Source organism: Arthrobacter zhaoguopingii (assembly GCF_009828605.1).
Classification (GTDB): Bacteria; Actinomycetota; Actinomycetes; order Actinomycetales; family Micrococcaceae; genus Arthrobacter_D; species Arthrobacter_D zhaoguopingii.
In genome coordinates this window covers 1-41,846 of the sequence record NZ_WIAE01000019.1, presented here as the reverse complement: position 1 = coordinate 41,846, position 41,846 = coordinate 1, and the positions used below count along the sequence as shown (strand labels likewise).

Below are 41,846 nucleotides of genomic sequence, written 5' to 3'. Positions count from 1 at the left end.
CGAGCAGGGCGAACCCGGTCCAGGCCGCCCCCATGGCCAGGGTGAGCAGGGCGAACACCGAGACATAAAAGCGCCGGCGCCGGGTCAGCAGCCCCTCCTTCCGGACCTGCTTCAGCAGAACCGAATAGGACGCAACCACGTCATTGGGCTTGGCGATCCGGACTTTGCGGCCGGCGGCGGTGACGCTCATAAATATCCCTGGGGGTTGGGTCGGCTTCCCAGCCATCGACTGGGGCGAGCCCCACAGATTCTTTCACTGTACGCGTACTGGCTGTGCGAAGGGTGTGCTGTTTCACTCTGGTTGCTTTTGCCCCACTCGGCTGGTAGGCGGGTGCCGGTGTGGTGTCGGGCGGGACGGCGGGCACTAGACTGGGGAGCTATGCGCGCCATTGCCAAGTACCGAACCCCCATCGTCTGGCTCCTCGTCGTGGCCCTGATCCTCAGCGTGGGTGCAGGGTTCTTTTCCGCCGTCTTCTAGGCCGCTTGTCTCCCTCCCGCCGGGCGGCCTAAGGTAGTAAGCAGGCTTAGCTTCTGGCGGAGCCCTCGTCCGGGTCGCCTCGGAGGCCCGGGAACCAACCGGCGACGGAGGAAAAATGAATCCACATTCTGCAAGCAGCGACCAGTACACCTTCCAGAACCCCGTGACGCGGTTCGAAAGCATTGCTCCGCCGAAGCAGGACCAGCCGGAGCCAGGACTGGACCGTGATCTCGCGCCCCACGCGGACCGCGGGGAGACCTCCTACCGCGGCACCGGCCGGCTCGAGGGCCGCAAGGCCCTGATCACCGGTGCGGATTCCGGAATCGGCGCCGCCGTCGCCATCGCCTTCGCGCGGGAAGGCGCCGACGTCGCCATCGGCTACCTGCCGGAGGAGGAGCCCGACGCCGACACCGTGATCCGGCTGATCGAGGAGAGCGGACGAAAGGGCGTGAAGCTCCCCGGCGACGTCAAGGACCCTGACTTCTGCCGATCCATGGTGCAGCAGGCCGCCGAACAGCTGGGCGGCCTCGACATCCTCGTGAACAATGCGGCCAAACAGGTGGCGGTCGAGTCCCTCGAGGACCTGACGGACGAGCAGCTCGAGCACACGTACAAGACAAACATCCAGTCCTTCTTCTGGATTACGCGGGAGGCCCTGAAGTTCCTTCCGCCGGGTTCCTCGATCGTCAACAGCACTTCGATCCAGGCCTACGAGCCCTCCCCGACGCTGATCGACTACGCCAGCACGAAGGCGGCGATCAACAACTTCACCAAGGGAATGGCCCAGCAGCTCGCACCCAAGGGCATCCGGGTCAACGCAGTGGCCCCGGGCCCCATCTGGACGCCGCTTCAGGTCTCGGACGGCCAGCCCAAGGAGGCCCTGCCGGAGTTCGGAAAGAGCACGCCCCTGGGGCGGGCCGGCCAGCCAGTCGAGCTGGCACCGGCGTATGTTTTCCTCGCCTCCGCGGAGTCAAGCTTCGTGCTGGGGGAGACCCTCAACGTCAACGGAGGGATGCCCTCGCCGTGATGCTGAGCGCCCAGCGGTGTGAGGCACACAAAAGCCCCGGGTTCCTTGGGAACCCGGGGCTTTGTGCTGCTCCGGCGGCAGGCCGAAGCAGGTCTCGGCGGCCTAGCCGCGGCCGAGCTCGTCGTAGTCAGCGCGGTCGATCCGGCGGTGGTAGCGCATCCCGGCGAGGCCGCCGAGAATCGCGCCGATCAGCGCCGCGAGGGCGGCAACCACGACGGAGATGACCCCGGCGGTGGTCAGGTCGCCCTCGTTGATGGGCAGCCGCGGGAAGCTGTTGAGGTTGGCGAGGATGTCGAACTGGCTGCCGGCAATAACGCCGAGGATGGCCACGACGACGGCGATGATGAGGGCCCACAACCACACCGCGATTCCCTGCTTGGCGCCGTCGAATCGAGCCATCCGCCCTGCGACGTACCCGCCGGCGAAGTAGGAGACCAGCAGCAGCACCAGCAGCACGATCGCGGAGGTGACCCCGACCGTCTGGGCATCACGGGATGCCTGGTTGGCGGCTTCATTGAGGTTGGTGTTCGTCGAAAGGCTGAAAACGGCGCCGGCCGCCGCGAGCAGGGCGGTCAGCAGCACCGCCATGCCGGTGGCCGTCAGCCAGCCGAAGAAGGCGGAGCCGAACTTCATGCCGCCGAACTCTTCCTTTTCGCGCTGGTGAAGTGCGCGGCGGTCGGCGGCAGCCGGGATGGCGTCGTCGGCCACGGAATGGCGGTCGGCGCGGTTGCGGTGGGCATCCTCGTCGGGATCCAGCGAGTGGGATCCGGAGTCCTTGGTCGCACTGACGGGGACAGCGCGGGTGTGCGCGCGGGTGGCGGTGTCGTCGGCCCCGGCGTCGCCGACCCGGTCTGCGGGGGTGTGTTCGCGGGTCGCGGTGTCGTCGGATGGCGCCTCGCCGACGCTGCTCGCACCGGTGGAGTGCTGCGCGTCATTCCCGCGGGCGTGCGCTCCCTGCTCCTGGTCGGTGCCGCGGGGGCGCCGCAGAGCTCCGTCGGTGTCCCCTGTTCCTGGCGTACTCATGCGTCCTCCTGTTTGCAAGACCAAATATTACTCAGTTCCCTTAGTATTGCAGGCCGCGCAGTGGAACTCCACGTGTCGGGGCGCGCCGGTCCCGGGTGGGAGACTGGGCACATGGACTTCCAGGTGTTGATGACGGTGGTGAGCGGACTGCTCATTGCGGTGGGGACTGCCGGTGTTGTGGTTCCGGTGCTGCCCGGCAGCGTGCTGATCGTTGGATCGCTGCTGCTGTGGGCCCTCGCCGTCGAAAGCGCCGTGGGATGGGTGGTCTTCGTCGTGGGATCCCTGTTCGCTGTGGCCGGCCTGCTCTCCGGGCTGGTCCTGACCGGAAGGACCCTGAAACGCCAGCAGATTCCGGGCCGCTCGGTGACGATCGGGCTGATCATCGGCGTGGTGGGGATGTTCGCGGTCCCCGTGGTGGGGTTGTTTCTGGGGTTCGCGCTGGGGCTGTTCGCCAGCGAATACCAGCGGCAGCGCAACGCCCGGTCCGCCCTGTCCTCGAGCCTTCAGGCCCTGAAGGCCACCGGGCTGGGCATCCTGGCCGAGCTCGGCTTCGCATTCGCCGCCGGCACCACCTGGATCCTTGGCGTCTGGGTGCACTTCGCCTGAGGCCGGCGCCCAACGGACCCGATAACGACAAACGCACCCGATAATTCGGGTGCGTTTGTCGTTATCGGGTGCATTTGCTGCCAGGGGCGGCCGGGAGCCGCGGGCTACCTGCCGAAGTTCTTCCCGTAGCGGGTCTTGTCGGCCCGGTTGATCGAGCCGGGGCGGCGGGTCTGGGCGCCGCTGCGCTTCTGCATCACCTTGGAGACCACAATGGGGGCCAGCGCCCAGAGGATTCGCTTGAGCATGACGGTTTATCCTTTCGTCCGGTGCCGGAATCGGCATCGATGCTAATCCTACTGACTAATCGTCCGTCGAGGGACCGTTCGCCACGAAACCCCGGAGTGCCGTCAACTGCGTTCGGCGCACTTCCGGGTTCAGGTACATCATGTGGCCGGCTTCATGGAAGTGGTGCGAGAAGCGGGCCTTCGCCTGGTCGCTGAGGGTCATGTGCGCCCAGACGTATTCGGCGGCGAAGTGCGGAGTGGCGCCGTCGTAGTAGCCGTAGTCGACGTGCACCCGGAGGGCGGGATTGTGGACGAGGAGGCGCTCGAGCACGTTCGAGACATCGACGGGCGCGCCCTCAAAGGTTCGGTAGCTCCAGGGCTGCACCCTGGCGGTGAGGATCTCGTAGGGGAGGTCGTTTTCGTAGCCCAGTTCGGCGCGCACGTAGTGGTTCATCGCGGCGGCAAAGGGCCCGGTGATCGCCCGCATGCTTGGATCGTCCCAGGAACCGGAGCTCTGGAGGTTCTCGGGAGGGGCGGTGAACCTGCCATCGATCCGGCCGACGGCCAGGCCCTCGCCGCGCAGCAGTTCGGCGGCGAACTCGGAGTAGTCCCAGCGCAGGTTCGTGCGGCGGATGAATCCCTCGTCGAGGGTGGTGAGGGCACCCAGGCGGGCGACGGCGTCGTCGTACTCGGCCTGGGTGAGCCGGTTGCCCTGGGTGAGGGCATAGCCGAAGTCCGCGGCGGCGAACTGCTCGGCGTCCCGCACCACCTCGGCCAGGCCCCGCCCGTTGTGGCGGCCGTGGAAGTGGGCGATGGCGGCGTACGTGGGAAGGTGGAGGGCGTAGGGCAGGTCGCTACCCGGGAAGAAGCGCAGGGTAGACATGTTGAGCACCGTGGAGATGAGGCCGAGGCCGTTCACCGCCATCCCATAGGCGTCGAACAGGCGGCCGGCGACGGCGACCGCACGCAGCGTGCCATAGGACTCTCCGACAAGGTACTTGGGGGACAACCAGCGGTTGTTGCGGGTGGTCCAGAGGCGGATCACCTCGGCGACGAGGTCCCGGTCCTCGATGAAGGCGTGGAATTCGTCGGTCTTCTCCCCTTCCACGACGCGCGAGAAGCCCGTGTTGACCGGGTCGATCATCACGAGGTCGCTGGTTTCGAGCAGGGACTCGGGGTTGTCGACAAGCCCGAAGGGGGCGGGGGTCATCGCTCCGACGTCGCCGGCGTCCACCAGCCGGGGCCCGAGCAGGCCCAGGTGGAGCCACACCGAGGAGGATCCGGGTCCGCCGTTGAAGGCGAAGGTCACGGGGCGGTCGGGCTCCCCGTCATCCTTGGTGTATGCGGCAAGGAAGATTTCGGCCTTGGGCCGGAAGCCGTCGGCCCGGCCGTCCTTGATTTCCTCCCGGCGCAGCACGAGCCGCCCGGTGGTCGTCGTGTACTTCAGGCCCGACGGCGAGGTATGGCCGCGCGAGACGAAGTCGTCGCTGACGTCCTTCGATTCGGTGGGCGGGTCGGCGGGAGTCGGGGTTTCTGTCGGATCATCAGCCATGGCACGAGCCTAACCGTGGTTGATTCAGGCAACCACTAGGAGTCCACGGGCTGGGCGGGACGCCGGGCGGCGTTGAGGGCCTCGCCCGACCAGACGGTGCCCTGCTGCGGCCGCGCGTAGAACAGCGCGGCCACCAGCCCAATGAGGATGACGGCGGCAGGCAGGTAGAGGGCCTGCCCCATGGAGAGCGCGTAGCCGGCCTGGGCCGCCTCGGGCAGGGCCGACCCGGCGTCCGCGGATCCGCCGTCGAGGTTGGCGCTGAGCCGGGCCTGCATCATCGCCGCGATGGCGGAGCTGCCCAGCACCGCGCCGACCTGCCGCGTGGTGTTGTAGACGCCCGAGCCGGCCCCGGCCAGCGAAGGGTCGAGGTTTCGGGTGGCGGTGAGGGAGACCGGGGCCCAGATGCCAGCGCTTGAGAATCCGAGAAGCGAGACCGGAAGCAGGATCAGCCACAGTGGGACATCCGGGGTGAGAATCGCGCCAAGCCAGAACAGGCCGGCCGACATCCCGGCGAAGCCGAGCACCGCCATGAGCTTCGGGTCGTTGCGCTGGACGAACCTGCCCACAAATGGAGCAAGGACGCCGGAGACCACGGCCATCGGCGTAAGCAGAAGAGCCGCCTGCGTGGGACTGAGCCCTCGCACGTTCTGGGCGTAGAGCATCAGGGGCAGGGCCATCGTGGTGATCGAGAAACCCATGGCGGTGATCGAGGTGTTCGCGAGGGAGAAGTTGCGGTCCCGGAACAGCCGCAGCGGAAGCAGCGGTTCCGCCCGGTTGAGGCGCTGCCACAGCACGAAGGCCGTCAGGAGGACCAGCCCGGCAATGATCAGGGACCATACGGTCACCGGCCCGGCGATGGTGCCCCAGTCGTACAGTTCTCCCTCCTGGATGCCGAAGACGAGGCAGAACATCCCCGCCGCACTGAGCAGCACGCCCAGGAGGTCGAAGCGGTGGCTGTTCGTCTTCAGCCGCGGCACGAGCCGGTAGGCAAGGATGAACCCGACCACTCCCACCGGGAGGTTGATGAAGAAAATCCACTCCCATCCCAGGCTGTCCACCAGGATGCCGCCGAGGACCGGACCGACGAGGGTGGCCACGCCTGCCACCGAGCCCCACAGTCCCATGGCGGCGCCGCGCCGTTCCGGCGGGAAGATGCGGGTGATCACCGACATGGTCTGGGGGGTCATGAAGGCGGCCCCGAGACCCTGGAGGACGCGGGCGAGAATGAGGGTTCCGACCGAATCTGCGAGCCCGCACCAGGCGCTGGAAAGGGTGAAGACCACAAGCCCCACGAGATAGATCCGGCGCGGACCGAAGCGGTCACCCAGCCTGCCGGTAATGAGCAGCGGCACGGCGAACGCCAGCAGGTAGGCGCTGGTGACCCAGATGACCTCGTCCAGGGTCGCGCCGAGGCCCTCCATGATGGCAGGGGTCGCCACCGAGACGATTGTCGAGTCGACGAGGATCATGAAAAACCCGATCACCAGGGACCATAGAGCGGGCCAGGGCCGGATGTCCCCGCCCTCGGAAGTCGGCTGGGCGGTTACCGATTCGTCGCGGGGCATGGTTCACAGGTTACTCCTGTGGGCCGACGAAACCCGCGGCGGTTCCCGGCCCCACCGACAGCGGTGGGCCTGGTTCGGGCCAGGTGGGACAGCATCCCGGCGTGCGGGGTGACGCCGACGCCGGCGCTGGCAAGGACGAGCGGCCGGTCGGAGGGCTGCAGCACCACCTCCCCGAACGGAGCGGAGACCTGCACCCAGTCATCGATGGTGAAGCGGTCATGGAGGGCGGCCGACACCTCACCCCTGGGGGCCCACTGCGGGGCGTTCGCGCTTGGCAGTGACCTGCCTAAGGGTTCCGTCGTCGGCGGCGGGGACTGATTCAACTCTCGCCAATTTCTACAACGTGTAGAAATTCGACGGCACCCATCACGTCCGCCTCACGGAGCACCTTCCCGCCGGCACCGGATGTCGGAGCCCGGAGGGAGCACGCGGGCGGCGCTTGCCGACCGGCTTTGAGCAAAGCGGGAACTATTCGCTAGAGTGAGGGGGTCGGGGCTTTAGCTCAGTTGGTAGAGCGTTTCGTTCGCAATGAAAAGGTCAGGGGTTCGATTCCCCTAAGCTCCACTATGAAGGCCGTTTGGCCTGCGGAAACGTCGGGATGAAGGGCTTTTCTCCTCTCTCGCGAAGGCTCAACCACACGGAAACCACACGCTTTCGTCGACGTTGGGTTGGGCCGGTGGCGTTGAGCTTCGTCCGTCCCGAACTTTCGTTGTGGTAGCTGACATTCACATGGACAGATGATCCGGGCCGAGTGGCGACTCATCGCCGAACTGTTGGAGGGTCGCCGTGAGGTCCGGTGACTCGGTCGCCTTGGCGATGTAGTGCTTCTCTGTGATTGCCGTCCCGGAATGGCCCAGTTGGGCTGCAGCCTGCCTGGAGCTGTATTCCTGGTTGATGAGAGTGGCAACCGATTTACGGAAGACATGCGGGGTTACCCACTCGTAGGGCGATCCCGCGCGGGCGTCCCGCCATTGCCTGCGGAAGTTGTGGGGGCTGCGCACTGTCCCCGTGGAGGACGGAAACAGCATGTCTTCAGGCTTGGGCCGCTCGGCCGAATACCTGCGTTGGAGTGTTTGCACGGCAAAGGGCGGCACTTTCATCGTGCGGAAGCCCGCTTTCGTCTTCGGATGGTCTTGCCGGTAGGCGCCGCGGCCTTTCTCCATGACGACGGTTCCCGAGATGGTGATGGTGGGCGGTTCCGCTTGGAGATCGACGTCCTGCCAGCGGATAGCTAGGACCTCACCAATTCGGGCGCCAGTGGCAAGGAAGATATCGAGAACGTCCAGTAGGTCTGCTGCGCGAGGCCGCCCCTGGTGGGTGGGGTCCTTTTGCCACTCGTCAATGACAGTCCGGAGCTTCTGAACGTCTTCGACTGACAGTGCCTTGACGTCTTTCCTGGCGATTTTGATGGGTCCGACATCCCGGACTGGATTGCTGCGCACGGCATCGTGCCGGAGCGCGAGACCGATCATGCCGGTCAGAACGATCTTTGAATGACGTGCGGTGGCAGGGTGGTCTGCGGCGACGTTTTTGAGGAACCGGTCAATACGGCCGGTGCTCAGCTCGTGCAGCCGGAGTCCGGCCAGTGCAGGCTCGATGACACGCCTGTAGGTGTCACGGTAGCCATCGATGGTCCTTCGGCCCGCGCGACCATTGTTCTCAATTTCTTCGAACCACAGATCGCTGAGCTCGGATAGCCGAGTAGTCCTGGAAATTTCACTTGAGATAGGGGCCCGCCGATCTTGAAACGAAGTGACAAGGGTTCGCTCGGCGGCGGCTCCGCTGGTTCCCCAGGCTTCCGCGGTGCGGGTGATGCCGTCAGTGTCCCGGTATCTTGTCGTCGCACGCCAGCGGCCATTCGGGTGTTTTTTTCGGCTGATCTTCCCCCATGTTCCGAGCGGTAGAGGAGGCCTGGGAGACATTTAGGTTTCCAATCGAGAAGACAGCCAGGAGTCGTAGTCGGTGCGGCTGATTCGAAGATGCCTTCCGATTCGATACGCGCGGGGGCCGAGGTGTTTGACCCGCCACTGGTAGAACGTCTGCTCTGGAATCTGTAGTTGGGTGCAGATGTCCTTCGGGGTCAGCCACTGATCGTCGGCAGCTTCTGCAGTGTTGCTGCTTTCTGGGGTGGTGGTCATGAAATTCTTTCCGTCGTAGTTGCCGGCCCAAGGGCAAGATCTGTTCCCAGTTCATGGGAGCAGGGAGTCGGGACGGCATGACGGACACTTGAAAAGTTGCCGTCAGCGGCGCCACCGGGGCCCTGCACGTGCTCGGGAAGAGTGCATATCCAACGTGCGATATGACTGGACGTGAGTCGGCACTCACGGCGATTGCCTTTGATGCCAGAGGTGTGAGGTGGTTGGTGTGCTAGGGCTGGATGCATCGCCTGGCCGGGCGAGGGCTGCAGGTATAGCGGCGGTCGCTCTTCATGCTGCGGGACAGCCAGACGAAGCCATCGCCTCGCTTCTCGATCTAGTGGTGGACTTTGTTCTCACCTCTGACCCTGAGCGCTACACGCCAGCAATCAGTGGAAGCGCGGCAGATATTCGCTCCTTGGAAAGTCCGGAGCATTTGAAAGTCCGGAGCATTTGTACGCAGTGATTCCCACTCAGGGATCCCTTAGCGTGCCGTCTTCTTGCTGAGCTTCGTATTGACGTCGAGCAGATATACAAGGTCGTGTCGTCGCACTGTGGCACGGGCTCGGAAGGCCTCCTGCGCACCTGCGGCCGCGACGCGGACGGCGGCTGCTGCAGCAGCAGCAGGAGTGGGAAGAGCTGCTGCGAGGTCGGTGAAGTTCGCTACAGCCACCAGCAATGTCGGCAGACCGTAACCTTCCGTGAACAGTCGCTTAGCTGTCTCCGATCCCACACGCGTCGCCGTCGCACTTTTGCGCAGATCTTCCAGTTTTGGGCGAACCGCATCGTGCCATAATTCGTCAATTTCGCTCGGAAGGGTTTCATCCAGAGCCGAGGACTGAAGCTTGCTGGCTAACTCCTTAACTGCCTCTCTGTATGCCGCTCTGCCCTCGCCGAGTTCTTCGCGGGCTTCCAAAATATGGCTCATCGGGGCATCCGGAAAGGTGGGTAGCCGCTCCACCAAGCCCGCACCAACGGCTGTCCGACGGGAACGATTATCAGCCACCGCCGGCAACCCATCTGCATAGCCGCCTGCTTCACGCAGGAACTCAGTGGTGACCTGATCAAGAAGAACCGATGAACTGGGATCAGCCAGTGCTTGCGTGAGGCGGTCGCGGAACCAGTTGACTTGCTCAGCAGTGCTGTCCTCCAGGCGGCTTCCGTCGCTGATAAGAGTGACAAAACCTGCGTCCAACGCCATGTCAAGCTCCAACGCCTCAGCACTGTCGAACACCTCTACCGCCTGTTGCCTAATTTTGATGATCGCAGGCCGCCACAGAGCCTCAGCCTGTTGGCGCAACGGGTCATCAACAGGTCTAGCGCCTAGCACGCGCATCGCGGCGCTGAATTGTCGGGGCGTCACCTCCTCGACTCCCAAGCGCTTCAATGTCTCAGCCGGTAGATCCGCGATCGTTCGCCATGGATCCTCCGGATCTGTGTCGAGCAACGGGGAGAAGGTGCGCATCCACGCCGCGCTGGGTGCAACTAGATTTACGTGATCCGCATATAAGAGTGAACTGCGCAATAGCCGCAACTCGTTATCCAGTGCCGGCTGACCACTACTCTTCATGCGCGGGCTGGCCCCAACGGTGACAGTCAGACCAAAACCGTTCGATTTAAGCGTGTGACGATTCCGGCGAGATGGCCTGCGTGATTTTTTCCCCATGGAATCATCATCTCGCATCGCGTAGATTTCCGACGGTCATGCCCGTAGGACGGCCCCTCACGGTTCGTGCTCGAGCTGAGTTGTGCCGGGCTCGCATGGTGGCGACTAATGGTTCATGCAGACGCCCGAACGCGGATCAACTGAACGTGCTGCTTTGGTTCCCCGTCCTCGTTCCACGTCATCGTTACGCGTGCGTTTCCGCTTCGGATTCCGATGAGTGAGAACTGAACTTCGGAGTTCGGCGGTAGGTCGAATGGCTCTGGTTTCTCAAACATGAAATGACCGTCGATTTCGTCAACCGTTATGTCAATGTTCGAAGCTGTTGTATTTCCTCTGTTTTCGATAACGAGGTCATTCATCAGGATTCGGTACCGCGGACGTCCTCGAGTGTCCTGGCCGTTCGCCTCACGCTGGTACTCATGTCGGGCTGATAGTTCAGCGCCTGACGGCGCTGACGCGGGAGCTGTCGGAGAAGGTGCCCATTGGTTTGAGCTGACGTCATAATCAAGTGCAGCGTGAACCTGGCTCGCGAGGTTTTCCGGGCTGCTGTAAGAGCCGAGAAGACCCTCAGCTTTGAGAGTCTCCTTGAACTTGGCCAGTTTTTTTAGTTGGTCCGCATCCACAGAGCGAGGAAGGTCTTCTGTTGAGAAGTAGACATGAACTGATTTGCCGGCTTTATGTGCACGCTTGATCTCTTCTGCGGTTCCAGAAACTGCTTCAGGTGTCTCAGTGCCCAGACGAGAATCGAAGAAAGCGATCACGATTTCCGACCTGTCAACTGCCTGCGCATTGATAACGGACTGAGGGTGTCCGCCCAAGACAGGAACGGCGTGCTGCTCGTATAACCAGGGCATAGCGACAACACCCTCACGCTCAGCACGACTGACATTCCACTTGCTGACCTGCTGCTGGATGGCAGCCCTTTCATCAGCGGTATCACCGGGGGATGCAATGAGGACGACGATCGCGGTTGCAGAGAAGGCCATGTTCCTCATCCTGCCTTACCTGCGAGCAAGGTGCACTGGACATGAAGCAGTCAACCGATTCGTGCAGCAGTGTGCGTTCACTCCGCCCGATGAGCGTGCGCGCACAGGTGTCCCCGGCATGCGTCAATACGGCGCCCAAGGTGTTGCGCCAAGTACACCCAAACGCAACTGTTCAAAACGCCCCGAAACGTGATGTTCTAGGGTCTTTTTTCGGCTTTTGCAACGGATGTGCGCAGAGGTCTAGGCACCGTGCATCACGGCCCCGGTCCCACCGACTGTTCGCTAACACCGTTCTACAAGTGGTGCGTATGAGGATCCCTCAATGGACACCGTTTTGATCACTTTGAGTCGAGCTATTTCAACTGACGATTACGCCCTCTACGCCATAACGCGGGTGGCAGTATGGCGATCACGATGCCAGCGCTTATCACTAGCCAGCTTGCTAGGTGTCCGATGGTGTCCCGCGTGAAAACCCCAACCGCTATCAGAACTAGTCCTGCCAGAAGCAGACCGATAAACAATGACAGCGGTTTAGGGTGTTCCTTCTCATCAGTCATGCCCGAAGCCTAGCGTGGTGTGCGCGCCCTTAAGCCGATCCCTCACCGGGACGGCGGACGGTGGCAGCCCGGCGATGATCATGCGACTTCGATGGGCGTCTGGTTCAGGTACATGTTCCCGACCGGAGCGTTGGCGGAGAAACGACCGCATTGTCGTGCACGTACTCGACCACCTCGGGCCAACCCAGGAAGGTCAGTCCCCACCGTTGGTTCTCGGTAGCCGTCGGATCGGCCTGCGCCTCGAGCACCTGCAGGTTTTCCTTCTTGAGCCGGCCGAGTCCCAGGAACCCGAAGTAGGGGCGGTTCATCGAAGCCTTGTCAGGTGGGAAGTTCTGTTTGCGGTCCAGCGGCGGCAAATCCTGCGGCTTCTCCATGCCTTCGGGGCCGCCGTCCCAGTTGAGCACCGTGTACACGGGGTACCGGCCATTTTGCTCATAGATGCCCACCACCCGCAGCAACAGCCGCGATCCTGTGACCGGGTCGGTGAAGAGCAGGTGCTGTCCCGGCTCCAAAGACGTGTCGGGGATTTTCCGTGTCCGGATTGTCCGCGGTGCAGGAGGCGGCTGTTGCAGGGTATCCCGCAGTTTCGCCAGGGCCTTTGCCCGCTGCTTCCGGTCCTCTGAATCCCAGCGTTCGATCTCCTCCGCGGACTCGATAATGCCAAGGGCCGTCTCGATGATGCCCTTCGCTATGTGCCCTGTTCGGTGCTGGACAGCGGCCAGGGCCAGCCAGACATCATTGTTGTCGGCATCGCGCGGATCACCGACGCAATACTCCTCGATGATTTTCGCCGACGCGTCCTCCGCGGCCAGACCATTGCCGATCAGGTCTCGGTACTCGCCTCGAATGTCCGCGGCGTCGTCATTGCTAAAGATCCCTGTTCCCCATGAGCCCATGCACCCGACTATTCCACCCCTCAGCAACCACCGGCGCCCGCCTCCCACTACCGCGTGTCGATGCAGCGCGGAAGGGAACCTCGCCTCACGAAAAGGCTCTGGAACGGCGTCTCTTTTATCGTTCCCTCACCGCGACACTATTTCCGGACTGGAGCAACACTACAAACCCCATATGGAACCTGGTGCCGTGCAGTCGCGTATACCCCGCCCGAAAAAATGCCCGGTGAAGGTAGCCCAACCGCTACACTCGGGATCATGGCCGGACACTTCATCGGATACGCGCGGGTGTCCACCAATGATCAGGACCTCACGGCCCAGCGCAACGGGTTGACCGCCCTCGGTGTCCCCGAGGAGCGGGTCTATGTCGACCACGGGCTGACCGGCACCAACCGGGAAAGGCCCGGTCTCCGCGAAGCCCTGGCCGCGTGCCGGGCGGGGGACACCCTGGTGATCACGAAGCTCGACCGGCTTGCCCGGTCTCTGCCCGATGCCCGGGACATCATCGAAGACCTTACCAAACGCAAGGTGAAGCTGAGCATCGGCGGGAACGTCCACGACCCGACCGACCCCGTGGGCCGGCTCTTGTTCAACGTGCTGGCCATGGTCGCAGAATTTGAATCCGACCTCATCCGCGCCCGCACCCGCGAAGGCATGCAGGTCGCCAAGGCCAAGGGCCGGCTCCGCGGCAAACAACCCAAACTCTCCAAGTCCCAGGAAGCCCACCTTGTCTCCCTATATAAGGGAGGACAACACACCACTACAGAAATCGCCGAACTCTTCCAAGTCGCCAGGAGCACCGTGTACCGGATCGTTCAACGCACGCAAGATCCCAGCTAAGTGCCAACACGGCGTAAATACACGCCCCGCAAAAAAAGAGAAATTATCACCATCCACCGCAACGGCGGCTGCATTCAATTCGAACGGCACGACTGACAGGGATGCCGGGCAGCAACGGTAACAGGCAGCAAGCGCAACTCATGAACACGCACGGGTAATTCAGGCTAGGCAGAACATCAAGTACGCAGGTGGGCCGCACGAGCGTGTCAGCGAGCCGTGCCAGACTCATTGTGGAAACATTCGCGATTCGCTAGGTCACTTTTTTGGGGGATCACTTGATTGCCAGAGTTCGCATCCGCGGCTACCGGAAATTTAAAACTCTCGACTTCCGGCCTCACCCTATGGGCAACGTCATTGTCGGGAACAATCAGGCCGGGAAGTCGACTCTTCTGGAGGCAATAGGGATGGCGGTGACTGGCAGGGTCAACGGTCGCACGGTTTCCGAAGAACTGAACCCGTATTGGTTTCACGCCCAGACCGTGGCGGAGTACCTCGCGGCCCGTGCTCGAGGGGAGGGCCCGCCGCCACCCGAAATCTTCATCGAGGTAACTCTCCGGGATCGATCCGAGTTCGCCCCTCTCATCGGTGCCGATGACCTCGAGAAGCCAAGCGACCACGCTCCCGGCGTGCGTCTTCGCATCCGACTTAACCCGGAGTACCGGGACGAATTCGATGCGTACGTTGCCCAAGAGGGAACGAAACTGCTACCGACGGAGTACTTCAGCACCGACTGGCGATCGTTCCAAGGGAACCACCTGACTCAGCGGCCGCGTGCTCTCGCCGTCGCTGTTATCGACTCCCGAACTGTCCGGTCAACGGCGGGTATTGACTATCACCTGCGACAGGTTATTGGGGATAACCTCACCGATGAGGAACATGCGACGGTTTCAGCGGCGTTCCGTAGGGTCAAGGAAAACATGACCGCCGAACACCTCGGTGACGTGAACGCAAAACTCGCCGTCGGCGACGAGCTCCTTGATGGAGGCCATGTTGCCCTGGCAATGGACCACTCGTCACGCACCTCGTGGGACAGCAGTGTAATCCCGCACGTCGACGGCATCCCTTTCCTCTTGGCTGGGCACGGACAGCAAGCCGTGACGAAGATCGTCCTCGCAATGCGCCGCCACACGAATGCAGCCGGCGCCGTCATGATCGAGGAACCCGAGAATCACCTCTCACACTCGAACTTGAACGTGTTGCTGGACCGCATCGACACGCTCAGTCACGACGACCAGCAGGTCTTCGTCGCCACCCACAGCTCTTTCGTCCTCAACCGACTAGGTCTCGACAGGCTCCAGCTCGTGTCTAACGGCGACGTCCGACCATTCGTTGACCTCCCTCGAGACACTGTCGACTACTTTCGAAAACTGCCCGGCTTCGACACCCTCCGCCTCGTTCTCGCTCAAAGGGTGGTGTTGGTCGAGGGGCCATCGGACGAACTCCTGTTCGAACGGTTCTATCGCGATCGGTGGCGCCGTCGCCCTATGGACGACGGTATTGAGGTGTTCTCAATGCGGGGGCTGTCACATCGCCGGTTCCTCGAGCTAGCGAAACTCGTTGGCAAGCGTTGCGTTATCCTCAGCGACAACGATGGCCGGTCCCAAACCGAAATCAACGACATCCGCACCGACCTCGGCGACCTTCTCAACGAAGACCGGGTCTTGCTCTTTGGGGACGGCGCAGGTGGGCGAACCCTCGAGCCGCAGGTCCTAAACGTCAATGAAGCCGACACTTTAAGGACTATTTTAGGAACGCCCCGTGCCAACCTTGAGACGTGGATGGGTAATAACAAGACCGACGCGGCGTTGAAAATCTTTTCGGCGCAAACGACCATTACACCTCCTCCATATTTCGTCGATGCTTTGAAATTTATCCATGTCAGTGCCCAGTGAACTCGTTCTGGCCGTGGCCGGATCGCGGAAAACACAGGGTATCGTCGATGCATGCGTGGCCGCCTCGCCAAGGCAGCGAATCCTCGTTCTTACGTTCACTCTCAATAATCAGGCGGAACTGCGTCGACGAGTGAACGAAGCGAAACCGACAGCCGACATTGAAGTGTCAGGATGGTTTACTTTCCTCATCAGCCAGTTTATCCGCCCCTATCTCCCGTTCATGTTCCCGGGTCAAGACGTCAACGGGCTCGATGACAAGAGCCTGTATCAGGAGCGAGTTCCGCTGAAAGCACAGCGTCGATACTTCACCCAATCAGGGCTGCTGCGTGGAGTTCACGCCGCGCACCTGGCAACTCTCCTAATCGAGGCGTCGCGCTCACTCCCGCTGCGCCGCCTGGAGGCTATCTACGATCATATCTATATCGACGAAGTGCAGGACCTAGGCGGGTACGACTTGGAGATCGTGAATACTCTTCTGCGCTCCGCGGTTCCGTTGACAATGGTCGGGGACGTCCGACAGGCGGTCATTACGACCAGCCCGTCGGAACGGAAGCACAAGCAGTACAAGAACATGCAGGTGTGGAACTGGTTCCGCAGCCAGGAGGCAGCCGGCAGATTGGTCATCACTTACCGGTCGGAAACGTGGCGGTGCCGGCCTGAAATCGCTGCGTTCGCCGATTCGCTTTTCGACAGCGTCTGGGCGTTCCCAAAAACGGTGTCATTGAATGCGACCGCGACGGATCATGACGGCGTATTTCTCGTCCGAACCGAAGACGTCGAAGCTTACATCGAAGGGTTTGCACCCGAGAATCTCCGCTGGGGTGCTAATTCTTGGAAAAGCCACGATCACCTGACCTTTATGAACTTTGGTTCCTCGAAGGGCCTCACCCGTAAACGGGTCCTGATCTTTCCTACAGACAAGATGAAGGAGCTAATCCAGAGGGGAAAGCCCCTCGGAGACCTAGCCGCGGCGAAGCTATACGTCGGGGTGACTCGTGCTGAGCAGAGCGTCGCGTTTGTGCTCGACAAGGCCGGGGACAGTCATCATCCGTGTTGGCGGCGAGCCAATTAAAGGACGCTTCAGCATGCCGCTCACGGAAGGTGCGGCGCTAAGCGGGCGGTATGACAACAAAACGTCACCCTTGAATATGCTGAGCGAGTATCGTGCATTAGGTCCCGTCGTATCGGGGATCGGGTGTCCCAGCCCGAACGTCGATTGGGTGTCTTAGGGAGTTCTAGGTCTTTGAGGGGCACTAGGACGGACGATGGGTCGGCTTCGGTGTTTCTTATGTGGTGGATCGGAGGGGTCTTACTGGAATGGCGCCAAGCTGCCTCGGGTAGGTCGAGATGATCAGCCTGGTGATTGAGCACTTAAAGCAAAAGGACCCCCATTCCCATGGGGGTCCTCCTGATGCCCCGAGCTGCGGTCGCAAGCCCCTTTCCGCTCCAGACGAGCGGCTGGTACTTCCGCAGAAAAACTCAACTACCGGGTAGAGGTCGAGCTCTATTGGCACTACGAGCTGACTTCGGCGCTGCTGGTCCGTCGGCTATCTGGGAGTGGGCCCCGATGCTCAACCGATCCAGGCCACCTGGTATGCGTGACGATACGGGGGTCGCGCACCCAGTCCCTGTTGCAAAATACCTAAGTGGAACTCGATAGGATGACTCTATCAGGGCCCGCACGCCAGGACCCCTGCCAATGCTGGGCACTCCTGTGCAAAAAACCCTTAGTTGCCATGCTGCCCCTACACTTGACGTGAGGCAAGGCAGTCTTAGTTGATGATTAACCCAGTCGTTAACTGGAGAAGTATGGAGGACTTCATTGAGTACCGGGGAAGGCAACGAAGGAAGCGCCTCATTAGCAGGCGCACAAGAGGTGTCTGAGGAGCTATTGAAGGCCTCGAAAACGCTAGCTGAGGCGCTTGATAAGGACTCTGGGCGACGTAAGGCCATCCCGATTCGCAAGAGCTTCGTCAGGGCAGAACAGGGGGCTGACAGCCCGCCCCCTCTTGCTGAGCTTGTCAGACGAGGCGGGCGGGGAGGCGGTGTAATTGTGAAGTTGTACCTCGCTCTCGTCTGGCGCTGCTCTGGCGGCGACTTTGACACCGACATCTCTGCCAGAGTGTGGGCGAGTCTCCTTGGACTCGAGGACCCAAACTTCAAAGGTGCCCGCCGCATCGCGAAGGCGATCAAAACTTTGGAGGACTGCAAGCTGATATCGGTGGTGCCGCGCCGAGGCGAACCATCAGTCATCACCCTTCTGGACGAATCAGGAGATAACTCCCCCTACGCCCTCCCCTCGACCGCATATGCATCGACGAAGCTGCGGAGAGACATCTATTTCAAGGTTCCAACGACCCTATGGACCGAAGGCTTCATCCAGCGGATGTCGGCGTCTGCGTTGACGATGTTGCTGATTCTCTTGGCAGAACGGTCGGGTGACGCCAGACCTGGGGAAACGAACGGAAAGGAGGTTTGGTGGAGCACTGAGCGGTTCCCCCAGCAGTATTTTGTCAGCCCCTCCATGAGATCTAGAGGAACCAAGGACCTGCGGGAGCTGAACCTCCTCTATGTTGAACGCGCGAGCGTAGCTCCGCCCGGAAACAAACGAACCTTCGCGCGGGAGCGGGTCAGGAACGTGTACAGGCTCCAAAACCAAGCGCTGGTATTCGTGGACGAGAAATCCCAGAACAGCGCGGAGGTCAGAAAGGGTGCTACCAAGAAACGGACGCCGACCCTCGTGCAAACCCTCAATGCATGGATGGAAGAGGAAAAAGAGGTGCAGTCATCCAGCTGAATTAGGGTCCTACCGTTTCGTTATGGGCACAATCGGATTTCCGGACGGTCTCTCCAGAACCGAGAAGCTTCGATCCCCCCTGCTCTCAAAGTCCTGAGTTTTCGACGGCCAAGCTATGGCGCAGAGGATCCGCTGTACTGACCTATGGCCATGCTCCGCGGAGGCAATGACGACATCGTCCTCCGCTACGCTGGCGGACACCTTGGAGAAGGTGTCTATGCCGTCGCAGTCCGAGGGTTCGGATCGTTGAAGTCACCGGGCGGGAGCCTGCCCAAGCCGCGCCATTCCGGGGCCTGCCCGCGGCGTCGGTTCCGGAGGCGAGCGGGCGCTGGAGGATGGAGCCTCCGAGGCGGCGGGGCATTCGCACCGCGGAATCCGGGACCTGCTTGATCACATCGGCGACAATGGTCCGTCCTGGTGATTGTGGAACTGGCATCGAGCACCCGGCGTTCGGACTATAACCAGGCGAAGGCCGAGGAGCCTGCCGACAGCGAAGAACTCGCCGCAGCTACTGCTAGTATCCGAGCTACTAGGCTCGAGCCGGCACACAATCACATGGTCACGCAGGCCGTACTTTGACAATGTGACATTTGGAGTAATATTCTCAGTACATGATTACTGAGGCAGTCGGCGAGATGCTTGAGCAGATCGCGTTCGAGATCCGCGAAGTGTACGAGGAGCGCGGCCACAATGTGGACTCGGCACTGGCTCAGGATTCGGCGTTCAGCGGATCCGGCCGCAGCCGTTCCTCACTGAGCCGTGACCTCGTTGCGCAGGCGTTTGTGACTGGCGCATCCCGGGTGGGGTTCGACCTCGACTCAGGAGCATGGGGTGCTAAGCAGTTCCGCGTCGATCTGGGCCGCGCTTTCGGTGTTTTCCGCTTGAAGAAGGCGGAAGCAAGAGCGGACGGGACTTACAAAGTTGTAACGAACAGTTCTTCTACATGGGGAGATGTCGACGAGGACACTCTGTTTGTCGAAATACCTTATGTGCTTGGTTACACGCTTAGCTCTAATCAGGTTGGTGACATTTTCTTTGCCGAGGTCCTTGGTGTAGTCGAGGGCAACCCGGGCGAACTCATCCTCGGACGTGCGGTGCTCCTCGGGGGACGGGGCCCTGTCGGCGGTGGCTCGTTTGAACCCGCGGTGGATGACGTCCTTCCGGGATTTGACGAGGCCGAGTCCGACGACTCTGCTTCGGGCGCCGCATGATCGAGCGTTTGTACGGATTTGAAGAGCGGTTAGGGTAATGGATATTCAAAGTGTTGGAGATCGAGTTCGACGGTTGCGCTTAGCATCCGGACTTGGTCAGGTCGAACTAGCTGATCGCATCGGAATTGCGTCCGGCACCGTGTCGATGATTGAGACTGGGGCGCTGCCGCTGCCCCATGCTCATGTCACATTGCTTGCCCATACCCTCGGTGTGACGGAGGCCTACCTCCTTCGTAGTCGAGCTGAACCCGTCACCACCCGCCCGTTGCTGCGCGCCTACGCAGATGCGCCGAAGAAGTTGGTCGACACACTGTCTTCGGACATCGTCACCGCCGTCGAAGCCATAGAGGATCTCTCGCTCAAGCGCGTCCCAGATTCACTCCTCTATTTCGATGAGGATTTGAACGACGACGACGCCATTGAACGGTTTGCTGCCGAGATCAGAACCCGCGCAGGGTTGTCCGCACATGCAATCGTAGACAGCGCAATTCGATCTGCAGAGCGGCTTGGCTGTCTTGTCCTTCCCATGGACAGTGAACTCGGTCGCCACCTAGGCATGTCGATGCGGGTGGACGATGTGCCCGTGCTTCGTGTAAGTAGGTCCTCGGTGAACCTGGAGCATGCTGTTCCAGGTGACCGCCAACGATTCACCGTAGCTCACGAGCTCGGCCATCTTGTTCTACACCATGCGTCCCCGCAGCCGGCTAATCCCGCGGCAGCAACAAAGATGGAACGTGAAGCTCACCGATTTGCGTCGGCATTTCTGACCCCAGGTGACGCCGTAGTCGATGATCTCGCTGCTCGAGGAGGCAGAGTCACTCTCTCCAACCTCGCAAGTCTCAAGCAGAAGTGGGGGCTTTCCATCAAGGCGTTCGTCGTTCGATTCCAGCAACTCGGAGTTATTGATGACGACCAGGCGCGAAGCCTCTACAAACAGATCTCAGCGCGCAAATGGAACAAGCATGAGCCTGTCACCGTGGCAAATGAATCCGCAGTCTGGGTTCAGCGCGCAATCGCTAAGCAATTCCCCGGTTCAGCCGACCTAGTCGGTGATGCCGCTCACTGCAGCGGGTTGGATAGAAAGTACTTTCATACCTGGATGGACTGGAGCCCCGAGGCGTCTAGTTCCACGGACCTCGTCAGCTTGGCGGCCGTTCGCGAACGGAAGCGCACTGGACCGGTCAAATCAAGAATGGGTAGGGAGGTGAACAGTATGGCTAAAGGTGACATCAGCACATACAACGAAGACGGCGTGTGGAAGTCCAAGGTCGAGGGAAGCTCTCGGGCCGCCCACACGGGTGGCACGAAAGCAGAACAACAAGCGGTCGGACGTGACATGGCCCGTGATCGTGGAGTCGAACACACAATCCGTAATCTCAACGGACGGATTGGCGGGAAAAACTCCTACGGAAACGATCCCAACCCCCCAAAGGGATAGCTTCAATGCAACAGGAGGCACGACGTGAGGCAGCATGAAGTGAATCGCCGCCCGTCGTGCCTTCTCGCAGTTGAGGTCAGCTTCCATCCGGGGACGCTTAATGCGCCCGAGCGCCTGAGCGGAGTTGACGACTGTCAAGTTAGCCGGACATTGCCTTACGGCACTCTTGAGGGTCCATCAGGCTGGAGAGCTTTGGAGCTGTCCAGCCTAAATTGAGCGGACGCTTTACCATCTGAGCTCCGGAGCCATGAAGTGGCTCCGGAGGGGTTCGAACCCTCGACCTTCCGGTTAGTGAGCAATCCGGTCACGAACCAGCAGGGTCATGTTTCCTGTGCCCTAAGTTAGACAGCCGCTCTACCAATTGAGCTACGTCCCCATGATGGTGGAGACGAGGGGACTCGAACCCCCAACCTTCCGGTTAGTGAACAATCCGGTCGCGAACCGGTGGGGAACTCTCTTCCCTTGCCCAATCTAAATCAAGCGGACGCTCTGCCATCTGAGCTACAGAGCCATGAAGTGGCTCCGGAGGGGTTCGAACCCTCGACCTTCCGGTTAGTGAACAATCCGGTCACGAACCGGTGGGGAACCTTTCTCCCTTGCCCTTATACTAGTTATTGTATCAAAATGTCAAGTCATTGTCAAATTACTTCAATAAGTCAAGATGTTCCCCGCGAGTAAAGACGCCCTGCCCAGCCCTCAGAGACGACCGGTTACGGGACAATCGGAAAATCTGAAGAGACAAACCCGCTCATTGTCACGTGAGTGTTCACTTGTTCTACGGTGCGTGAACGTTCCGGTTCGCGGTTATGTGACCAGGGGTAGTCGTGATTTCGGGCTCAGTGAGCAGTTGGCGGACTTCGTCCTGCCTGTTCGGGCGGTGGTCAGGAATTGATAGAGCCGTTCGGCTTTGGCTGAGTCCCGGTGAACCAGTTCGATGGCTTCGTTGCGGCTATCTGCCATGGCTTTCCACGAATCGACCGGTTCGGCGACTGAGGTCGATGACTATGGCGCAAGCATCCCACCCGGGTGCAGGCCCGCAGCTGGGATGGCTTTACGATCACATCATGGCTGAGAGCATTCTGAAGACCACACAGCTGACCCCTGAAGGGGAGGCAGCTGTAGGTCGTATCGCAATCTGGGCCGCAATGGCGGAGCGGAATCTTGTGGACCTCATTCGCTTTCTGGAAGGCACCGATTCTGCCACGAACAAGAAGAACGCCACTCTCTCCGGCTCTGACGCGGTGAAGAAGAGTCGGAAGCTGGTGCGTGACAGCGCTGTTCTGCTGCCCGACGAGCGGAACGAAGTGTATCGGGTCCTGGATGAGGTCCGAAAACTACTTCAAGAACGTAACGTGGTGATTCACGCCATGGTAGGTACATCAGCGCGTGCAGGAGCCGCAACCTTTCGTAGCCCGCGGGGCAACCCAGACCGAACGCTCACAGTCGAGGACCTGGCACAGCTTGCAGAGCGAATCAATGAATTTGCCTGGCAGGTCTTCGACTGCCAGATACTGGTCGCTCGAGCCCATGAAAGGAGTCCATAGGCGCGGATGGCCGTGGTGGCCTCGCTGTCCGTAGCTTGGTGGCTACACCCGGTTCAACGGCGGCCGGAATACATGCCGAAGCCGAGCCTCCAACGCGGCAGCGTCATGTTCAGTATGCGCTCGAAGCCAGGAGACGTCACAGCCCAGCAGCCAGCTCCGAATCGCTGTCGCCTGCCCAGTCGTCACTTTCTGCCGGGTCGGATTGCCCGTGACATTGGGCGGGATCTGAAACAGCAGTTCACCTACGTTCCGACGCAACGAAGATCCCGCGAGGCTCACACCTTCGCCAAGGTGCGTCGAGAGCCGCTTCTGCAGACTTGTCGCCTTACCGACATACTGCGGCGCCCCACCACGTGACCACAGGTAAACCCCCGGCTCTTTCGGCAGATCTGCGCGGGTTAGACCACTTGCAGCACGTCTCGGCACCGCAAGGAGCCGACTCCAGTCCTTGCCCGCAGGCTCAGCGGAGTCGGGCGTTGTCGACGATGTCGCCTTGTCTAGCGCATCGAGGATGGTGTCCATCTCGAAGTCGTCCTCGGCACCGTAAATATTCAGATCGCCTTGGTCGTAGGAGTTTGTCATGACGCAACAGTATCGCCATTAAAATTGCAGACAAGAGCAGGAGGGCCAGGCTGACCCTTCCTGCGCAGCGGGTCCGAAAGGCGGTCGCTCTGCGCCCGTGCAGGCGACTTTGGGAAGTCGCGCAGACGACTGTGAGAAACGACATCGAGGGCTTAAACGGGTTCTGAGGAGGTGGCAGAAGCCATGTGCGAAAGTGCGGCGATCGATTACCGTACTCAGATGGGTTTTGCCCCCACCGCGAGGTGTGGCGTTGGGGTACACCCAAACGCAACTGTGCAAAACACCTCGAAACGTGTTGTTTTGGGGTCGTTTTCTGGCTTTTGCATCGGATGTGCGCGGAGGTCTAGACATCGTGCATCACTGCCCGGTCCCCGCCGGTTGTCCGCCAGCACCGTCCTGGAAGTGGTGCCTATGGGAATTCCTCAGCGCTTTTGGCCCGTGGTCCATTCGTCACGGCTGATACGGAATTGCAGGTGATGGCTGTCCCTGTCGAGGAAGGTCTCCGCTGCGCCTTAGCTGGTTTCTCGCATATCTAGGGAGCGCATGATCCAGACGGATGAGGCATTGGCCGCTGCCGCCTCCGCCGGCTGGCAGCGGAAATGCCAACCGACAGCCCTTGTCAGCAGTGACTGGAATGATGAATATATGAGCGACGAGACTAAGCAGCTAGATTCCGAGGACGAGACGGATCCCATGGAAGCGAGCGAACCACCAGAGGACAGCACCCCTGGGCCTGTCGCATCCTCGGAAGACGACAGCCCTGAGGAGGAAGGGGACGAGACCCCTCTCGCGGCAATGGTTCGCGAGATGGGCGAGGAGGCAGCTGGCAACAGCCGCTCCATCCGAGAGATCCTCGATAAGCCAGGTCAGCCACTGTCACCTGGTGCTCCTATCGCCGCTGAGATGCAGGAGACGATTCGGAGGGTTTTGAACCCCCTGCAGGATTACTACAACGCCGTCAGCATGAAAGCCGTGAATCCTCTCCTGCCGGCAATGGAAAATCTTTTCAAGGTTCCGGGCTTTGGCGTCCAGAAGGTCAATCCCCTTGGCTTGGAAACGGTGTCTGTCCTTAAAGATCTCAGCTCAATCGGTGTGGCAAACCAGAACATGCTGCAAGGCGTCCTCAGGGAGTCCAACTGGCTGAAAACGCTTGATGTCTTTGCCCTGCAACGGAAGGAGTGGGGGCGACTGTTCGGGACGATCCTGCAGTCCGGCTTCGCCCGTAGCACGCAGGATTTCCTTGCCACCTCGGAGGGGCTCAAATACACGTCGAACCGAACGGTGTGGCACTACACCAGCGGATACGTGCTCCTCCAGGTTCTAAACAAAGGCTACGTGTGGTCGTCGGCTCCACAAAACCTCAACGATGCTTCCGAGATTACGCATGGCATCAGGATTATCAAGCAGGCGTTTAGGGAAGCCCAGGACAGGCTTCGAGAGGAAGCTGATGAGGATGGTCAGGCAATCCGCGAGAAGATCAAGGACGCAACCCGTAAGAAGGTCAAGCAGACGCTGAAGGAGGTCTTGAACAAGGACTACTTCAGGAATGCCATGAACGAGATTTACATCATCAGTGCCTCGGCAGACGACGATTCTCTTACGCTATTCCGGAACTACGCCAACGGGGACGGCTTCGGTATCGGCTTCGACCCCAAGGTTGAGCTGTCCCCTGAGGGACTCGTGCTCGATGCTGATAATGATGACGATGATGCGGACCAGGACAGCCCTCGACCTATCGGTGGGTGGTATCGAGTCCATTACACGCCCCAGAAGAAAAAGAAGGTCGCTGATGAGTTCGTCCAGAACGCCATCAAGGACATCATGCGGACTGATCGAGATGACATCCCGTTCCTCGTAGCTGAGCTGCGGCGACACATCCTTATCGTGGCTTCGACTATGAAAGACAATGCGTTTAAGGATGAGAGAGAGGTCCGCTACATCACCACCAACTGGTCACCCCTCGAAAGCGTGGTTCATTACGAGCACGCGAGGAACAGCATTGTCCCGGTCCTGTACATACGAACCTCCTCAGACAACCAGAACGAACCCCTGCCCCTTCGCGGCATCCGTTGCAGTCCCGTAGCGCCTGCAGGAATCGTCCGAACGATTGAAGGGCTTCTCGTGCAGCAGGGCTACAAGAAGGCGAGTAAGAACGTGAGGAAGTCCCAGCAACCTTTCAAGGGGTGAGCCTCAGGACGGTCCGAGCAGGAGTCCCCTCTCCTGTTTCCGTACCCTCTGTGCCTTCCTGACAAGTTTTTGGGGGCCGGCGACCGTGCGCTCATGCAGGCCACAGACCAGTCATCCGTGGTCTCAGCAAAGGATCCTTTGACCGGACGGCCGGCAGGGTTCTGCAGCGCATCGGGCGAACCCAGCAATGACGCGAAATTCCGGGAGCAGGTTCTGTCTCAGCAATGTGTCTCACGCGCGATATTCTCAACAAAGCAGAAGGCAGCCTTTGATGAGTGTGGGAAGCAGGAAATGGGAAGTATCGGCTACGCCAGGGTCAGCACCCTGGATCAGAACGCCGACCTGCAGCACGCAGCGTTGGAGGCGGCCGGCTGCGACCGGATCTTCACCGACCATGGGGTGAGCGGCACGATGGCCAGTAGGCCCGAACTGGACAAACTCCTCGACCACCTCCGGAAGGGTGATGAGGTCGTGGTCTGGAAGCTGGACCGGCTCGGGCGCAACACCCGAAACCTGCTGGCCCTGATCGATGACCTGGAGAATAGGGGAGTGCACTTCCGCAGCGTCACCGAGGGCATCAGCACCACCGGCCCAATGGGCAAAGCCATGCTCACCGTCATGTCGGCCTTCGCGCAACTCGAACGGGACCAGCTCGCCGAGCGCACCAGGGCAGGTATGGCCGCCGCCGCGGAACACGGGCGGAAAGCCGGCAGGCGGGAAATCACCACCGACCACGCCAAGGTCAAACGCGCCAAGGACCTTCGAGCCCAGGGACTCGCCCCGGCCGATATTGGAAAAATTATCGGAGCCAGCCGGGCCACGGTGTACCGCTACCTCAGTATCGGGGCAGAAAATCAACCTATGTAACGAGAGCTTCAGGATATTGCCGGACGGGCTGTCAGCGTGATGTTTTGCCTCTGGTTTTTCGGGGCGGGAGGAGAAGCCAGCCGCCCCACGCGAGGGTCGCAGCCAGGGGCAGCGCCGCAGCGACCGTGGGCGGATAGTGCGGGTACGCGGTGTGGATGGTGGAGCCGTCCTCCATGATGTATTCGCATTCGATGCCGAAGGGAAACGTCGTGAAGGTCCCGGCGGGCAGGGACGGCGCGCCTTCGGGGGCGTAGATGGTTCCCTCGGGCCGCTCATCGAGGCAGATGCCGGATATGCCTGTACCCGGGTGTGCCAGGGCGGCTCCATTCAGGTAGGCCAGCACAAAATAGGCGCCAATGGACAATACGAGGGCGAGCAGGAACGCCCCTAACCTCAGGATCATTCCGGATCTCCTGTCGTTGCGGCGCCCCGCCCTTCAACGCGCGTCCTCCGATGGTTCAGGAGGACGGTGCTGAACCAGGCGAGGGTCACTGCCATGGGGAGTACTCCGGCAACAGTTGCACCGTAGCTGGGGTAGTTCGTTCGCGTGGTTGAGCCGTCAAACATGACGTATTCACAGGTGAGCCCTAGAGGGGCGAAGGTGTACTCCCCGCTGGGTAGTGACGGTGCGCCTTCCGGGGCGTAGATGGTTCCCTCTGGTCTCTCAGAGAGGCAGAAGCCCGAAATAGTTTGATATAGGCGATCCAGTCTGACCGAGTCGACGTATCCGAGGGAAAAATACCAGAGGCCGGACAGGATTGCCGCTGCCAAAAATATGCCGACTTTGTGGCTCATTCAGTTGACCCCACTGTCTAGGGAACGATCCCGCATTGCAGTGAGCATAACCGCCGCCAACAGCCCGAATGATCCGTACCGCGGTCGTTTTAGGACGAACCACGTGGAGACACGTTTCTGAGATACTGCGAGGCCCGTAAGCACGGGAGCGTGGATCCTCAGCACTCACCTGTTCAACTGTCTTATAAAGCTTTAGTTTTTCGAAACACCCACCACGGTAGTGGACCCCTAGATCGACGTTTCACTTGTGGTACCTGTGCGCCCATTTTCACCGTCCAGGGTAAACGCCCCTCCTGCGGCCTGACGCGGTCAGCAAACCTGAAGCTCCTGCACAGTGTCAGGAGACGAACGCCAAAGGGGACACACTGTAGAGAACTCAGAGCAGATTTTCCTGTAGACAAGTTATGCTCGGCTCAAAAAGGCACCGCTGAGGTCGCACGGAGGCAACAACATGAAACCTTGGACTCATCCCCAAGAGCTACGCGGGCGAATCTATTTTTCGGTCCTTATCGTCATTACAATCGTCTCCGCGATTGTGATACCTCTTGTGCTGTTGCAAGATCCCACGCGCGACCACATAATCATTTCCATACTGGCACCCATTATCTGTGGTCTGGGCGTGTTCTTCTGTATAAAGGCCATCAAGAAGCTCCCTGACGAGTATCGGACGGAACCAGAGCCCGATGCTACGCCCGGACAGGACCGCTGAATGGCCTGGGTTCAATCGCGTCTGCCCCCGGGTGCATCGAGCGGGCAAGCGACGTTGTGCTCCCCATGGCAAGCAGGACAGCCAGCGGCACAAGGCTGCAACCAACTGTGGGTTTAACCGGCGACTAACCTCTCGTTGAGAATTGCCGCGTTGAGGGATCGGCTAATCACGTAAGGCGCACGACGTAGCGGAGGATGTACAAATGGCACAGAACAAGACCGTTACCGGAAAGTCACTGCTCTTCTTCCTCGGCCTGTCGATTGTTATCGGAGTTGCGATCGGGTTCCTTCAGGGGTGGCAGTACTCTTTCATCGGTCTTGGCGCTGGGCTCGGTCCCTTGATTGGCGCCTACTTTGGCAATAAGAAGGCAGCCGAGGTGGATGCCTACCGTGACGAGTGGTTGGGAAAGCGAAAGGCACGTCGAGAAGGTCGTTCGACGGAGAAACCCACGGAGTAAAGCCTTTCGCTGAAGGATCCCTTAGCGGGCGCTTTTCAAGGCGGATCCAGCGGGGCGAGAGAGGGATAATCTGCGGTCTTCACTGTCTCCTGACCGGGTGCAATCACACCGCTCACAAGAATCTGGCAAATGGGAATCGTGCGCGAGCAATAGCCAAGTTGCGGTGCAGGCAACCCCTGTCACAGTTCCGCTGGTTGATCTGCAGGCGCGTTATTTTCGTTCTGAGGTTTTTTTCGCATAGACCGGATCAGACCTGGTGGTGATGATCATGCCCAAGACCAGCATGGACACGGCTATCCAAACGCTTGGAGAATTCGAGTCGTATCCGAGGAGTGCCAGCGTTGGAAGGCCTACCGCGGCCAATATGGCGAGAACGAAGAACGTTCGAGCGATCCGCTTCATTCTGCGTTGTCTCGTTAAAGATTCTGGTGGGAACCCGTCCATGTCGCCCATCATCATTTCGGCCCATTCCTCGGTTTATCGTTGCACCGACATTTCACACTGTAGCGGTGCAGGCCCAGGTTGCGGATACCCCGCATCAGCGGGCAACTGTTGCAGGGCACACGAGCTTCGAGGTATCGATAGGAAGCAGAGACAGCACATGTTCACCGGACACTCCACGCCCGACGTGGGGCGGTATCGCTGACTGTAGAGCGGCATCGTTGCTGCCCTATAGCGAGCCCGTTGCTGGTCCACCGATGCACATGAGGATCGACTTGCGCGCACTCCCGACACTGGCGCGGCCGCGATCTATCCCGGCGAGCTGCAGGTTCGTGCAGAGGAGTTCGAGAGACCGGATGCCCACACTCGCCTGCACATACCCCGGAACGGCGCGGCACGCTGTGCAGACGACTGCGAGAAACGACAGTGCAAAAAAACTGCCACTGATCACGGACGATCTAAAGACGATGACCGACCGGGGTGAGGCCGTTACTGGACGCTCGTACCCACCGCAGGCGAGTACCTGACGGCACTGAGGGCCGTGCCGCTCGACCCTAGTTTTATTCCGACTTCCAAAATAACTTTCGGAGCATGTCTAAATGTGCTTGAACGCCACAAGCGGAGTCTGGTGAAAGTTTTTAAAAGAATTTCATCCTTCAGATCTTCGCCTTAGACGAAAGACGTTCCGCGAAGGGTGAAGCATTAGCGTTCCACTTAGACACTCACGCTTAGTACTAGCCGGACTGGTAACCCTGGCAAGGCCAAACCTGTGAGGGGCACCGAAAGCGGGCAAGTGCCCATCATCGTGGAGGTTTGAAGTAGGTATCTTCCCGGTAGAATCTGGGCAAAGGACTAGAACGCTAGTGGCCTCTACTCGCCGCAGCTAAGGCTGCATCCTTCCGGATCCTCCCCTGAGATCCCATCCGACGCGGCATAGAAAGGCACGAAGTTGCGAAGAATTATCTCACCCAGAAGGCCTGGATTGGTATCTTCTATATCCGGGGCTTTGATGATAGCGAGCGCCCTATTCGTATTATTCGGCTTCCCACGGACTCACGACGGGCGACAACTGATGTTGTACATGGCGCTATCCGGAAACTTCTACGCAGGGATACTATTTCTTCTCGGTGTTGCCGCGCTTGGCACAGGATTGGGCATTATCGCCTATCGACTAATTCACCGAATTGCGAACCTCGCTGTCAAACGTGCAGTTTCGATTCTTATCATCGTTGTTACTCTTGCGGCCGCAGTAATATTATCCATACCGACATTGGTGGTGATACTGACCGCTTTCGGCTCGGTCCCCTTCAAAGAGGTCTCCGGTACTGGAGAGTCTGTGATTGTGGTCAGAGGCTCATGGGACCCTGACCACATTGAGATCTGGACTCAAGAGGGACCCTTTCTTTATTCCCTGAAGAAATCCGGGGTCCTTTTCAGCGAGAACACCCCAGTCTCATCTGCCACTTGCTCTCTAATCTCGGAAGACAAAGAGCTAATACTAATTTGTGGTGATGATCAGGAACCGGCATCCCGGTAATGGCCCCGCATATGAGTGAACCTACACTTAGATCGGTTCCATCACCCTACCCAGCTCGTGCAGATACTTGGAGGATTCATTGAAGGCACTGTCCATCCTTGTTGCGGTTTCCGAACCCGTAAGTCTCTGACCCACTGAAGCCACGGTTGCAAAAGCTCAGGAGGGGCCCTAGAACGACACGTTTCGGGGCGTTTTGAACAGTTGCGTTTGGGTGTACTCGACGCAACACCTCGGGACTTGTGGCAGAACCCGTCTAAACTCAGCTACTTGACGGGACATCGCGGCGATCGTCCGCCGCCGAACGTGCCGGAAGCTCTAAGGAAGATGGGGTACGCCGGTGAGACAGGGGCTCAGGTTTCTCTGGCAGAGCCTTGTTGCGTCGCTGGTTTTCGTCGTCTCGATGCTGGCCATACTTGCGCTGGCATTGATGGGTGCCGATCATTTCCTGTTCTGGGAGGACCGCCAGGGAAGGACCTGCAAATCCTATGACCCCAACCGGTGCCGGGATCTCAGTTTGGGAGTGATCGTGGAGGCTCTAGGCTCCCCACTTCCCTCCGGTACCAAGGTGGTGCACTCCAAAACCTACCGGGATGAAGGCATCGCCTACCTGGAGGCCGACCTGGAAATCGCAGGCCCTGTTAGCCCGACGGAGCTCGAAACCAGCGAACCCGGATACCTGGTCTCGGTCACAGACTCGGCCAAGCAGGAAGGCATTAAAGGCATCTTCATCCGCATCGAAGCTCGAAACGGAATACGCGGCCTACCCGTGAGCTGGTAGGAGCAGGCCACTCTGGGCTCGGGGTTGGGGCCCTCGCGGCCGTGACTCCGGGCAGGGTTTGGGCGAACCGCGCTCCGTCACGCCCGGATTCCTCGGCTCGATTGTTCTCACGCTCCAGACTCCAGATCACGAACCCGAACAGCCCCGCAAGGAGAGCCACTAGGGCGCGGCCAATACTGTGCAACACGGGCCGGCATCGATGCCGCCGGGACGTCCGTTGGATCGGCGTTTTCACCTCCAGGCCCCTTTCAAAGTGCCACTCCCCTAGGCAAACAGGTCACCAATGCCTCTCGCTGGGCAGCGTACTTCCGATTCACGCAGAGCAAAGCTACTTTGTCGGCGACGAAGGGCTGGCCAGGGCAGCACTTCGACCGGTAGGTGGCCACCGGTTCCTCTCCGCTGCCGAACTGGGTTGATGAACACCTCAGCGACGCACTGATTCAGCCCGACATGGTCACCAGCCCTGACTCAGCGGGTAGCTGCTGTCATTTGCGCACCGCATGACTTGAAGAACGCCCGCAGATTCGCCGGTTCGCCTCGGCGTGCGGTCTCCACCACCGATGCCTCGAAAGCCTCTGGGTTCTGGTGCATGGCCTTGATTATCGGCAGGGACGTGTACTTCCCGATTTCGACCATGGCGGCATCTTCCCCCACCACATCACCGGAATCGACAGCGCCAAGGTATTCCGCCATCCAGGCACAAAGCCAGTACTCGGCGACAGCGACATCCTCCACTCCCTCTTCAATCACAACGTCCTTGCCGGCGCCCACTGGTTCGGTCGACCACGAAAAACCATCCGGCAGCTCCTCGGGAAACTCCTCAATGGCCCTGAGCCTCTCCGCCGCCATATCTTCCTGACCAATCAGCCGGGGCAGGTCCCCCGCCCTTGTCAGGCCCGATGCCTCACCCTGGGGTTGCGTCGGCTCCGGCATGGCCGGCACGGTCGCACCGGCCTCAGGCGGGGCCGTCCGCGCGGGCGGGCTGGTGGCAGCACCACAACCGGCCAGGGACATAGCGGCAGCAACGGCACAGCACAACAGAATTCGCGATCGCATGGTTTCCCCCAATTTCCCACCCCCGATGGGCAGTTCAAGAACAATAACCCAACCGAATCCTCTTGTCCGAAGAGAACGAGGGCAAAACACCACCGAAAGAACCGGCACGCCCAGCAAATCCCAGCTTGCAATGGAAGCAAAGCAACTTCGAAACGCCGTCAACACCCGATTGCTGAATTGCGAAGGGAGGATCCCCGGCCCTGGTCTGGCCCCCGTCTCCCAGGGATCACCAACTACCGCGCTCGACGCGCCCGGGAAAGCGCACGCTGGAGGATCGGCTTTCGCGCCATTCGCTCCTGAGCAAGTAGTTGGCTACTCAGTGTTGGTTGTACCTGGGGCGGGAAGTGCTGGGAGGACGGGCATAGGCATTGGGGTCGCGTTCATCATCTCTTCCCGAGTCAGTGGTGGGACTTCTCCGACCGTGCAGCTGGTAGCTCCGGTTGTCCCACCGCTTCCCTGTGCAGGATCGGTAACAACTGTCTCCTCACACGATGGGATTGTTTCGGCGCCCGACGCGCTTCCGGGATCCGGGGTAGTTCCTGGTGCTACCGGAGCCGCAGGGTCCGGGCCGGCAGGTTCTGCTCCAGTCACGGGAGGTTCCTGTGTCGGCATGTCTGTCGCCGTGACTTCCCGGACGGTGACCTCGCTATCAGGAAGCACCGTTTGCAGGCATGCCGCGATACGGGACGCATCCTCCTTTGTGCCCCCCGGAGTGAGGACGACTCCCATCGCCGAAGACGGGTAATCAGCCGTCAGCCAGGTCTCAGCAACAACAGGATCAGCCATGCACTGCGAGGGGTCTCCGCCCTGAGTACCGCTCACCTCAACCTGCCAATGAGCTGGACCCGGCTCAATGCTTGGCGTCTCCGGGACAGGTGCAGTTTCTACCCGTATCAGGGGAGCATTGTCTGCTCCTGGGCTATATCCGCATCCGGTGATCAGAAGCACCACTGCAAATGGGAAAGCTTCTACGATCTGTCTCACGGGACCCCCACCAGTGACAGCCGAACCCAAACGGTCCAGCATAACCGTGATGCTAGTCCCAAGCCCTTGCGAAAACGAGGGATCTCACTAAAACTGTCGTCCACGCACGATGGAGGATCGGCATACGGACGTATAGCGAGGTCTTCCATGGCATACTGACACCGGCTCGCTAGACTTCCCTGCATGCCCTACGTGCCAGAATTGAAAACCGTTGTAGCCCGATATGCAAAGAGTCTCGCCGTTCCCAACGGTCTTCAACAACTGCACGTAAGGAAGAAACACAGGCCCGAAGCCAAACATATGGCACTTGGACCAGCCATAGTCCTGACGTCCTTGTCCGCTTTCGAGGGATTCCTAGAGGAATTTGTTGCAGTCGTAGGAGCGAAACGAGGACTGAGCTTCGCTCAGATTGCCAAGCTGGCGAACACAAACTCTCCGTCTCTTCGGGACTTCGAAAAGAATCTAGTTTCCCAACTAGGGAACTGGTCTCCCAACACTTGGCGGGGCCAATTTGCTTTGACGGTGTATTCACCGCCGCAGCTTGGACAGAGCAACTGGTGGACTGAAGCAGACATCTCGTGGGAGCAAACCCTAGACCAAGCTGACGGATGGCTGCAGGTCCGCCACTCATTGGCCCATGGGCTCACTCGTGGCTATCTCTCGGAACATTGGCCCACTCCTATGAAGCATGGCATTCACGCGTCTTCTGTGCTGCGGCCACAAAAAGACAACAAATACTCGCTTACCCTTCACGGCGCTATCACCTGTGCCCGCGTGTTCAGGCACTCTTCAGAGGCTCTGGTGACGCAGACGGCTCTTGCTCTCGGGGAGAAACCGCCGAGTTGGCGAGCTGTACCCAAGTTCCCACTTGCTGGCGCAGAACAGGAATAGACCTAACTGTCTGTCGTTGTCGGCACTGCTGAGGCGGAGCAAACCGAACGCTTAGTTGCATTGGTGCTGTTAGGAGGAATTCGAGTCAGGAGAACGAGCATAAGAGCATCCGCATACGGACATACTCATGCTCCTCCGTTCTAGTTTGCGGACACGCCTTGTCCTCGAAGGACACCCTCTCGGTAACCGACGCTCATAGAGTGCCACCATGGACCTCGTGCTTCCACCGTTCAAGGTGACTCCCGCCGCAATCACAAAAATCGAACAACTTGGAGGACGCACCCGCCTCGACCTCGAGGTGGGCGGCTGCTCGGGACATACCTATGTATTCAGTATCAGCCACGCGCTCGGTTCTGATCTTGTGTACGGGTGCCCAGGGGCAGAACTGATCGTCAGTGCTTCCGCGCATGCAGTTCTTACGGGAGCGACTGTGGACTACAGCGACCGAATCAAGCCCCCGCGATTTCGAGTAATTAATAACGCAAACACGGCGCTACGGTGCCCGTGCAACAGATCCTTTGGACAGGAATGGCCGGGAAAGAGACAACCGACATGCCGCGCAAGAACCAAGATGCCCTGGGATGAGTGACCGGGACAAAGCCAGACAAGTCTCCCGCGGATAACGTCCGCTAGAGGATGCTCATACGCACCATTTTCGAGCGCGCGGGTATTACAGACCCGGGACGGCAAAGCCGACGCTAACGAGCTGGGGTGCACTAGCTCGTTCTCCGGTCGCCCGTTGATTGCAGATGGCGCAGGGGGCACTTAGGCTCGGAAGTTAAGGCACAGGTATGGGAAGGAGACTCACATCAGGACCTACCTGATCATTGCCGGCGGACTGCTCGTTGCCGCTGTGATCCTGAGTCTCATATTGAACAATTGGGATGTGCTGATCGGCACGACGCTTGCGATAGCCATGATAGCTATCGGTGAACGCGTCTCCGAGTGGAGCTACAGGTACTCCGAGAAGACTGAAGAGCATCGTGAGAGATGGCTCGGCAAGAACACCATTCAAACCACCTACTATTATGACGACGCCGATGCGCCCTCGTCGGACCCTGAAAATGGGAAGAGCCCTCCTTTGTAGACATGCCTTGCGAGAGGAGGTCGCTCTCCCCGCCGCAAAAGCGCCCGCTGGGGGATCCTCAGTGCAACAGACTTGCCGAGGAAGCACTCCCTACAACGTGTACCTGCGATCGTGTATCACGGAGGTGAAGGCGCACGGGAAATTGTCAGGAGTAAGGAAATTTCGCTTCCCACAGGACTTCACCGTCGATCCTGACTGAGGTCGGGGAAAGTCCAAGCCGCTGAGCAACACCTGCAGATGCACTATGGTCAGGACGAATCAACGCCTGCACGGAACGTACCCGGCGCCCTTTCAACCATGCAAGCACGGCTGCTGAACTCTCCACTGCTGCGCCGCTGCCTTGGGCCGGTGGAGTAATGAGCCATGCCAGATCAGCGACCAGTTGGTCGCCTCCACCCGTCAGGGTTGCTTGAACGAAGCCGATTGGTTGGCCGGACGTTTTCGTACGGATGATCCAGTTGAGCCAACCCGCCTTACCGTCAGGGGAGCTTCCGGTCGACTGCCTCGCATAACGTACTCGCAAGACCTCAGGGGTTGGGGGCTCGCCCCCTGTGAAGTGGTACAGGTCCCGGAAGGCGAGGACGTCGACCATTTCATCCGCGTGATCTTCGAAGAGAGGCTCCAAGAGGAAGCGGGTCGTGTCGAGGAGTTCTGCAGCCGGCCACATCATAGGTCCATGGTTGCACGCACTCTGCTAGCCCTTCCCCAGGTGCAGGTGAACTGATGGGGCGTAGATGCATCCCTCACTGCGACCCCTGGCGATGGGTTTGGTCCTGCCGCTTTTCGAAGTCTGAGTGATCGGAGACCCTCTCAATGAAGCGATGGTCAAGCCCGTAGGATGATGACCGAACCTTGGTCTATTTTTGGATTGAGGTTTCTAGTGTGAGCGTGGGTTCACACCATTACGGGGGTCAACTTGGATGAGCAGGAAAATCGGCATTCTGCTGCTCGCTCTCGAGCTCTCCACTCTCTGGTATTTCTCCATCGCGCACATCGTCTCTTGGAGTCTCACCCGCGACGGGCCTGAGGTCTCAGGCATTTGCGTCCATGACAAGCTTCCTGAAGGCACAGTCCACGTTCCGGGCGTTGTTCCCTACCCCGGCGGTGATACTACTGACGTCCCTATCGGCTTCTACTGCGTCTTCAAGATGAGCGACGGTTCAACCCTGCGGACATTCCATCCTGACTGGATCGCGACCTCCGTAACCGCTCTGCCGACAGTTGCGACACTTGCCTGGGGCGCTTCACTCTTCACCGGACGTCCAAGAAGTTCTCCGAGCACAGCCACACCAGACAACGGCTCCAGCTCCCCGACCCGATAGGGCCGACAGCGAGCTGTCTCCTCGTGGCCGTAAGGGATCCCTCAGGGGGCGCTTTAACGGGCTGGTCGAACGCGATGTTCGGGGCCGTGGTGGTGGATCTTTGGCGGTACCTCGACCCGCGGAGGCCTTGATCCCATAGACCCATCATGGTGCTGGCGTCTACTTCCTGGGGCGTTTTCGGCGGAGCCGGTTCAAGGCATCGCCGGCGAGTTTGTCACCATTGCGTGCAGCGTCTTTCAGGAGAGTTCTGCCTTCCTGCCGGTGCCCCGCATTCCACAGGGCCAGCCCAAGGTTGTGGGCGGCATTGGGTTCACCTGAGTCCAGGGCCCGGCGGAGCAAAGCGATTTCTTCGGCGGGCCGGTTATCCTCGCCGTGGAGATTCGCCAAGGGAATCAGGACATCCACACTGCCCCAGTCGGCGTGCTGCTGCAGGAGTGCGATTGCTTCATCTCCTTTGAGTTCGCCCATGAGAACGAGCTCTACTGCGGCCTCGGGGTTGGTGTCTTTGGCTTCCTGCAGAACGCTCAAGGCGCGCTGGTGATCACCAAGTGCCCGATAGGCGCGTGCCAGCCGCAGCGGAACCGCCGGGTGTGCCTCTGCCCGCTCAAACCAAGCGATCGCAGTTTCGGCATCGCCGAGGTCGAGGTGGACCTGCGCCAGGGTAAGGGCAGCGTGCTGGTCGCGCGCATCGTAGGCCTTTTCAAGGGGTAGAAGCGCCTCCCGGAGCCTGCCCTCGTCCCACAGGAAGATGCCGTAGTTCAGGAGCGCATCGGTGACGCCCGCATCGGTGACGCCCGCATCGATGGCAAGCAGGTAGAGCACCTCGACAGCGTCCGCCTTGGAGATGTGTCGCAGATCGTTCGCCGCGTCGTACAGCCCCTCGGGAGTCGTGAAGCCGGCATATTCGATCGATTTCCGAAAGCTGAGCCGCCGATTGTCTTCTGGTCGCATTTGTTCCACCAGTTCAATTTCGCACACGCGTATAAGTTTCCCTCAAAGAGCCCTCGTCGACTGTCCGCTAACGGATCCCGCTGCGAACACTTTTTCGGGCGGGTGCAATGCAGCATGCTGGGCATGAGTCGGAAGCAGGACGGACTGCTCGCTGTTACCGGCCCTGTTCGACGAAAACCTTGAGCCCTCGGGTGGATGAGCGCCGGGGCTAACGATACGGTCCTCGTACTTGTTCCAATGCAGCTATCTAAAGACGGAGCACCACGCATTTCCGGGCATGGGAGCCGGTTGCGCGTTCCTCATGCGTTCCTCGGTCCAAAACTCATCGTTCGATTCGGCACTCTCGTCAGGGGGTCGGCTCTTCATCACAGCCATGGGTTCACTCGGAGCGCTGGTTCGGAAGGCCCCACATCCCCAGGGCTTAGGCAACGCGACCACGCCGGACAAAACCAGAACACCAATGAGCAGAAGGACGACTGTCTTGTGTCGTGGTTTCGCCATGACTTAGTGGACCATAGAAAGCCACTGTCGCCGCGGGCGTCTAGCTAACGATTCGATTTGAAAGCGCGGATAGTGACACAGGAAGCAGAAGCGGTCCGTAGCTGAACTGATGTTGCGTCGGGAGCGTCCAGTGCTTTACGGACTGTCTGTAGAGGATCCTCCTGCGGCACGAAGCATTGCCTCCACTTGGGCGTCTGACTCTTAGCCGGGAGTCCTGGTGTGAGCGCTTGCGCCTGTTCCTCCAGATCCGCTGCCGAGCTCAGCTTCAAGGAAAGCGCACGCCTGTTCCGAGGCTGCCACCTGGGGCAGCCCGCCGCTGGTCTGGAGATGGACGTGTTTCCAATCGCGTTGCCAGCGGAACGGCGTGCCCGCGGGAGCCTCTGAGGATGCAGTGAGGACAGCGTTGCGGAAAGTTTTGACCGGACCAGCGGGGGAGCCTTGCTCATCCTCAACCCGGGTCTGAAAGAGCAATGTCGTGGCTTGCAGTCGGCCGACTCCTATCTCCCAGAGGTCCCTCAGCGACCCCGGCGTAGACTGCGGGAAACGTATCGCACAGTCAAAGATGCCGCTCTCCAGATCGCTCGCGAGCCGGTCCGCCCGCTCGGCCTTGAGCGGTTTCATAAGCAGGTAATACCCGATACCAAGGAACAGACCAGTCACCAAAAGACTGACCCAGAAAGGCAGACCCACAGCTTCGAGAATGTCGCTCAGCACCAAGGTTGGGACCACGGGGAACACCAGCAGCCAGAAACCCAACTTCTCCCACCGGCCACGAGGCGCCCGCTTGATGTCCTCCATACCGCCACACTACTAATGTGGGCCCAGAAATCCTCCGGGAGAGGTTCGACAACGGTCCTGATGATCCTGTTGAGCTGATCGAACTCCGGGCGTTTGCAGCTAGGTTTGAGAGCCGGAGGCCGAACATTGCAGGCCTCATTGATCAGCGGGAGATTCCTTGACGGAAAAATGGACGCATCCGACAGTGCGCCGCGGCACGATCTGGTGGACGCTGCAAAGCATAGTCTTCGGCGGGCTTACGGTTACATTGGTGTTTCTCGCCTTTTGGAACCCTTCCACCGAGGCGACTATCGCAGCAGTTGCAGCTCTTGTCCTTGGGCCCCTTCTGATCTTCATGGCGATTAAACAAATTAAGAGCCTTCGTCATGGGTATCGATACTCCGACGAAGAGCCGCAGCAAGCCAAGTAAAGAACGCTCTTCGTCCCATAGGATGATCCTCTAGTACAACGTTGCAGTACCCTGTGACCCCGCCACTCTCGCAGAAGGCACATGTGAGTGACCGGTCGAAGCCCACGGACGAGGCCGGAGCGCTCAAAAGCCGTTGGGGGAGATGGCCGCTGTCACGGCGAAGGCTGATCCGACGACCATCGCCATGATGCCGAAGAGGCGCGCGTAAAGGGGCGTCGAGAGGAAGGACCGCGAGTAGTCGACGCCCATGGGCCGGTACTCCTTGATGGCGGATGCCATCCTATCGGCGGTGCCGTTGATGTTCAGGCTCGCGCACAGACCCAGCAGTAAGAACAGGGTGCCCACTCCCACGAAAGCGAATCTTCGTGCTTCCGCGAGATCCAAGAAGAAGGTGGCGAACAGCAGCACGAAGGCAAGGAAGATCAGGACGTACAGCGTCTTCGCGGGCTGCGGGAGCCTGCCGATGAACGAGAACATGCGGCCAGCCTACGACACCGGGTGAGAGGTGGTGGCTCGGGTGCAGGCTGGGCCGAGGTTGGGAACAAGACAAGCGGCCCGCGCTGGGCATCGTGCCGCGTGAGGGTGAGCCTAGCTGTCTTGCCCAGTGAGGATGACGATCCTTCACCGCGACACATCCCAAGGGATCTGCTTGGCTACTGATGTATCTACAGGGTGGCAAGGCCGGGCAGGGGTGCGGGCGGGGTGGCCAGGTTGAAAGAGCTGGTGAGAGAAGTGCGTAGTCCGTCACACGTTTACCACACGGAAACGATGAAATACGATGACATATCGTGGACCTTGCAGGTCACCAAAAACGCCTAGATTCCGGGGATTATTGGCACGATGACAGGCTTAGGCAAGTATTGAAATAGGCCGTCCCCTGAGAAAAGGTCAGGGGTTCGATTCCCCTAAGCTCCACTACGAAGGCCCTTTGGCCTGCAGCACCTCGGCATAGCCAATCCGCGTGTGGTCATCGACGGCGACGTGGATGAAGTTCATACCCAATGCCCCGGACCCTCACCTCCTCCGAGCGCCGATGGGCCCGCCAGCCGCCGTCGAGGATCCGGCCGAGCTTTTTCACATCCAGGTGCACCAGCTCCCCGGGCGCGCCGCAGCAGCTGCGTGCATCCCACAAGGAAGGTATCGACCGCGTCGGTGACGAGGTTGGCACCCCGGTCGTTGCTTTCAACGGCACGGCCTTCTTCGGGCCGGTTCGATCCGAATGTTGTGGATCGATCGGAATAAAACCTATCGAAGGACTGTTGGACTGGTTGACGGCATTCGACGGGCGTGGCTTCCGGCTTCTGCGATTGCTTGTCCGGTTCAACTGATTCCTTCTGTTAGAAAGATATGAATATGACATCTCCACTGGGCATTATCGGTTCGGGAACGATGGGTGAAACGTTTGCCCGTCTTGCCGTTGCGGCCGGATTAAACGTCATGATCAGTAACTCCAGGGGTCCTGAGACCCTGAAGGATCTGGTCCAGGATCTGGGGCCTCTCGCCCGTGCGGGATCGGTCACCGACGTCGCCCGTGAGGCTGACATCGTGATCGCGTCCGTCCCCCTTATCGCTTACAAGCAGTTGCCCGCTGACGCTCTGGCGGGAAAGATTGTTATCGACTCGATCAACTACTACCCGCAACGCGACGGGCAGATTGCGGTTCTTGATGAGAATGCCTCAACTTCCAGTGAGTTGGTCCAGGCCCATCTAGCATCATCGTTTGTGGTGAAAGCCTTCAATAACATCGCCTTCGCAAGTCTCGGCAACGGTGCTCGTCCGAAGGGCGACCCGGAGCGGAGCACCCTGCCGGTCAGCGGTGACGACGCAGCAGCGAAAGCACGCGTCATGGACCTGCTGGACACGCTTGGCTACGATGCACTGGACGCCGGCAGGCTGGGCGACAGCTGGCGCAGAGAACCCCTCACTCCGATTTACGTCAAGCCGTACATGCCGGAATGGCCCGCCGAACGGATGACCTTGGATCAGCTGTTCGCCTGGCTTCGGGCAGCACCGGTTATCCCGATGTCACGGCAGCGTGCTGCCGACCTGCTCGCCAGCGCCGTCCGCGGAACCGCCGGCGGCCGCCTCCCCGACACCATCTGAGCGCCCTCCAGGACAGTGCTCCACGGATAGGCCGGCCGGTGGAGGAGTCCGCCCGCGTCGTGGTCCGCCTGGCGACCCTCGGTGCGGACGGCCCCACCGGCACGCTGCAGGACGAGAACGGCAACGTTTCCTGGTAGCGGCCGGCCCAACGTGCTGAGGTGAGCGCCGGAGCGCTCACCTCAGAACGTTGTCCCTGCCATCGGTGTCGAATGTTCTCCCACGCACACGCCTTCCGCACCAGAGAGATGACATCTTGACCAGCACCACCACACACGAATCCGCACGAGAATCCACACCCCATCGGCCTGCCTCCTGGGGAGGCGTCATTTCCCTGGGTATCGGAATTTTCGCCATCTGATCGGCCTGACCGCTCTGGCCATCGTGTCCAATGTCATCGTGGCCCTGGCACCCAGCCTGACCGTGCTGCTTCTGGCACGGGTCCTCCTCGGCATCGCACTCGGCGGTTTCTGGGCCATGACCACCGCGATGGCGGCCAGGCTGGTCCGCGGCGACCACCTCGGCCGCGCCCTGACCATCATCAACGCCGGCGTGTCCGTCGCGACCGTCGTCGCTGTTCCCCTTGGCGCGTGGCTGGGAGAAATCTGGGGCTGGCGCGGGGTGTTCTTCCTCGGCGCCGGCGCCGGCGTCGGGCTCATCGCGCTCATCGCGCAGACGGCCACCCTGCCGCACCTCATCCCAACGGCCGTCAGCGGCCTGCGCGCCCTTGGAGCCACGCTGCGCTCGGGCCTCGTCATCGCCGGCCTCACCGCCATCCTGCTGATCTTCGGCGGCCATTTCAGCGGCTTCACCTACATCCGCCCGGCAGCGGAAAGCGTCTCGAACATCGACGCCGGGGGCCTGGCTGTCATGCTCCTGGTCTTCGGCATCGCCAATGTCCTGGGCACCGCCCTGAGCGGGCCCATCGCCGACCGGTCCCTCCGCGCCGCGGTCTTCCTG

General features: G+C 60.3%; 35 protein-coding genes, 1 tRNA gene and 2 pseudogenes. 21 read left to right on the top strand and 17 right to left on the bottom strand.

Annotated elements, in window-relative coordinates:
* Positions 1 to 190: pseudogene (locus GVV77_RS16805) on the bottom strand (acyl-CoA desaturase); the annotation flags it as partial.
* Positions 191 to 593: 403 nt separating this feature from the next.
* Here GVV77_RS16805 and GVV77_RS16800 point away from each other — a divergent pair.
* Positions 594 to 1,505, top strand: coding sequence for an SDR family oxidoreductase (locus tag GVV77_RS16800; RefSeq protein ID WP_159620328.1), 912 nt, complete (start codon positions 594 to 596; stop codon positions 1,503 to 1,505).
* Positions 1,506 to 1,607: 102 nt separating this feature from the next.
* On the opposite strand, the gene GVV77_RS16795 is transcribed toward GVV77_RS16800, so the two are convergent.
* On the bottom strand, positions 1,608 to 2,528 hold the full coding sequence (locus GVV77_RS16795) for a hypothetical protein (RefSeq protein ID WP_159620326.1): 921 nt from the start codon (positions 2,526 to 2,528) through the stop codon (positions 1,608 to 1,610).
* 111 nt (positions 2,529 to 2,639) lie between these two features.
* On the opposite strand from GVV77_RS16795, the gene GVV77_RS16790 reads away from it, so the two are divergent.
* Positions 2,640 to 3,134, top strand: coding sequence for a DUF456 domain-containing protein (locus GVV77_RS16790; RefSeq protein WP_159620324.1), 495 nt, complete (start codon positions 2,640 to 2,642; stop codon positions 3,132 to 3,134).
* 104 nt (positions 3,135 to 3,238) lie between these two features.
* Here GVV77_RS16790 and GVV77_RS16785 read toward each other — a convergent pair whose 3' ends face one another.
* Genes GVV77_RS16785 through GVV77_RS16775 form a run of 3 tightly spaced genes read right to left on the bottom strand, consistent with a single transcriptional unit; the run spans position 3,239 to position 6,475 of the window.
* On the bottom strand, positions 3,239 to 3,379 hold the full coding sequence (locus tag GVV77_RS16785; protein ID WP_159620322.1) for a hypothetical protein: 141 nt from the start codon (positions 3,377 to 3,379) through the stop codon (positions 3,239 to 3,241).
* A gap of 55 nt (positions 3,380 to 3,434) precedes the next feature.
* A complete protein-coding gene (locus GVV77_RS16780; RefSeq protein WP_159620320.1) occupies positions 3,435 to 4,910 on the bottom strand; it encodes a S10 family peptidase in 1,476 nt (491 codons plus the stop codon).
* 35 nt (positions 4,911 to 4,945) lie between these two features.
* A complete protein-coding gene (locus GVV77_RS16775; RefSeq protein WP_159620318.1) occupies positions 4,946 to 6,475 on the bottom strand; it encodes a DHA2 family efflux MFS transporter permease subunit in 1,530 nt (509 codons plus the stop codon).
* Between the two features lie 491 nt (positions 6,476 to 6,966).
* Between GVV77_RS16775 and GVV77_RS16770 the strand changes: the two genes are divergently transcribed.
* Positions 6,967 to 7,039 (top strand) — tRNA-Ala (locus tag GVV77_RS16770).
* Positions 7,040 to 7,200: 161 nt separating this feature from the next.
* On the opposite strand, the gene GVV77_RS16765 is transcribed toward GVV77_RS16770, so the two are convergent.
* The 5 genes from GVV77_RS16765 to GVV77_RS16740 all read right to left on the bottom strand — a co-directional run bounded on the left by GVV77_RS16765 (position 7,201) and on the right by GVV77_RS16740 (position 12,715).
* The gene (locus GVV77_RS16765) at positions 7,201 to 8,397 is read right to left on the bottom strand and encodes a tyrosine-type recombinase/integrase (protein ID WP_159620316.1); all 1,197 of its coding nucleotides are present in this window, start codon (positions 8,395 to 8,397) and stop codon (positions 7,201 to 7,203) included.
* Entirely contained in the window at positions 8,398 to 8,613 is a 216-nt protein-coding gene (locus GVV77_RS16760; protein WP_159620314.1) for a helix-turn-helix transcriptional regulator, read from the bottom strand.
* A 481-nt stretch (positions 8,614 to 9,094) separates the two neighbouring features.
* On the bottom strand, positions 9,095 to 10,276 hold the full coding sequence (locus GVV77_RS16755; RefSeq protein ID WP_159620312.1) for a hypothetical protein: 1,182 nt from the start codon (positions 10,274 to 10,276) through the stop codon (positions 9,095 to 9,097).
* Between the two features lie 113 nt (positions 10,277 to 10,389).
* Positions 10,390 to 11,262: a DUF4062 domain-containing protein gene (locus GVV77_RS16750; protein WP_159620310.1), complete on the bottom strand. Its 873-nt coding sequence runs from the start codon at positions 11,260 to 11,262 to the stop codon at positions 10,390 to 10,392.
* A 661-nt stretch (positions 11,263 to 11,923) separates the two neighbouring features.
* Complete coding sequence (locus GVV77_RS16740; protein ID WP_159620306.1) at positions 11,924 to 12,715, bottom strand: hypothetical protein; 792 nt, start codon at positions 12,713 to 12,715, stop codon at positions 11,924 to 11,926.
* Positions 12,716 to 12,970: 255 nt separating this feature from the next.
* On the opposite strand from GVV77_RS16740, the gene GVV77_RS16735 reads away from it, so the two are divergent.
* The 7 genes from GVV77_RS16735 to GVV77_RS16705 all read left to right on the top strand — a co-directional run bounded on the left by GVV77_RS16735 (position 12,971) and on the right by GVV77_RS16705 (position 22,434).
* Entirely contained in the window at positions 12,971 to 13,552 is a 582-nt protein-coding gene (locus tag GVV77_RS16735; protein WP_159620304.1) for a recombinase family protein, read from the top strand.
* A gap of 263 nt (positions 13,553 to 13,815) precedes the next feature.
* Positions 13,816 to 15,444, top strand: a complete 1,629-nt coding sequence (locus GVV77_RS16730) for an ATP-dependent nuclease (protein ID WP_343033082.1) — start codon at positions 13,816 to 13,818, stop codon at positions 15,442 to 15,444.
* Positions 15,428 to 16,516: a UvrD-helicase domain-containing protein gene (locus GVV77_RS16725; RefSeq protein ID WP_210252852.1), complete on the top strand. Its 1,089-nt coding sequence runs from the start codon at positions 15,428 to 15,430 to the stop codon at positions 16,514 to 16,516. Before GVV77_RS16730 ends, GVV77_RS16725 begins: the two co-directional genes overlap by 17 nt.
* Before the next feature lie 750 nt (positions 16,517 to 17,266).
* The gene (locus GVV77_RS16720) at positions 17,267 to 18,241 is read left to right on the top strand and encodes a hypothetical protein (protein ID WP_159620299.1); all 975 of its coding nucleotides are present in this window, start codon (positions 17,267 to 17,269) and stop codon (positions 18,239 to 18,241) included.
* 611 nt (positions 18,242 to 18,852) lie between these two features.
* The gene (locus GVV77_RS16715; RefSeq protein ID WP_159620297.1) at positions 18,853 to 19,452 is read left to right on the top strand and encodes a hypothetical protein; all 600 of its coding nucleotides are present in this window, start codon (positions 18,853 to 18,855) and stop codon (positions 19,450 to 19,452) included.
* Positions 19,453 to 19,489: 37 nt separating this feature from the next.
* Positions 19,490 to 20,890 (top strand): ImmA/IrrE family metallo-endopeptidase, encoded by a 1,401-nt coding sequence (locus GVV77_RS16710; protein ID WP_159620295.1) that lies wholly within the window; start codon positions 19,490 to 19,492, stop codon positions 20,888 to 20,890.
* A 1,064-nt stretch (positions 20,891 to 21,954) separates the two neighbouring features.
* On the top strand, positions 21,955 to 22,434 hold the full coding sequence (locus GVV77_RS16705; RefSeq protein WP_159620293.1) for a hypothetical protein: 480 nt from the start codon (positions 21,955 to 21,957) through the stop codon (positions 22,432 to 22,434).
* A 42-nt stretch (positions 22,435 to 22,476) separates the two neighbouring features.
* Here the strand turns inward: GVV77_RS16705 and GVV77_RS16700 are convergent, their stop codons facing one another.
* Positions 22,477 to 23,016, bottom strand: a complete 540-nt coding sequence (locus GVV77_RS16700) for a GIY-YIG nuclease family protein (protein WP_159620291.1) — start codon at positions 23,014 to 23,016, stop codon at positions 22,477 to 22,479.
* Positions 23,017 to 23,661: 645 nt separating this feature from the next.
* On the opposite strand from GVV77_RS16700, the gene GVV77_RS16695 reads away from it, so the two are divergent.
* Positions 23,662 to 25,203, top strand: a complete 1,542-nt coding sequence (locus GVV77_RS16695) for a DUF2971 domain-containing protein (RefSeq protein WP_159620289.1) — start codon at positions 23,662 to 23,664, stop codon at positions 25,201 to 25,203.
* Positions 25,204 to 25,494: 291 nt separating this feature from the next.
* Positions 25,495 to 26,070: a recombinase family protein gene (locus GVV77_RS16690; RefSeq protein ID WP_159620287.1), complete on the top strand. Its 576-nt coding sequence runs from the start codon at positions 25,495 to 25,497 to the stop codon at positions 26,068 to 26,070.
* Between the two features lie 31 nt (positions 26,071 to 26,101).
* Here the strand turns inward: GVV77_RS16690 and GVV77_RS16685 are convergent, their stop codons facing one another.
* Positions 26,102 to 26,473 (bottom strand): hypothetical protein, encoded by a 372-nt coding sequence (locus GVV77_RS16685; protein ID WP_159620285.1) that lies wholly within the window; start codon positions 26,471 to 26,473, stop codon positions 26,102 to 26,104.
* Positions 26,474 to 27,776: 1,303 nt separating this feature from the next.
* Between GVV77_RS16685 and GVV77_RS16680 the strand changes: the two genes are divergently transcribed.
* The 3 genes from GVV77_RS16680 (at position 27,777) to GVV77_RS16670 (ending at position 30,787) form a co-directional block, all read left to right on the top strand.
* On the top strand, positions 27,777 to 28,031 hold the full coding sequence (locus tag GVV77_RS16680) for a hypothetical protein (protein ID WP_159620283.1): 255 nt from the start codon (positions 27,777 to 27,779) through the stop codon (positions 28,029 to 28,031).
* Between the two features lie 1,522 nt (positions 28,032 to 29,553).
* Positions 29,554 to 30,009, top strand: coding sequence for a hypothetical protein (locus GVV77_RS16675; protein WP_159620281.1), 456 nt, complete (start codon positions 29,554 to 29,556; stop codon positions 30,007 to 30,009).
* 337 nt (positions 30,010 to 30,346) lie between these two features.
* A complete protein-coding gene (locus GVV77_RS16670) occupies positions 30,347 to 30,787 on the top strand; it encodes a hypothetical protein (RefSeq protein ID WP_159620279.1) in 441 nt (146 codons plus the stop codon).
* A 468-nt stretch (positions 30,788 to 31,255) separates the two neighbouring features.
* On the opposite strand, the gene GVV77_RS16665 is transcribed toward GVV77_RS16670, so the two are convergent.
* Positions 31,256 to 31,720: a hypothetical protein gene (locus GVV77_RS16665; RefSeq protein WP_159620277.1), complete on the bottom strand. Its 465-nt coding sequence runs from the start codon at positions 31,718 to 31,720 to the stop codon at positions 31,256 to 31,258.
* A 2,884-nt stretch (positions 31,721 to 34,604) separates the two neighbouring features.
* Between GVV77_RS16665 and GVV77_RS16660 the strand changes: the two genes are divergently transcribed.
* A complete protein-coding gene (locus GVV77_RS16660; protein WP_159620275.1) occupies positions 34,605 to 34,805 on the top strand; it encodes a hypothetical protein in 201 nt (66 codons plus the stop codon).
* Between the two features lie 145 nt (positions 34,806 to 34,950).
* Here the strand turns inward: GVV77_RS16660 and GVV77_RS16655 are convergent, their stop codons facing one another.
* From GVV77_RS16655 to GVV77_RS16645, 3 genes are all read right to left on the bottom strand, one after another.
* Positions 34,951 to 35,475, bottom strand: coding sequence for a GNAT family N-acetyltransferase (locus GVV77_RS16655; RefSeq protein WP_159620274.1), 525 nt, complete (start codon positions 35,473 to 35,475; stop codon positions 34,951 to 34,953).
* Positions 35,476 to 36,286: 811 nt separating this feature from the next.
* Positions 36,287 to 37,105 (bottom strand): tetratricopeptide repeat protein, encoded by an 819-nt coding sequence (locus tag GVV77_RS16650; RefSeq protein WP_159620272.1) that lies wholly within the window; start codon positions 37,103 to 37,105, stop codon positions 36,287 to 36,289.
* Between the two features lie 675 nt (positions 37,106 to 37,780).
* On the bottom strand, positions 37,781 to 38,377 hold the full coding sequence (locus GVV77_RS16645) for a hypothetical protein (protein ID WP_159620270.1): 597 nt from the start codon (positions 38,375 to 38,377) through the stop codon (positions 37,781 to 37,783).
* Positions 38,378 to 38,394: 17 nt separating this feature from the next.
* Here GVV77_RS16645 and GVV77_RS16640 point away from each other — a divergent pair, with 17 nt between their 5' ends.
* On the top strand, positions 38,395 to 38,538 hold the full coding sequence (locus GVV77_RS16640) for a hypothetical protein (protein WP_159620268.1): 144 nt from the start codon (positions 38,395 to 38,397) through the stop codon (positions 38,536 to 38,538).
* Positions 38,535 to 38,786 (top strand): hypothetical protein, encoded by a 252-nt coding sequence (locus tag GVV77_RS16635; RefSeq protein ID WP_159620266.1) that lies wholly within the window; start codon positions 38,535 to 38,537, stop codon positions 38,784 to 38,786. Before GVV77_RS16640 ends, GVV77_RS16635 begins: the two co-directional genes overlap by 4 nt.
* Before the next feature lie 123 nt (positions 38,787 to 38,909).
* Here the strand turns inward: GVV77_RS16635 and GVV77_RS16630 are convergent, their stop codons facing one another.
* A complete protein-coding gene (locus GVV77_RS16630; RefSeq protein ID WP_159620264.1) occupies positions 38,910 to 39,263 on the bottom strand; it encodes a hypothetical protein in 354 nt (117 codons plus the stop codon).
* A 635-nt stretch (positions 39,264 to 39,898) separates the two neighbouring features.
* Between GVV77_RS16630 and GVV77_RS18630 the strand changes: the two are divergent.
* The 3 genes and pseudogenes from GVV77_RS18630 to GVV77_RS16620 form a co-directional block, all read left to right on the top strand.
* A pseudogene (locus GVV77_RS18630) lies at positions 39,899 to 39,997 on the top strand (mycothiol-dependent nitroreductase Rv2466c family protein); the annotation flags it as partial.
* Positions 39,998 to 40,139: 142 nt separating this feature from the next.
* The gene (locus tag GVV77_RS16625) at positions 40,140 to 40,889 is read left to right on the top strand and encodes an NADPH-dependent F420 reductase (RefSeq protein WP_159620262.1); all 750 of its coding nucleotides are present in this window, start codon (positions 40,140 to 40,142) and stop codon (positions 40,887 to 40,889) included.
* 276 nt (positions 40,890 to 41,165) lie between these two features.
* Positions 41,166 to 41,846, top strand: a 681-nt coding sequence (locus GVV77_RS16620) for an MFS transporter (protein ID WP_159620330.1), incomplete at its 3' end; no start/stop codon positions are given.

Excerpts from the sequence above, each read along its gene's own strand:
- GVV77_RS16755 (WP_159620312.1), bottom strand. The coding sequence starts at position 10,276 with ATGGGGAAAAAATCACGCAGGCCATCTCGCCGGAATCGTCACACGCTT.
- GVV77_RS16795 (WP_159620326.1), bottom strand. The coding sequence starts at position 2,528 with ATGAGTACGCCAGGAACAGGGGACACCGACGGAGCTCTGCGGCGCCCC.
- GVV77_RS16625 (WP_159620262.1), top strand. The coding sequence starts at position 40,140 with ATGACATCTCCACTGGGCATTATCGGTTCGGGAACGATGGGTGAAACG.
- GVV77_RS16750 (WP_159620310.1), bottom strand. The coding sequence starts at position 11,262 with ATGGCCTTCTCTGCAACCGCGATCGTCGTCCTCATTGCATCCCCCGGT.
- GVV77_RS16740 (WP_159620306.1), bottom strand. The coding sequence starts at position 12,715 with ATGGGCTCATGGGGAACAGGGATCTTTAGCAATGACGACGCCGCGGAC.
- GVV77_RS16655 (WP_159620274.1), bottom strand. The coding sequence starts at position 35,475 with ATGATGTGGCCGGCTGCAGAACTCCTCGACACGACCCGCTTCCTCTTG.
- GVV77_RS16760 (WP_159620314.1), bottom strand. The coding sequence starts at position 8,613 with ATGACCACCACCCCAGAAAGCAGCAACACTGCAGAAGCTGCCGACGAT.
- GVV77_RS16705 (WP_159620293.1), top strand. The coding sequence starts at position 21,955 with ATGGCTGAGAGCATTCTGAAGACCACACAGCTGACCCCTGAAGGGGAG.
- GVV77_RS16710 (WP_159620295.1), top strand. The coding sequence starts at position 19,490 with ATGGATATTCAAAGTGTTGGAGATCGAGTTCGACGGTTGCGCTTAGCA.
- GVV77_RS16735 (WP_159620304.1), top strand. The coding sequence starts at position 12,971 with ATGGCCGGACACTTCATCGGATACGCGCGGGTGTCCACCAATGATCAG.
- GVV77_RS16630 (WP_159620264.1), bottom strand. The coding sequence starts at position 39,263 with ATGTTCTCGTTCATCGGCAGGCTCCCGCAGCCCGCGAAGACGCTGTAC.
- GVV77_RS16715 (WP_159620297.1), top strand. The coding sequence starts at position 18,853 with ATGATTACTGAGGCAGTCGGCGAGATGCTTGAGCAGATCGCGTTCGAG.
- GVV77_RS16700 (WP_159620291.1), bottom strand. The coding sequence starts at position 23,016 with ATGACAAACTCCTACGACCAAGGCGATCTGAATATTTACGGTGCCGAG.
- GVV77_RS16765 (WP_159620316.1), bottom strand. The coding sequence starts at position 8,397 with ATGTCTCCCAGGCCTCCTCTACCGCTCGGAACATGGGGGAAGATCAGC.
- GVV77_RS16680 (WP_159620283.1), top strand. The coding sequence starts at position 27,777 with ATGGCACAGAACAAGACCGTTACCGGAAAGTCACTGCTCTTCTTCCTC.
- GVV77_RS16675 (WP_159620281.1), top strand. The coding sequence starts at position 29,554 with ATGGCGCTATCCGGAAACTTCTACGCAGGGATACTATTTCTTCTCGGT.
- GVV77_RS16775 (WP_159620318.1), bottom strand. The coding sequence starts at position 6,475 with ATGCCCCGCGACGAATCGGTAACCGCCCAGCCGACTTCCGAGGGCGGG.
- GVV77_RS16690 (WP_159620287.1), top strand. The coding sequence starts at position 25,495 with ATGGGAAGTATCGGCTACGCCAGGGTCAGCACCCTGGATCAGAACGCC.
- GVV77_RS16780 (WP_159620320.1), bottom strand. The coding sequence starts at position 4,910 with ATGGCTGATGATCCGACAGAAACCCCGACTCCCGCCGACCCGCCCACC.
- GVV77_RS16785 (WP_159620322.1), bottom strand. The coding sequence starts at position 3,379 with ATGCTCAAGCGAATCCTCTGGGCGCTGGCCCCCATTGTGGTCTCCAAG.
- GVV77_RS16665 (WP_159620277.1), bottom strand. The coding sequence starts at position 31,720 with ATGCCGGAGCCGACGCAACCCCAGGGTGAGGCATCGGGCCTGACAAGG.
- GVV77_RS16800 (WP_159620328.1), top strand. The coding sequence starts at position 594 with ATGAATCCACATTCTGCAAGCAGCGACCAGTACACCTTCCAGAACCCC.
- GVV77_RS16685 (WP_159620285.1), bottom strand. The coding sequence starts at position 26,473 with ATGATCCTGAGGTTAGGGGCGTTCCTGCTCGCCCTCGTATTGTCCATT.
- GVV77_RS16645 (WP_159620270.1), bottom strand. The coding sequence starts at position 38,377 with ATGGAGGACATCAAGCGGGCGCCTCGTGGCCGGTGGGAGAAGTTGGGT.
- GVV77_RS16790 (WP_159620324.1), top strand. The coding sequence starts at position 2,640 with ATGGACTTCCAGGTGTTGATGACGGTGGTGAGCGGACTGCTCATTGCG.
- GVV77_RS16695 (WP_159620289.1), top strand. The coding sequence starts at position 23,662 with ATGAGCGACGAGACTAAGCAGCTAGATTCCGAGGACGAGACGGATCCC.
- GVV77_RS16725 (WP_210252852.1), top strand. The coding sequence starts at position 15,428 with ATGTCAGTGCCCAGTGAACTCGTTCTGGCCGTGGCCGGATCGCGGAAA.